A 57,671-nucleotide genomic window follows, 5' to 3' on the forward strand; every position below is an offset into this window, starting at 1 on the left:
TGATTACGAGCCTGAAAAGCCTTATTCAACAGGTTAGCGCATCTTCAAATCTGATTTCCGTAACCAGCAAGCACCTAGAGCAAACGGTAAATGAGTCAACGAATAGCGCGCAGCAGGTTGCTGATTCCACCAATCGGATGACAGAGGGAATTAATGAAATCGTTCAAAGCGTATCCCTTAGTCAACATAATATCAATCACATCGATTCTGAAATTAAAGATGTATCCGGCGGAATGAAAGATATTCAAAACATCGCAACAGAGGTTCACCATCAATCCGAACAAGGTCAAGACCTTGTAGAACGCACTCTTCAGCAGATGAATGCCATTAAGCAAGCTATGCTTCAATCTCAAGAAGCCGCTACTACGCTGACGGAACGATCGAACGAAATAAGTGAAATCATTAACATTATCTCGGAGATTTCCAATCAAACGAATCTGCTCGCGTTAAATGCTTCAATCGAAGCGGCTCGTGCAGGAGATGTTGGACGAGGCTTTGCCGTCGTCGCCGGTGAAGTTAAGAAATTAGCATCGCAATCTGCTCAAGCAGCACTCTCTGTGACGGATCTTGTATCCAGCACACAAGAAAACAGCATGCTCGTCATGAAGAGCATTAACGATGGAAGTAAAGCTGTTGAACAAGGGCACTCATGGATTCAGGGAACATACGAAAACTTTAAGGGCATTTATGGTGGCGTTTCGGAGTTTACCGAGCATACGAATCATATGTTCAGCGCATTGGGCAAAGTCGATGAATCCTTTGAGAAAATAACCGAATCAATGCAGCAAATCTCAGGCATTACGCAAGAACAAGCTGCAGGAACGGAAGAGGTTGCTGCATCGGCGCAGCAGCAGAGCGCTTCGATGCAAGAAATATCCGCAGTCATCATCCAACTGTCCAATCTTTCTGTTGATTTAAATGAATCGATCAAACAATACAAGCTCGATAATTAACTCATGATTCCTAACCGTAAGAAAGGCGCTCAACTTGAGCGCCTTTTTTTTGTTTATAGGCCCATCATTCCCTAGCCAGAATAAATTATGTTTAGGCTTACGCCTGGTCCACCGAATCAAGACCAACCAGCCACTCCGCTTCCGCCTTCAGCAAGCTCAAGAAATCCGGATGCAATAGGCCTTCTTCTCTGTGAGCGGGCGTTAAGCAGCTGATTTTCCCCGCTCCGTACGGATGCCGCCATCCGGCAATCGATGATCCATCAACGGAGGAAGAGCGAAGGAATACCTCTGTCTTTGCTTCCTCGCAATGAACAAAATAATGCTCGTCAACAAAATCAAACGCTGTATCCAGCTGCCCATTTTCCGCCAAATAAGTTACCCGTTCATGCTGCTCAGGATGCGACAAGAAGTAGCCCCGAAGCATTCCCGTATAACGTCCGTCTGCTGGGTACGAGGCGAGCCCGGAATGCCAAGCAAGCCAGCCCCCGCCCTCCTCCACATAATGCTCGATCCGAGCCTCAATCTCCGGCGTCATCCAGTGCAGATTCGGCTGCGCTTCAGGAGCTACGCGATTCTCTGCAAACAAAATAACCGCATCCGGCTTATCGCCAAGCACGGAGATCAAATGCTCCGTATCGGATACCACTAGGAGCTGCAACGCTCCGGATACAATAGGTTCTGCCAAGGCCTCCTGCAAGGAAGCACGAGCCAGTTCCTCGTTATGATAGTAATCGCCAACCAAGGCAGCAATGATTTTCATTCCATTTCCCTCCTCTCTAATCAAAACCTTGTCATCCTTATATCCGCATAGCAGAGCCGGTATGGTCAATAAACAGCTCATCCGCCGTCGTTTTCCGTTCAACTAGGTTCAAAATGCCCACAGCCGAGGATGCTGCGTCACCGGGAGCTTGATCGCCGCCCATGTCGGTCTTGATCCAGCCTGGATGAAGCGCATGTACGATTATGCCTGCAGGAGCAAGCTCACGCTTCAACTGAGCCGAGAACATATTCAGCGCTGACTTGGAAAGCGCGTAGGAATAGTCTCCGCCATAGGCCCCAGCAAAGCTGCCCGCTTCAGAGCTGATATTAATAATAACCTGCTGCGAGCCTTGGCGCAGCAGCGGCAAGAAGTGCTTGAGCACAACGATTGGGCCATACAAATTAATTTGGAAAGATTGCTCGACCTGCTCCATATCAAGCTGCTCCAGCTTCTGGTCCCTTCCAAGCAGGATCGCCGCGCTGTTAATAACCGCATCAAGGCTGTTTAAGCGATTGACCGCTTGCTCGCTGGCGTAGCGCACTGAATTCTCATCCGCTACATCCAGCGGGAGTATGGTCACTTGCTCAGGATAGTCCGCGAGCAGCTTCTGCAAGCCCTCGGCATCCGAGCCGGGACTGCGAACGCCCGCCAGAACATGATGGCCACGCTTACAAGCCTCAGCTGCAAGAGCCAAGCCCAATCCGCGATTTGCGCCCGTTATCAAAATATTCATTGGTATGTATCCTCCAGTCATCCCTTAAATTTAACTTGCTTTGTCCGAAACCATGCGCTATTGCTTGTCGTTCTCAAGCAGCTCCAGCATCACTTTTAATTGTTTAAACGTATCCATATAGGCATAACGCCCGCCGGTGTACTCCCCTTTTTGAATTAACGGCATACCCAGCTTCTCCATGGAAGCGGTCTTCTCCTTCATGCCATCCACAACAAAGGCAATATGGTGAGGCCCTTCCCCATGCTTGTCGAGATGCTCCCGCCAGGTGCTCGGATGCTCATCCGGCTCAATCAGCTCCAGTTGCAGCGAACCCATATCGAAAAACGCTAGCTTAGCGCGTGCCACCGACGATTCTCCCTTGTATTCGGTTTGAGCTTTATCAACCGTGTCTGTCCAAAACCATGCCGGCTTCTCCACGCCGAAAAAATCAGCATAAGCCTGCGAAACCTCATCAATATCGTTAACCAATAGCCCAATTTGCGTAATTGTCCGTGATCCTAGAACACTTTCACTCATGCTTATCATCTCCCTATCGGTTTTAGTTGTCGTCATTACTCGTCTAAACGATCATAAAGATAATAACTCTACTCTACACCCACATCCCCCCTCTCAAAATACGCCCAACCTCCTGAACACGCGTTTATTCGAGCTTGCGGTTTGCCTGCACAAAATGAGCTACAGCTGCGTCACAGGCATGCTTTGGCACGAATGACGTACGACCAGCTCGGTTTCCGCTGAAAAAATTTGAAAAGCTGCTGCGCCTTTCTCAATGCTTGTGATCAGAGACTTCGCCAACCGATCCATCATATCCGCAAAATCCACGCGAATGGTCGTTAAGGCTGGGCTAAAATACGAGCTTCTAAAATGGTCATCGAAGCCGATGACGGACATTTGCCCAGGTACGCTTATTCCCAGCTCCTTGAGAGCGCGGACCGCGCCGAAAGCCACGCTGTCATTCACAGCGAATATTGCAGTCGGAAGCTCCGCAGGTTCGGTCTTCAAAAAAGCAGTTATAGCTTTATAGCCGCTCTCCTCGTTAAAATCGCCCGGTAGCATCCACTGCTGCACGACCTGGAGCTGATGCCGCTGCATCGCTGCTTGGAAGCTCTTTAGCTTCGACGGACCGGAATAGCGGTTCATATCTCCGTTAATCATGCCGATTCGCTTATGCCCCAAGCTAACCAAATAATCGATGGCCTGGCCCACGCCCGTCTCATTGTCAAAGTTATATACGAGGCGGTTAGGCTCCATTCTGCCCGGTAGATAATGATCTACGATGCCAACCTTAAAACCATCCGCAATCATTTCTTCGATTAACGGTTCATGATTGGCAGCGCCAATGAAGATGCCGCCGTCGATTCTGCGCTGGTAGAAGCTTTCCTTGATCGTCCTCGCTTCATCCAAATCCTTCATATCCCGAACGATATGGGTAAGCACGTAATAGCCCTGCGAAGAAGCGCTTTCAATAATGCGGGCGAGCAGCAGACTTGAAATGCTATCGCCTGACACGCGGCCAGAGTCAATCATGAACAAACCGATGGTTCGCGTACGTTTCCCTGCCAGTACCTGTGCGGACAAATTGGGAAAATAGTTATATTGCTGAATCACTTTCATCACTTTCTGCTTCGTCTGCTCCGGAACGTTCGCATAGTTGTTTATGACACGGCTGACCGTACTGCGGGATACGCCTGCCAGCCTGGCGATCTCCGTACTATTGATTTCCTTGCTCAACCGATGTCCTCCTTTGCGTGTGAACACGCGTTCATGGGCATATGGTAACAATGATTTGAAGCGCTGTCAATGTCTAATTGCAGACTTGTACTGAGGATGGCTGTAATTGTAAAATAGAACGGTACAGTCAAGGAGGCAGCGGCAAATGTTAAAAAAAGCGGATGGCTTTAGTGCTCAAAAAATAATCGTGCTTCCCCCTTACCAATTGAGTGAAATGGTTGAACATCCCATTATAAAGCAGCTGTATATTACGGACATTGGCTATTTCCCAAGAGCCAAGCATCATTTTCGCGAACGGCCTGACGGTTGCGATTCCTATATATTTTTTTATTGTGCGAGCGGGCAAGGCTGGATCGAAATGGGGAACGGCGAACGATTTATTGTGACGGAACAATCCATTGCTTTCATCCCAGCCGATACGCCTCACGCTTATGGCGCTGACGAGAGCAATCCTTGGAGCATCTATTGGTTTCACTTGAAGGGTACACAGGTAGATGCGCTTATGGAAAGCTTCGGCTCCTATAACGGACCGCTTCAGCTGGCTCTATCCGACGCGGATAAAATATTGGAGTTGTTTCACCAATGCTTTGACCTGCTATCTGTGAAAGCCTATTCGGTTGCCCACCAAATTCACATTTCCCATACGATGCGCTACATGCTGAGCTTCATTGGGCTTATCCCGAGAAGGAAGCAGGAGGAGAAAACGCTCGCCTACATTGAACAGGCCATCATCTATATGCAGGAGAGGCTAGAGAGCACTCTTACGCTCGAGAGTTTGGTTGCGTTCACCAACATCTCCAAGCAGCATCTTAATCACTTGTTCAAGCAGTCGACTGGCTGTGCACCGATTGATTATTACTTGCGCTTGAAAATGCAAAGAGCGTGCCAACTTCTCGATCTCACGGATAAAAGCATCAAGGAAATCAGTCTATCGATCGGTCTCAGCGATCCTTATTATTTCTCGCGCCTATTTAAAAAGATCATCGGCTCTTCACCTTCCGAGTATCGGAGCAAGCTGAAAGGGTAGACGTCCGGTAACAAAAAGAAAATGCAGCGCCATAGGATGCATTTTCTTTTTGTTACCGAATTATTTGCCCGGCCTGCATCACATTTACCAGTTTTTATTCTGAATCTGAAACGCTATGCCTCTCTCCCCTTATTCATGGGACAAGTCTTCTTCCTCACGCTTGATTTCTCGCTCGTACAAATTCGCGCTCCAGCCTTGACTGTCGAACCGTCCCCGAAACGTCATCCCCTGACTAAGATAATAGCGATTGAGTGCCGGGTTGTCTGCCATGCAATCCAATCTAAGCCAAGCTTTGCCTCTACTTCCGATATAATGCCCTGCCCAAGCTAAAATTCGGCTGCCGAAGCCTTGACCTTTATAATTCCGAGATACGGCCAGCCGATGAACATAACCGGCATTCTCATGAAATTGGTCTCCCCAAATCTCTTCATACTGCCATTGGAGCGAGAAGCAGCCGACAAGCTCGTCCTTCAAAAATGCAGCAAACACCTCTTGTTCTTCAATAAACGAGGTTAAGTACTCTTCTGTAAAGGACGCTTCAGGCCACTGTAAGAAACCGGTGTGCGAGTGAATCCAGCGAGCCGCTTCCCTATATAACTGCAGCATGGCCTCCAAGTCTGCTAATCCGGCTTTTCGTATGAGCAGCTTCTCATCCTCTTGTAAGCTAGCTTTAGGGACTAGCCCTGAAAAGCCCGGCTCTCGCCAATGATACTCGAGCATTGAAGCTGTATGGTGCGCTTTCTCCGACCCGAGCAGCCTGCGAACGAGATGAAGCGCCGCGTCCATACCGGCTGTTACTCCCGCAGACAAAATGATTTGCCCATTGTCGACATAACGGACATCCTCAACGATCTTCGCGCTAGTGGGTGCCGCTTCTCTCAATAAATCAATCGCCCTGCGATTCGTTGTTATCTGTAATCCATCTAGTACATTCGCCTTCGCCAGAAGAAGCGCACCTGTACACACCGATAACACATGCTCGGCGGAAGCAGCCATTTTTTGAATCCAAGCGGTAATGGCCTCATTATTCATTTCTTTTCGCGCGCCCAACCCTCCGGGAATAACTAGAATATCCGGTGCAGGACAATTGTCAAAACCGTACTTTGGGCATATAGCAAGGCCACTAACCGTATGCACTGTTGATTGCCTTTCGCCTACGGTGTAGACATCAAAGTCCTTGCCCCAATTACTGGATACAGCAAACACATCGTATGGGCCCGTAACATCCAGCGTATCTACTTGCTCATAAATGAAAACGGCCACATTCCTCGGTTTTCCCATTGCTTTTTCCCCCTTAAATCAAAAAAAGCATCTGATCGTTAGATCAAATACTTTGCCCAGGCGAACGGCTGCTATGGAATATGTGCTCCACCGTAGTGATCTACGTTTTCGCCAGTTACACATACCAAATATTTACTTTAGTATAATTGGTGGAATACAGGAAAGGCAACGCTTTTTTAATAGGCGCTTCTAAAAGCTTACTCATTCGCAGATTTCTTCAAAATGCTAAGCGCTCCATTCGTTTCGTAAACGGCATACTCCACCTCGTTTAGGGAAAAGACATCCCGCTGCCGCAGCATCATTTTCAAATCATCGAGGGCAATCTTGTTGCGTTTCAAGGCTGCCTTATCGATATCTCCGTTAATGATAAGAAGCTCAGGTTTCCCTTCCAAGCTACGGCGAAACGGCTTGCCGAATTCCATAATCCTCTCAAATAAATAAGATAAAATGGCCCAAATGGCCAGTGCAAATACAAGCATCCCTACGGTTGCTTTCTCATCGTAAATCGTATTGCCAACCAGCTCGCCCAAAACCATGGAGGAAATAAAATCAAAGGGTGATAGCTGGGAGATTTCCCGTTTGCCAAGCAAGCGGGTCAGGCACCATAATCCTGCAAAAGCGATAAGCAGCTTAACCAAAATTTGTACGTACGCCTCCATCGCAGCCACCTCCTATGCTAATATCCTTCTTTACCCCCAATTGGCGTGAAACTAACAGCATAACTGCAACCTTTTCCAAGCTCGATTTTTGAAGGGATAGATGAAATAGATAGGTTGAACTAAAGTTTCTCGTTGTGGTCGCTGCGTGAGTAGATCATTTCTTTTGTTCAACATATAGAGATGGAATTTCTCCCGCTAAATGAGCATGAATGTCGTAGCAAGCTCAATAGCAGGAAATTGTCCCGTTAATTTAACCGTTATGCAGCAATTCAGAGGGATTTTGAGAGTTTAGAGGGAGAAATTCCAGCTAAAAGCGCCAAAGGCGTGGATTTCATTCAAATAACGGGAGAAATTCCCACTATTTCAAGCGGGAAGGAACCATAAACAAAGACGATACGAGGATGGCTTGAGCGAATACTTTTCCTTAAACAAAACAGCTCAGATACTAGCCAACTTCGCCAACCATTTTGTTCATCATTCATTTCATGTTAGGAATAAAGCAAAACCCCCGTCAGCTTTTCCTTGATCAGGAACGGCAAGACGGGGATCATATTCTAGTCCTTTTTTTTGCGAATACAAGCCTAGCTCAGCGCGGCTTCTAAGCTGCCTTGGCCAAGCTTGAGATCGATATGCCAAGCGTAGCGCTCCGCGGGCTCCAGCAGCTTCGCTGTTCCATTGCGTGCTGCGCGAGCCAAGGAATCGTAGTAGCCGATGCCCGGCTCTAACGCGCAAACCGCGCGGTCATTGCAGATCCCCTTATCAAGCCATAGGCCAAAATAAGGAACCTGCGCAACCGGATAACTCATCATCAAATAATTGCCGCTTGCTTGTCCGAACAAGCCCGACCAGCCTTCCGGTATCGCACCGGGATAATAAAACTTGATCCCGTCCCCAGTGACGTCCGGCTGCATCACCTTATGCTCGGCTAGCTCGTATTCCTCCCCAAGCGTCAGCTGCTTGCCGCCATAAACGCATAAGAGCTTATCCATAGCCTGCGGCACCAAGATTTCCGTCGGTTCGGTTATGGCGAACTGCGGATGCGCTGCCCAAAGAAACGGGAAAGCTTCCTTCCCCTCATTCACCGCTTCATAAGCCAAACGGATAGCGCCATTTGGCAAAAGCATGATTTTGCGAGTGAAGCGGTAGGGTAGAGCCACTCCTTTGACGTAGGAGGCAATCGTATTTCCCTCGCGCTCTGAGGCCCAAGGCAGCGACCATACCTCGCCATGATCGGGCAGCTCAATCCCCTGACCAATAATGCACGGATCGATCGTAGGGAAGCATTCATCCCAGCCGCTCATATCCGCGTCCGTAAAGCTCGATGCCTGAAATACCGGTTCCAGCTTGCGGCTTCCGGAATCAAGCAGCCATTCCTTGCCCGTAGGCTTGTACTGGAGGGAGACAAGCTTTGCACCTAGCTCAGGCACAAGTTCCAGGCGTACGCTGTCATTCTCGATAACTACGGAAGGAAAGCCTTTATATAGGGCTTCCCGAATTTCCGATCCGCTATTGATCTCCATGCTGCTCCTCCTAACCTATACGCTTTATCCGAACAAGGCGGCTTGCATAGTCGCCAGACAATGCATAAGGAATTCCAATATTCATGAGCGTAGAGCCATGTCTGACGACAGGCTGCCCTTCTTCCCCGAACACTTCATACGAGGCAGCAGCATCCAATCCTTGCAGCTTAAGCCTGCTCTCCTGATAACCAAAATATTGTGCCTGCTGGAAGGCAAAAACAACGGCTTCTTCCCCGTCGCAGCTCACATATTGGTATGCTGCGGTATTGCCTTCTTCGAACGAGGCTAAACGGAACAAGCTGCCCTCGGTGACGATATGGCGAATTTGCTTATACGTTGCAATATGCCGCTTCGCTTCCTCGTCTTCTTCGGTAGACCAGCGGCTAATATTGGCGCCGATCCCGAGGCCGCCCATCATGGCGCTGTGAAAGCGGAACGATAATGGAAGGCGTCTGCCATTCATGCCATGAGGCGATTCGGTCACCCAGCACATCATCACCGAAGGGCTGTAAACGTAAGAGAAGCCCTCTTGAATAGCCAGCCGGTCGCGCGCATCCGTATTGTCGCTAATCCACGCTTGGTCCGCAAAGCGTAAAATGCCAAGATCAATTCTCGCCCCGCCGCCCGCACAAGTCTCAAACTCCACATGAGGGAATTTGCTTCGCAGCTCCGCCCATATGTCATAGAGATGATCCACATGCTTTAACCAAACGGATTCACCCGCAGCAGCATCCACCGGTGTTGTCCCAGGCTCGGTCACCGTTCGGTTCATATCCCATTTAATAAAGGAAATATCATAGGTGCTGAGAAGCTCCGTCATGAAACCGAGCACAAATGCCTTCACCTCTGGCTTGCCCAAGTTAAGCAGCAGCTGATTTCTCAGCAGCGTGCCTTCACGGGTCGGGAACTGGTACACCCAGTCCGGATGGCTTCGGTACAAGTCGCTGTCTGGATTCACGGACTCCGGCTCTACCCATAATCCAAACTCCATCCCGTGCCCCTTCACCTCGTCGATTAGCTCCTGCAGGCCAAGCGGAAACTTCTCGGCATTAACCTGCCAATCGCCAAGGCCTGCCCGGTCGCTATGCCGGCTGCCGAACCAACCATCGTCAACGACGAAGCGCTCTACGCCGATGGCTGCTGCCCGCTGTGCCAGCTCCTTCTGGCCAGCCGCTGTTACGGCAAACTCAGTAGCCTCCCATGAATTGTACAGCACCTTCCGAATGCGGGAGCCTGGCAAAATATGCTCGCTTTGATAGCTGTGCAGCTTCCGGCTCATTTCGCCAAAGCCCCCTGAGGAGAAGCCTCCCGTAAATACGGGAGAGCTGTAGCTCTCACCTGGAGCAAGCGTAAAGGAACTGTCAAAATCATTGATTCCGCCTACCACACGCAAGCGGCCAAATGATGATTTCTCCGCGACGATTTTCCAGTTGCCGCTCCAGCCTAGCGCGCCGAACCATACGTTGCCGGACTGTTCATCAGACTTGCCGTTATCGATAGCGAACCATGGGTTCGCATTGGCGCCTGTGAAGCCTCTTCTCGATTCCAGCACTTTTTTGCCTTCCGTAAGCAGCTCTGATCGAAGCTGGAACTCACCCGCCCAGCGGCCTGCCACATGCTTCAGCCGATAATCGCGAAGCGCCGGGATCGACCATGCCGCCGCCATTCCCTGCTCAATGACAACGGGAAGCTTGTCATCATTATAGAAGCGGACAGATCGTTCAATTAGATCCTGCCGGGAAATAACCGTATAGCTTAGTTCCACCCGGAAAGGATAACTTTGATCCGCCAATCGGACAATAAGCTGGTTTTCTCCTACGATTTCGTAGCTTTTATAGTTAAGCTTCAGATCGCGGACGCCGTCATGGAACTTTGCCTTCAGGCATGGCTCGGAATAATGACTGCCTCCCCATCCTCCGTATTCTTCCATGTCGCGTTCTACATTTGCATCGAAGGAGCTGTGCTGCCAGCCTTTTAACAGCTCCGCTGCTTCTTCGGCTTCTACCGGCTCTCCCCAATAAACATGTTGAACGCCCCCCTTGTCGTTAATGCCGAACAAATACGAGGACCGATCGGTACGAAGCTCAAAAAGCGAGCTTTTCTCCAAATAAGTAATAGCCAAATGTAACACTCCTCTACGCTGCTAATCTTTTATTAAAACTTACGAAATGGCGCGACAAACACCTGTTTGTCAGCCCTTGACCGCACCCGCCGCGATGCCCTTGATAATATATTTTTGCATAAATAGGAAAAAGATGATTATCGGGACCATCCCCATCACTGCGTAAGCAAAAGCAAGGTTCAGGTCGCTGCTGTATTGGCCAAAGAAAAAATATTGCTGCAGCGGTATCGTCCGGTAAGAGACATCCTGAAGGAAGAGCAAAGGAAGCAGAAAATCATTCCAAATATATAGCGCATTTAATACAAGTACCGTAGCCGTTACCGGCTTAAGCAAAGGAATAATGATTCGGAAAAAGATGCCCGGTGTCGTACAGCCGTCAATTCGGGCAGCTTCTTCAATTTCTTGTGAAATCGCCCGGATAAAGCCGGTATAGAACAGCACGCCCATCTGAATGCCAGCGCCGCCATAAATGAGAATAATGCCCCAATGCGTATCAATCATATGAAGCGTCTTGCCCAGCTTATAGATCGGAAGCATCGTAATTTGGAACGGCACCATCATGCCGGCAAGAAACAATACAAAAAACATCTGATAAAACTTTTTGTTCCGTCTTGCGATCGAATAACCTGCCATGGCTGAAATGATAACGATCAGCAGGATGGCCGCTACTGTAATGATCAAGCTGTTCAGGAATGCCGTCGGGTATCGGGAAGTGTCCCAGGCATGCAGAAAGTTGGAGAAATCCAGCGCCGAAGGGAGCGCATAAAATGAATCATACGTTTCCTTCGCCGATTTGAAAGCCATAAGCACCGCAATATAGAAAGGAAACAAGAAGACAAGCGCTAATGCCAAGACAATGCAAAACACAGCCGTATGCTTGACTTTCATTAGATTTCAACCTCCCTTCTGCGAAAGATCGAGAGCTGGATGATCGTAACGATAACAAGCACAACAAAGAAAATCATCGATAACGCCATCCCGTATCCGCCTTTATACGAGGCAAAGGAGCTTCTGTAAATGTAGGTGGACATGACCTCGGTGGCGAAAGCCGGCCCGCCGTGCGTCGTAACGAATACGAGATCAAATACCTTTAACGAGCCCGTCAGCGTCAATACCATATTTATTGTAAAAGAAGGCGCAAGCAGGGGCAGCACGATATTCCAAAGCGTTCTACCCGTGCCCGCACCGTCGATTTTCGCGCTTTCAATCAGTTCCTGGGGAATGCCCTGCAAACCTGCGATATAAATAATCATCGGTGCCCCGATGCCCTGCCAGACGGCAATGATGATAATGCCAAATAAGGCATGGTCAGGGTTGCCAAGCGGGCTGGTGACGTTCTCGAAGCCAAAAAAATGAAACAGCTTGGGCAATCCCGTGCTGTAGTTGTAGCTCCAAATAAAGCCCGATAGTACGATGGATATGACACTCGGCAAGAAAAATACCGTACGAAATACGTTACGAAACTTTAAATACGAATCGAGCAGCAGCGCGAATAACAGGGATAGGCAATTCACCGCAATGGTCAAAATAATCGCATACTTAAATGTGTTAAGCAGCGCTTTCCATAAGTCGTTGTCCGTCAACGCGTTTTTGTAATTGCCCCATCCGATGTAATGGAGCGTCTGGGCGATCCCGTCCCAGTCCGTAAAGGAATACCGTATTCCCATCCCAAGCGGGATTAATAACGCGAGTGCAAATAAACTGAAGCCCGGCACCAAAAACAAAACATACCAAAACTCATTTTTAACCGTTCGTCTCAACAAGCCCATTCCTGCTCCTCCTCCGAAAATGCGGCTGAGCGGAACATTTGCCCCCGCCCACCCGCAGCCGTTTTCCAAACCTATTTCCGCCTATTATTTATGGTTTTTGGAAATCCAATCATCCATATCCGCGATGATTTTGTCCGGAGTTGTCTTATTGAAGAAATATTGCTGAAGCAATTGGCAGAATTGCGTAGACCAATCCAGCGTCGTGTTCGCGAAATAAATTTGCGAGTCATACGTCAGGCCTTGATCGAAGTAAGGCTTCAGCTCATCCATGGCAGGAGCAATGCTTGTTGTGGAGCCTTTCACATAGCTTAATGATTTAATATTGTTAACCCAAGCGTCTCCGCCTTGCTTGCTGGACATAAATTCCATGAATTTAAGCGCAGCTTCCTTATGCGGCGTATTGCTTGCTACAGCAAGCGAAGCATCCGGATTAAATTCCAGCTTGTTCAAAGCTTCGTCATTGCTGAACGGGTAAGGGAAGTAGCCAAGATCGTTGTTGTAGAAATCCGGGTTTTTCTTCTCAAAATCCAGCAGCGGCCATGTGCCGGTATACATCATTCCGACCTCGCCTTTGGAGAACAGATCTACGACACCGTTGTAATCCACGCCAAGCTGATCTTTGTTGCCCAACTCAAACAGCTTCTTGGCCCGTTCAATCGTTACTTTTACTGCCGGGTTATCCGCGAACTTGGCTTGCCCTACTTCAAGCTTCTGGAAGAAATCCGTTTGTCCTTCTTCAAGCGCCGTTAAGCTTGGCAGGTCGCGCGAAGCCCACATTCCTAGCGTCCAGCCATCCTTCCACCCTAGCGCAAACGGCGTCTTGCCCGCTTCCTTGATTTTATTGGCTGCTTCAATCAATGCATCATAGGTTCTCGGAACCTCCAGCCCTAGATCACTGAATATTTTCTTGTTGTAAAATACAGCAATCGGCCCGCCATTAACTGGCATGACATAATTTTCCCCGTCTGTCGCCTGCCCCTTCAGCACATCCTCGTCAAAGTTTGCCAGGAAAGGCTGACCTGTCAGATCCATAATGTAACCGCCATCGGCGAACAATTTCGTTTGTCCGCCGGGATTTAACGTGAATACGTCAATGATGTCGCCGCCCGCTAGCTTCGTTTTGATCAGCGTATAATAGTCATCGTATTTAACGGGCTGAACCTCAACGGTAATGTTCGGGTTTTCTGCTTCGAACTGCTCTACGATTTTTGCAACGCCATCGGTCACATCGCTCTTAAAATGCATAAACGAGAGCGTGACTTTCTCTTCCTTCGTGCCCGCCGCCGTAGCTGCCGGCTCCGTCCCCTTGTTCGTATCCTTCGTAGCCTCAGGCTCGTTGGTGCCGCTGCCGCAGGCTGCAAGCAGAAGCATGAGCATCGCTAAGCACAAGCCTATGATCATTTTTTTGTTCATTGTGGTTCCCCTTTTCATAATCAAGAGTTTGGAACGCTGTCACTCGTTCTGTCTCTATCATAGAATTCAGAAGGAAAAATCGTAATCCAATAATTTGTGTTTCGATTGTTCAAATTTTTATACTTACGGGCCGTTCCTGTGCCTTGGACTCCCGGTACTCCGAAGGGGTCAATCCCATTACCTTACGGAAAACCTGGCTGAAATAACGCTGGTTCTCATAGCCTATCAGCTCGGAAATTTCGATAATTTTCCGATCAGTGCCCCCAAGAAGCTCGCAGGCCTTCTCTATCCGCTTGCGGCTCACATACTCAATAAAGTTTTCTCCGGTCACCGTTTTAAACAATTTGCTCAAATAGCTAGGATCGATATGGTACCTTGTCGCCATGTCCACTAAGCTTAAGTCCTCGAAATAACGCTGATCAAGCAAGGCTACAATTTCGCGAATCGTGTGATCGGTATCGGGCTTCTCATGCCTCGTTGCCAATTGCTCAGCAAAGGCGCGGACCTGTGCCGCCCAAATGTGCAGCTCTGCAGGTTCAAGTACCTGCAGGATCGCTTTAGGCTCAAGGAAGGACGACCGTTCCAACTGATGCTGATCGCCTATCGGCAGCAGCTCTACCGCGCCGGCGAGCTCCCTTTGAACGGACTGGATGGATGCTCCTTGCGCCGACAGGATTTGATGAACAAACTGGTTGAATATTCGCTGCATATCCTTGCTTTTGCCTGACACGAGAGCTTGCTTTAGCGTCTGGGCTTCGAAGGAGCTGAGTATGGCTTGATCAGGGACGGCGGCTAGCCGCCGCGCTCCGCAAACGTCGAGCCCCGTTCCTTGAAACGGATTGGCAAGCAGCGCCTGCTGCGCGGCATGATAGGCCGCAGGAAGCTGCTCAAAGGGCTCATCTGCCGGGCTAAGCCCTACGATAACATCCGCTTGGTACATATGCTTCATTGCTTCATGGAACTTGTCGAGGAATGCGTGCAGACAAGGAGCGTGATCCATCGAATCGGGAAAAAGAATGATAATGTTCTCACGGTCATCCGATTTGAAGGCAACCGTCGTTTCTCCCCGCAGCATTTCAAGTACGATATTTTCTACGCTGTACATCAGCAAATCCGCATTGCCGTGAAACTTCCTATCTACGATCCGGCGATATTGCCGCAGCTTAAGTACAGCCAATCGAAGCCGGCTGCTTGCACAGCCAAGCCCCAGCTCCGTAGCTTGGGCATAAAGGTCAGCTTGGTTGTTAATTCGCCCGCTGACCACATGCTGAAGGAACACCTCCCGCTTCAAACTCAGCATGTCCTCTTTATGCTTCTTCTGCTGCTGCAGGCTGAGATGGCTCTGGCTGGCTGCGATTGCCTTGCCAAGCGCTGCCCTCAGCTCCGCAGCCGAGACCGGCTTCAGTACGTACTCACATGCCTGGTACGTTAATGCGGCCTTCATGTATTCAAACGCGGAGTACCCGCTGATGACCACCGTTTTAATTTCGCTATACTCCTTATGCAGCTCGGCTAGAAATGACTTCCCGTTCATGACCGGCATGTTCATATCGGTCACTACGATATGCGGCTTGCTCATTCGGATCAGCTCCAGCGCCTCTTCCCCATGCCTTGCTTCTGCAATAACCTCCAAATCCAGCGGCAGCTCACCGATCATTTTGCTAATGGCTTTGCGGCCCCACGGCTCATCATCCACGACCATCACTTTGTACATTTTCCCCAGCCTCCATTCGATTTGGAATCCGAATCGAAATTGACGTTTCGCTTCCTTCTTCGCTATAGATCGTTATGCCGTATTTGGGACCATAAACAAGCTTGATGCGTTCATGGACATTTTTCAATCCGATCGAGACGCCAGCAAATACTTCCTTTGACTTATTCCTGATATCCATTTGGACGGCTTCGAGTTTACCCTTATCCATACCTGGGCCGTTATCCCATACGGTAAGGACGATATCATTCGATTCGCGAACGGCGCTTATACGGATCAGCAGCTGCGTGTCGTCGTCCTTGACCAGCCCATGAACGATGACATTTTCAATAATGGGCTGCAGCACGAATCGAATGATCGTCACATCCATAAACGTCTCAGGCACATCAATTTCCAGTCGCAAGGAATTTTCAAATCTCAGCTGCTGAATATATAAATAATTGTTTACATGCACAAGCTCCATGCGCAGCGTAGATTTCATATTCCCTTCATAGAAGCTGTACCTGAACATGTCGCCAAGCGCCCTGCACATTTCATGGATTTCATAATCGCCCATCAGGACGGCTTTTCCGCCTATCGTTTGCAAAGTATTGTACAGAAAATGCGGATTGATTTGCATCTGAAGCGCCATAATATGCGCCTCCTTGTTGCGAAGCTGCATTTGGAACTCGGTTTCAATCATCGTTCTTATTTTTTCGGTCATGTAATTAAAGCTGCGCGTCAGCTCCGAGATATCGTCTCGCCACAGCAGCGGCTGCTTGACGGTGGCCTGCAAATTGCCGTTTCGGAAGGCCTTCATCGCTTTGCCCAGCATGAGCAGCGGCCTCGTAATAAACCGCTGTGACAGAAACGAAAAAATATAGATGAACAACAGCACCAGAATGAGCGCAACGATCGTAATCAGCATTAAGTGATCGCGGTTTAGCCGAAGCTCCGTATTAGGGTACACAATGGACAAGCGGATATTGCCGTTGTTAATAAAGGAGGTGCTCGTTAACCGATCCTTGTTGTCAGAGAAACGAAGATCATGCTTTTGACTGCTAATGGGCAGCTTCGGCGGTTCGTAAGGATCGATGGATGCCGCGAAACGATCCGAGGTTTGATAGAACGTATCCCCGCGCCTGTTCTGCAAAATAATTTCGTTAGGCTCGTAATTATACCGCTCAACCATCTTCACGATTTCTTTGCTTGGGATATAGAAGATAAGCGTGCCCACCTTCGATTTGGAGAAAGGGTCATAGATCGTTACGCCATACACAAAAAACGACTGCTTTAGCTGCGATTCCGTATACGTGAACATCAACGTGTTCTGAAAAGGCAAGTCCAGCATCTCATCAAAATAAGGCGTGCCTTTGCCTAACGTTATCGCATCATAACTGGAAGCTCTTGACCAATTATCGGCCAGCCTATTATTTTTCCCGTAGATCATTACTTTCATGATATGCTCGTTTCGGCTCTCGACCAGGCGGTAATAGTTGTTTAATGAATCCTTTAGGTTGAGAATATCGGGATCATTGTAATCAATGCCGTGCTCCATCAAGTTCATAATTCGTTGGAAGCCGTAGACCTGAAGAGCGGAAGCAGATACATTTTGAAAATATTTATCCAAATAATCCGACAGATAATCGGCGTTTTGATTCGAGCTGCGCAGCATCGTCCTCTCCAAGGAACGGGTATTCGTATCATAAAATAAGTAGGAGAGAATCAGCAGCGGAATTAAGGAAATAAGCACGGTGCTCCATACGATCTTGGTTTTGATGCTGCGATTAAGCAAGAAACGAAGCATCCGTCCACCTCCTGAATTTCCGGGACTTCTTCAACGTACACCTTCATTATTGATATTTTTGCCGCCGCGAACAATGGACGATATCATGTTCATGATGGACGATATGCTTCTAAACAAGCAAAAAACTCTTGCCCAGCCTAACTTTCAGCTGAGCAAGAGTCTTTCTCACATATTATTTATAAATGGTAAAGATCAAATCCCGATTGCCGCTGCTTTCCGTTGTCCAGGATATGCCGCCGTTCGTCGATAGCCGCTCAAATCCGCCCGCATATGGATTGCTGTCGCTATAAGCGAATCCGTACTTATTGCTCGTTGATGCGTCATCCAGCGATTCCGGGGAACGGAGAATCAGTCCGTATTTCTTCGACGTATCGAGTCCGCTCAGGCGGGGGTATATCGAATATGGCGTTGCCGCTCCCGGTACGTTGTTCGGTTGAAGCGCTGCGCTGAACAAGGTGCTTACCGGATTGTTGCTTGCATCCAGCTGGACAATATCAAGATAGAGATTATCCTCTGGCACTTTGTTGACGTAGCTTTCATATAAATAAACATCCATTTTAGGCAAGCTCGACTGCGTCAAGGTAAAGGTTTGCATCCGCTGAATGGTCGCCCGAATATCCGAATAGGTAGAATAGGCGCCATTGCTGTTGTCTTGGTCAATGATGTAACCCGTATTGCCCGGTACGTGATAGATTTCAATGTCTTGAATGGAAGGAATGAATCTGGCCGTTTTGACATAAAGCCTTATTTTCGTGGTGGATACGGTCGGGAAATTATAGATACGGCGGTCGCCGATCGTGAATCCCTTGGTTAGGTCTACATAGCTTGTTCCGTTCCAATATTGCAGCGCATACGTATCGATTTGATAGCTTTGGCTGCCTGAGCCGTATTCGCTTAGAACGACGCGGTTAACGTTCGTATTTGCGCCAAGGTCAACCTCTATCCACTGATTGTTGGCCGTGCCGCCCGCTGCGCTCCATCTGGTAGCGAGATTTCCATCCGTTACTTTGGAAGCTTCGTAGCCGGTGCTGCCCGACCAGGTAGAGGATGCCGTGGCCGACTTGCCAAGCGCAAGATTTACAGGTGCGAGCGGCAGCGACGACGGCTGCGGCGACACGCGAACGATAATCGATTCGCCAGGCTTTAAGGTACGCGAGTAGCTTCCCGTAAACTGGCCTATTTTTGTTTTGCTATAAATCTCCGTTAACGTGTAATTCGTGGTTGCGCTTAATCCTAGATCACTAAAGGATAGCGATACTGAGGCCGGATTATTCATATCCCAATTGGATAAGCCCACGACACGATCGCCGTTCGTATCCGTCAAATAGAGTGCAATTGGCGAATGCTCCAGCTTGTGATAGAAATTTGACATCTTCACCGGCTTTGCCGCCTTGCCCTTTTTCACCAAATCCAGCAGGCCCTCGTTTTGCAAAATGGCCATTCGATCCTCCGAGATGAACGGCACATTGTCACCGATCAGCCAGTGGCCGCCTCCCATAATGATAGCTGTCGCGAGGAGCGAAGCTTCATTAAGAGTTACCTTGCCAAAGCCGTCGATGACGCTTTCCGGAAAAATCATATCCGGATCGTTGTACGCATACAACGTATCGTTCGTCCACCAAGATGCCGCTGTATTCAGCGCCTGGCGCTCAATGCCGGGGTAGGACTCCAGCCCAATCGTTGTATCTACCCCTGTCCGTCTGCCATGGGCATAGCCGGAAGGGAGCAGCGGGGCAATCGATTCGTTAATATAAATATCCTGTGGGGCAGCCAGCAATGTATCGCGCATGATCTCCATGCCCATACGGTAAGCCTGCATGCCATTTTTGGTCGTATCATAGAACTTCCCGTCATACATGCCCAAATCAATAAAGTCCAGCTTTACATAATCGAAGCCTGGGGCGACGTGATACGTGTCCATGACCCACTCGATATAGGCTTGGCCGCCGGGATGCGTTGCATCTACGATGTAAGTGTTAATATACGACTTGATTGGATTTCCGCTCGCATCCTTCAAGGCAATATTGCCGAACGTATACGATGTGCCCGGTACCGTATCCGCCAAATCGTCAAAAATAGCAAACGGAGCGGAATATGTGCCAGCTTTCATCCCTTTCGCATGCACATAATCAACGAAATCATCCAGGTTTTCCAAATCGGTTTTACCATCAGCCCCCTGGTAGCAGCAATCCAAATTCATATAATTATAGCCGAGCGGCTTCAAGTGCTTCTCGAAATAATCCGTCATCGGAAACATAGCATCAGCCGTTGGATAAGCGTAATAGGCGTACCATGTATTAAATCCGATAGGGACGTCATCATTCCATTCCAGCTTAGGCTCCGCAACGGCATAGGTACTGCCGAACGTCTCCAGCCCTTTCTGGTAGTCATCAAAATAACCCAGAAAAAATTTGTCAGAGGATACCGAGGTCCCGCTCTGCTGGCCACCGGCATTATATACGGAAAACGCCGTCAAAGGACCGTTAGCCGTAGCTGCTTGACGCAGATACTGCATGCTTTTCCACTTGAATGTCGTCGCTGCGCCCGCAACAAACCCTTTTTTGTTCGTATTGTCGAACATGGCTGCCACCCAGTAGCTCGTCCCGTTAAAGGGCGCCCAGCTTTCGGATGTACCGTATGGTCTGTCATAGCCATTTTGACTATTGCCAAAATCATTAACCGGTGCTACGCCAAAGTCATAATTGTTCGTATAGGGCGTCGTATAAATGCGTTTATCCGAGCCTGTACCGATATCTAGGTTTCCTGCCGCGATCGGTTCCATAAAATCAATGCTTTTGCTCGTACCGTTGGTAACGGTCATATCCGCAAGAATATACGGCCGATTCTCATACATGGCGATGCGGAGAATAATCGTAGACCCGGCGCTTAAGGTATTCGTGATCGTCAGTTGCTTCCCATTGATACCGTAGTTATCTGTACCGATCGATGTCCAGCTTGCCGTACGCGTCCCCGCGTCAAAGGAGCTGATACGTGCCCCGCTTCCGACAATGCCGTAATCCGAATAAAAATCCGACATGATGACCGTGCTTCCAGCTTGGAAATCACCTTTGCCATCCGCCAAGTCATACGTGATCGTTAAATTCCCGTTGGTAGCGGTTACAATACTGCCTGCTTGAGAGATCGTTACCGTCGCAGCCGCTGCAGGAGCCGCATACGGAATCATCCCCGCAACTAACAGCAAAAACGCGACCATGACCTGAACCATTTTCCGTGAACCGAGTTTCATTCTTTATTATCCTCCCCTAGCATGAAATTAGAGATTCGAAGCTCGACTCTCCTTCTCTATCTTGCACTGCAAGGCGGAAGCCAACAATTCATTAATTTGTGTTTCTGGCTTTCAAATTTTTGTAAAAAATATTTAAAGGAGCTTCCATCGGCAAAAGTCAGCTGAAGGGCTGGAATGATATTTTGATTAGAAGGAATTTATACCTCTAATTTGATCGATTTTTGCTTTTTATCCAATTTAGCAGGAATTTGTACCGCTAATTTCAATAATTTACTCAAAACTGCTGCAAAACGGTAAGATTAACGGGAAAATTTCCATTTAATTCATCTGGCCAATTCATAACCTGATTTTAGCAGGAGAAATTCTATCTAATTCATAAAGTATGACTAACTGTTGAAGAACAAAATATAAAAAAGACCGGACGCCTTGTCCGATCTTCTAGACCACTCTTACCTCTGATACGCCCCCTGCTCTTACTAATCCGCTCTTACCTCTGTTCTGCTTTACCTCTGGTCTGCTTTTATCTCGTTTCTCTATGAACCGTTACCCGTTTGAGCCTCGGGCTATACTTTTTTACCTCCAGCCGCTCCGGCGTCGTTCTTTTGTTTTTTGTTGTTGTATAGTTGCGGTCGCCCGTTTCTGTACAAGCAAGCGTTACAATTACTCTCACTGTATTCACCTCCTAAACGAATAATGATTTTATTCAACTCATTCAAGCATCGCTTAATGCAGAGCCTGCTCCAGCTGCTCTGACGATGCATTTGGGAACTCATCAGGGAACTCGTCCCAATTCCCCTCCAGCTCCCCATCGCTGAGCAAACAGCTATCGAGCGAGTCGATCAGCTTTGTCCGGTTCATTTCGATTCCGATAAACACAACTTTGTTTATGCGGTCGCCATACTTGCCATCCCAAAGCTCAGCCAGCTCCGGATCTTCTTGCAGTACGGCCTCGCGCTCCGGATCAGGCAAAGCGGCCGCCCACTGTCCCGCTGGGCCAAACTGAATGGAGGGCCCCGCTTGGCTTAAGCTCTGCGCATAGTCATTACGGGTAGCGAGCCATACCATCCCTTTTGCACGGACAATCTCCTCCGGCCATTCCTCCATCCAGGACATCAGCCGTTGTGGGTGAAACGGCTTTGTCCGTTCATACACGAACGAGGATATACCATATTCCTCCGTTTCCGGCGTGTGCGCTGGCGCCGCCATTTCCTTCATCCAGCCCGCCGATTGGCTGGCCTCTTCAAAGTCGAACAAGGAGGTATTCAAAATTTCGTTCGGATCGATCTCGCCTTTGGCTGTACGGATCAACTTGGCACGTGGCTGCAGCGTTCGCAGCACGCCTTCCAACTCCTTCAGTTCCTCTTCCCCAACTAGATCGCATTTATTCAAAATAAGCACGTCGCAAAATTCAATTTGATCGATAAGCAGATCAACAACCTCGCGCGTATCATCCTCGCCCACAGCTTGGCTGCGTTCAAGCAGCGTCTCGCCTGAAGAGTAGTCGTGCCAGAAACGGTACGCATCCACAACAGTTACCATACAATCCAGCTTACAAAATTGAGTCAGATCGATGCCCTGCTCTTCATCGATATAGGTAAAGGTCTGTGCGACGGGGACGGGTTCTCCAACACCCGTAGATTCAATCAAAATATAATCAAACCGATTCTCTTTAGCTAGCTTTTCAACTTCCTTCAACAAATCCTCCCGTAAAGTGCAGCAAATGCACCCATTGGACATCTCGACTAGCCTCTCATCTGTGCGCGACAAACCGCCGCCGTTTTTAATCAGGCTAGCATCAATATTCAATTCGCTTAAATCGTTGACAATGACCGCGACCTTAAGCCCCGCCCGGTTGTTCAACACATGATTCATAATCGTAGTTTTACCCGCTCCCAGATAACCGCTTAGTACGGTTACGGGAATTTTGTTCGCTGTCATCCGTAGCACCTCTGTTCTATTCTTCGCTTTATTTAAACGTAATTATTACGATTACACTCCATTAAAAAAGCCGATTCATTCATCGACTAATAGTAAACTTTACGCTTTGATTAGTATAGCAACTCCATTCGTTCGCGTCAAGATAGTAATCATTACAATTTATTATTTTGTAAAAAAGCACACCGAGGTAGTTACAGCCTCCAATCCAGCCTAGGAGCAACCTCATTCGGGCTCTTTAAGCACCTATACGTTCTTATTGAACTTGAATAACCCCCAAACGGCTTGAATAGCTATCGCAACTCAATTGTAATCTTTAATTATAGTTATTTGGTATGCCGCGCGCTCGGTTTCCATATTGTATGATGGAATCAATCAAGCACCGAGATATATAGAGAAAACATCCAATAACAGGAGGTAATTATTATAAGTATTCGATTAGAACCAGTGTCCAAAGAAAATTGGTATGACTGTACTCAGCTTCAGGTTACAGCTCAGCAGCTCCATGTGTTTCCTGCTCCCGTTGTTTACTGGATTGCGGAGTCCAAGTATATGGCTGAGTTCTCCTTGCTCTCCATTTACTCTGAGGAAACCCTCGCAGGTATTATTGTATTTTGTACAGAACCAGATGAGAATGGTCACTACTGGATTCCCGCCTTAATGATCGATGCAAAGCAGCAAGGGAACGGTTATGGCAAACAAGCCTTAATCCAGCTGATAGCGCTAATGCGCCAGACCTTGAACTGCAAGACCATCATGATCGGACATCGCCCTGAAAATCACATCGCCGCTCACTTATATGAATCGCTGGGATTCCACAAGGTCAGCGATGAGCTAATCGACGGTGAAATTGTCCGATTGCTGCGCATCTCATAAACGCAGCCATCCCCGTCTCACAAAAAAAAAAGGAGCCGCATCAGGCGTCCCCCTGATCCAGCTCCTTCTGCCATTTCCTAAAGTTACTCTACTCGCGTCGCATTCTTCTGAGCAAGCAGCGATAGCTCCGCTGCCTTGAAGGCATGCTCCTGTGTCATAGCCAGCTCAGTCCCGTTCAAGCAATCCAGGATAAGCTGTCCAAAATAAGGAAAACCCACTTTTTCCCTCAGCTGTATATGCTGCTCCCCATCGGCGTTCACTAGGTATAGGTTATCGCCTTCTTTTTCCCTTGCGATATCAATATACTTACGCAGCTCGATATAGCCGTCCGTTCCGAGAATAATCGTCCGGCCATCGCCCCAAGTGCCCAGACCGCTCGGCGTAAGCCAGTCCACACGGAAGTACCCCGTAGCCCCATTCTCACCGACTAGCGTCATATCCCCAAAGTCTTCAAGCTCCGGATAGTCCTTATTCGCGTAATTGGCTACTTTGCTGTTTACGACCGTCGCATTGCGATTGCCGGTAAAAGCTAAAAATTGCTCCACTTGATGGGAACCAATATCACAAATAATGCCACCGTATTTTTCTTTCTCAAAAAACCAAGCCGGACGTGCTGGAGCGTTCAAGCGATGAGGGCCAAGTCCGATCACCTGCACCACTCGTCCGATCGCCCCCTGCTCAATGAGCTGACCCGCATACACAGCGCTTTCCACATGGAGGCGTTCACTGTAATAAACAGCATATTTTTTGCCTGTGTCGGAGTAAGCAGCTCGGGCATCCGCAAGCTGCTCCAACGTCGTAAACGGCGCTTTATCTGTAAAATAGTGCTTGCCTTGCCGCATGACGCGTACGCCGAGCGGGCCGCGCTCAGAGGTAATGGCCGCTGCTGCCACAAGCTGGACCTCTGGATCAGCGAGCACCTGCTCCTCTGACTCTGCTGCCTTTGCCTGAGGATATTGCTGAATGAAGGCCTCTACTCTAGCCGGGTCGGGATCGTAAACCCATTTCAAAGTTGCCCCCGCTTCGACGAGCCCGTTGCACATTCCATAGATATGCCCATGGTCCAGACTGACAGCAGCAATAACAAACTGCCCATCCCCTACCACTTTATTCGGCTTCCCTTTCGGGGCATACTTCATGCCATCTGCCTTGCTCATACGCTCTGCTCCTCCTTGTTGTAGGCCGAAGCCTTGATGCGATCCTCCAAATGCTGAAGGAATAAGTCTTCATCGATCGGTAAATCAACCCAGTTATCCGTCCAAGTGGACAGGAGCATGGCATTGGAAAGCATTAATCCTTTAATCCCTTCCTCTCCAGGTGCAATCAACGGCTCTTCGTGCAAAATGGCGTTTACCCAGTTTTGCGTGATGCCTTTGTGATCGGGATAGCTGCCTGTGACTGGGATTTCGCATTTCCAGCATTCCGGCTGCCCGAAGCCTCCTTTGAACTGTTGGTTGAATTCCGGCTCAGGCACCCGCAGCCTCCAAAAGGTGATCTCGTTATTTTCGATGACAATCTTGCCCCGGTCTCCGTTAATTTCCAGCCGGTTCGTGCCGGGAGCCTCACCTGTCGTCGTTACAAACACGCCGGTCGCTCCATTCTCGTATTCAACAAACGCGGTCACGTCGTCCTCTACCTCGATGTTGCGATGCTTGCCGAAGTAACAAAAAGCACGGACGCGCTTTGGCATCATGCTGATCGTCCACTGCCACAAATCAAGCTGATGCGGGTCCTGGTTCAGCAGTACGCCGCCGCCTTCTCCGCCCCAGGTTGCGCGCCATGTGCCCGAGTCATAATAGCTTTGGGAGCGGTACCAATTCGTAATAATCCAATTGGTTCTTCTGATCTCGCCCAGCTCGCCAGCGTCAATCAGTTCCTTTAGCTTCACATAAAGCGGGTTAGTCCGCTGGTTGTACATCATGCTGAATTTCACATTGGCTTTGCTTCCCGCTTCATTCATTTCACGAACTTGCTTCGTATAGACGCCTGCCGGCTTCTCGCAAAGCACGTGCAAACCGCGCTCGAAGCTAGCAATGGCAAGCTCAGGATGCGAGTAGTGCGGCGTCGCGATAAGAACCCCGTCAATTAGGCCGGAATCCATCATCTCATAAGGATCGGAAAATAAACCTGCTTGATCGCCAAGTTTCTCTTTGGCCCATTGCAAGTTAGCGGGGATAGAGTCACTAACTGCCGTAACCTCAACACCGCTTACTTCCCCCTTCAACAAATAACCCAAATGGCCCTTGCCCATATTGCCTAGCCCGATAATTCCCAAACGAACGATCTGCATCCCGATTGCTCCTTTTTATTTGAATGTATCTTCTGCTGTATGATCAAACGTTTTAACCTGCCTTTATGGTAGCACTTCGAGCTTTAGCCGACTTCATTCGCATTAACCTGTTTGCGCTTTTATTTGACTCTGGTTGGTGTATAATGAGGGTATTTAGCAGGGGAGGCAAAAGGATGGCCACGCAGCACCAAATCAGCGAGCCTTATACGATTGGAACCAGCTCGGACTTTCACGCTCAAGTTCCTTACCATACCCATTTTCACTACGAGATTTATTATTTTCATGGCGGCAAAGTGAATTACCTTATTAATGACCGCATCCATGTGCTGGAGCCGGGTGACCTATTGCTCATGCACGGCATGACGCTGCACCGGGCCCATGTTGATCCTAGCGAAGAGTATCACCGCACGACGCTGCATTTTGATCCGTTTTATTTCAAGCAATTTATTCAGCCTCCGTTTGCAGCGGATTTGCTTGAGCCCTTTCAGAAGCTGCAAAACATCAACTTGCAGCTTCGCGGAGCAGATAAGGACGAAGTGGAGGCCACTCTCCTGCGGCTGAAGCAGCTTTACGCCCTGCAGGATTCATTCTCCCAGCAGCGCTTTAAGGCGCATCTGCTTGATTTTCTTATTCTAATTAACCAGCTATGCCAGAAGCCGCTAAAGGATATACCAAGCTTTCCCTCCTCCAAGGAGCATCATGTTCAGTCCATTATTTCTTATTTGGACCGCCAATACCAAGAGGAAATTACGCTAGAGGGTATTCAGACCGAGCTTCATTTGAGTAAGTTTTATTTGGCCAAAACCTTTAAAGAAGTAACGGGCAGCACGATCTTCCAATTTCTCATGCAGCGACGTATCTATCAGGCCAAAATCGTGCTGATCGACAGCCAGCAGCCCATAACCGATGTCGGCTATGAGGTCGGCTTCAAGCATCCCTCCCATTTTAGCCGCGCGTTCAAGCTCCATACCGGACTTACTCCTGAGCAGTACCGTAAGCAGAATCAGCTCCATGCCAATCGGCTAATCTAAGCTCCAATCCTATTTTATGGATTGGAGCAGTTGACCTATATAGTTGTTAAGCGTATTATTGTTATAACAACTATATAAGCAAAGCAGGTGGATGCCATGGAATTCAAGCATTCCGTAGGATATGTCATTAGCAATACAGGACGACGATTAAATCATCGGCTCCAGCAGCTTTTTCAGGATTATGATGTTACGCCCGAGCAATGGTCGCTGTTGATGTGCTTAGAAGAGCATGATGGAATTACGCATAAGGATCTAGCCCGGCGTACGGATAAAGACCCTGCTAATATTACCCGACTAGTCGATCAGCTAGAGCGTAAAGCGCTCGTTCGCCGAGTTGCGAACCCGAATGATCGCCGCTCGCAGCTGCTGTATGTCACAGAAGAAGGCAAAGCAAGCTCTCACTCACTCGCTCCCATCGAAGCCGATTTCGTGTCGCGTATGTTAACGGATATTTCGGAGCAGGAAATCGAAGTTTTTAGAAGCTTTATGGCTAAAATCAATAAAAATGCAGAGCAGCACGAGTAATACGTTGCTGGTCCTTCTGCATGCTTGGCTGTCAACTGAGAGGGGAACATAAGATGAACACCAACAAATTATGGAGCGCTGACTTCATTAAAATTTGTTTAAGCAGCTTTTTTCTATTTTTTTCATTTTACACGTTAGCAACTGCCCTATCCGTTTATGTAACGAATGGGCTTGGAGGCTCAGATACGCAAGCCGGATTATCTATGACCGTATTCGTCATAGCGTCTGTTTTGCTCCGGCCTTTTGCCGGTCAGCTGATGTCGAGATACGGCGAACGAAAAATCGTCGTCATTTCTCTGCTTTTATTCCTATTGTTTTCGATTGCTTATTTAGGCGTTTTTGGTTATGCGATGCTGCTGCTTGTCCGTTTTTTTCATGGAGGGACTTTTGCTATCGCGACGACTTCCACCAATACAACCGCGATCGGCATCATTCCGGAGCACCGCAAAGGCGAGGGCATAAGCTACTTCAGCTTGTTTATGAGCCTTGCGATGGTGATCGGACCATTCGTTGGGTTAACGATTACGACGTATGGCGGCTATACCGCAATGTTTGCTTTATGCGCGGTTTGTTCCTTCATTGCGTTCATACTCGGCGCGTCAACGAAACGCCAGCCTGCCGCCAAGCAACCATTGGCACAAGCCAACAGCAAGCTGAATTGGCGTGACCTTATCGAGAAAAAAGCTGTGCCTATCGCGTTCAGCGGATTCGTTGTCGCTTTTGCCTACAGTGGCTTGGTTACCTTCATGTCGGTATTTGCCCATGAACAGGCTATCGATCAATATGCCAGTTATTTCTTTGTTTGCTTCGGCATTATGATTGTGCTTCCCCGTCCCATGGTCGGCAAACTGCTGGATAGGGTGGGCGAGCATGTCATCGTTTATCCGAGCATCGCCATATTTGCGATCGGCATGCTGCTGCTTAGCCAAGCGCATTCCCCGGCTTTACTGCTCATTTCCGGTGCAGTCATTGGTCTTGGGTATGGCGCATTGCTGCCTTGCTTTCAGACGATAGCCGTCTTAGCCGCACCTCCACATCGACGCGGACTCGCAACAGCCACGTTCTATTTATTGTTCGACTTGGGTTACGGCATCGGTTCCTATACGCTGGGCTCCCTTGCCTCGGGCTACGGCTACAGCGTCATGTATATCCTTTGTGCGATTATTATTGCTTTTTCTTCTGTTATTTATTTCGTGCTTCACCACAAGCGCAAAAAGACTGCTCCATCAGCCGAAGAGCCGGTTTATGTCTCACCCTAAGCTTGGAGGCAGCTCCTGAATTGGCAATGTAATCTCAACCACTGTCCCTTCATTAATCGCACTGCTTAGTTGAAGCGTACCTTTGTGCGCTTCGATGATGCGTGTGCTGATCATAATCCCAAGCCCAGTACCCTTTTCTTTCGTCGTTACGAAAGGCTCTCCGATCTTTTTGATCAGGTCTTCTGGGATGCCAGGACCTCCATCCTTAATCCGGATATGGACATAGCCGTCTTTCATGGTAGTCACCGACAAACTTACCTCGCCGCCCTCTGGCATTGCCTCGATCGCATTTTTTATAATATTCAAAAACACCTGCTTCAGTTGGTCCACGTTGCAATACACCATCGGATGCGATTGATCGTAATGAACCTTAAGCTCCACATTCAACAAGATGGCTTGCGTCTCCAAAATGGAAATAACGCTTTGTAAAATTGGTTCAAGCGGCTCGTTGTGAAATTGTGAAAAATGCGGCTTCGCCAATGTCATAAACTCATTAACAATAAGCGTAATACGGTCGATCTCATTGGACATAATCGTAAAATAATGCGGCTGCTCCGGATATTTTGCGCTCAGAAGCTGGGTAAATCCCTTCAAAGCTGTTAATGGATTGCGGATCTCATGTGCAACTCCTGCCGCAAGCTGGCCAATGGCGGACAGCTTCTCCGAACGAATCAAAATTTCTTCCGAACGTTTGCGGTCAGTTAAATCACGCAGTACGCTTAGCATAACATCCTTGCCCATGTAATTATTAATCCGAATGCTCGATAATTCCACATCCATTAATTGCCCGTCTGGCCGAATGATCACCCGTTCTTGGAAAGGGGTCGCTTCATCTGACGACATAATCGACTGCATCGTTTCTTTTAGTGTATCGCGGTGTGTATCATGAAAAAAATCAAATGCGCTTTTGCCAATGACCTCTGCATCGTCATTGATGCCAATAATCTGCATAGCCAGCTTATTCACATATAGGATTATGCCTTCATCGGTTAGTACAATCGGCTCAGGCACAAATTTTATCATTTTTTGATAGAGCTTGGCGTTGTCTCTCAGCAACCTCTCCTTCTCTTCCTTAAAGGTAACGTCCTGCACGGTACCAAGCAGGCAAGGCTGTCCGTTAAACATAATGATTGAGCTGTTTCCCTCTAAATAAATGAAGCTCCCGTCTTTTTTGATTCCTTTAAATTTCAGTGCAAAATGATCCATGCCCCTCTCCATCCCATCTAATACAACCGCTTTAACTTTGTTGCATTCTTCCTCGGAAACGAGGTCATACGTCGAGAGCTTAAAAAGCTCTTCTTCGCTATAGCCGAACATTTCCGATAAATAGGGATTGGCGTAAACGATATTATTTTTGTGACCGACAAATACACCGGCTACGACATTTTCCATCAAACTTTTGTACAAGTAGTCCTTCTCTTGCAAAGAAGCTTCCATTCTTTTTTGATCGGATACATCATGAACAATGAGCTGCACCGCAGGCTTTCCGTCGAATTTGACTGAAACCGCTCTCAATTCTACTTCTACCGTGCCCTGATTCATGTCATGCAGCTTATAATAAACAGAATTGGTAGGATTCGTTTCCCGTATTAAATAATTAATCGTAGCGGCAAACGGCTCCCAATAATCAAAATGAATGAAATTTTTGATCGGTAACGTGATGATTTCCTCTAAAGAACTCGCCCCTACGATCCCAAGAAACGCATGGTTAGCAAACACAATTGCACCCTCGGAATAAACAAGAAGCCCATCCGGCAGCATATGTACGAGATGCTGATACCTTTCTTCGCTTTGTCTCAATTGCTCGCCAACTCCAACAATCTCCATCCGCGCTTTTCACCTCATTCAAACAAATCACTCGTTCTGCTAGTTTACTTTCAACATCGCCTGCCTTCTTCCTGCTTCCGCAATCAAATTAAAATATAAATATAGATTGCCGCTATCCCAAATAAAGGAATAATGGCAATGGATTGCGATAAAAGTTTAGCGAAACCAAAAATACATCTGCTGACATGTGCGATATTACGTTAGTTGTCGTTTATATTCCGCTCCTGTTTCGTCAGCCTTTTTTCATAACTGCCTTTCTGGATAAAAAAACTGCCTGCGAAGTAGAATACTCTACTTTGCAGGCAGTCGCTATGATTATGTGATTTTGTTAGCCTTCAAGAAGCAATGCTTCTGGATCTTCCAAGAGCGATTTAACCGTGACAAGGAAGCGCACAGCCTCGCTGCCGTCTACGATACGGTGATCGTATGACAAGGCAATATACATCATCGGACGGTTTTCCATACGAACGTCATCGATCGCAACTGGACGGATTTGAATTTTGTGCATGCCGAGAATACCAACCTGCGGTGCGTTAAGAATTGGCGTTGACAGCAAGGAACCAAATACGCCGCCATTCGTAATCGTAAAGCTGCCGCCTTGCAGATCAGAGATCGCAAGCGTGTTGGATCTTGCCTTGCCGGCAAGCTCAACGATGTTTTTCTCGATTTCAGCGAAGCTAAGGCGATCTGCGTCACGAACGACTGGAACAACCAAGCCTTCTTTCGCAGAAACGGCAATGCCGATATCATAGAATTTTTTCGTTACGATTTCTTCGCCGTCAATTTCAGCATTGAGCAGCGGGAATGCTTTAAGCGCGCCAACTACCGCTTTGGTGAAGAAAGACATAAAGCCGAGGTTTACGTCATTTTTCTCGAAGAACGCTTGTTTGCGGCGTTTGCGCAAATCAAGGATCGCCGTCATGTCGACTTCATTGAACGTTGTCAGCATCGCAGCTGTACGCTGTGCTTCTACGAGGCGGTTTGCAATCGTTACCCGGCGACGGGACATCCGTTTGCGCTCTGTCGGTTTAGCATCTTTGCTTGCGCTAGCTGGCTCAGCATGCGTAAGCGGAGCTGATTTCACAGGAGTTGCTACTGCTGGAGCAGGAGCTTGTCCTTGTGAAAGATCAATGCCTTGCTCACGGGCACGCTTGCGTGCTGCCGGAGAAGCGTTGATCGCTGCTGCGCTTTCGCTTGCAGGAGCTGCTGTCGGCGCTGCCGCTGGTGCGGTTGGAGCCGTCGCAGGTGCAGCAGGTGCTGTTGGCGCCGCTGCTTGTTCAGCAGCTGGAGCCGCTGGTGCTGCTGCACCGCCAGCGCCTTCGCCGATGGAACCGATGGCTTCGCCTACCAGTACGACATCACCGTCTTGCTTAGCGATGCGCGATACTACGCCGCTGTTATCGGCACTAATTTCAATGTTAACTTTATCGGTTTCAAGCTCCAGTAGGACATCTCCTTGATTAACGGAGTCTCCTTCCTTCACGAACCATTTGGTGATCGTGCCCTCCGAGATGGACTCGCCTAATTCCGGTACTATAATTTCAGCCATTAGTCGCTACCCCCTTATCAAACTTGTTTCAACTGGTTTGCCGTTCAATGCTGTTGAAATGATCCATTTTTGTTCTGCGGCATGCACCTCTTGATGACCGCTCGCCGTACTTGAGCGGTCAGGTCTGCCGACGTAGCGGACAGCGGCTTTCTTAGGTGCCAACGCGCGCAGGCGCGGCTCCATAAAGCTCCATGAGCCCATGTTTTTCGGCTCTTCCTGTACCCATACGATTTCTTCGAGCTTATCATACTGCTTCACGATACGCTCGATTTCTGCATGGGCGAATGGATAGAGCTGTTCTACTCTCGCTACGCGCAGCCATTCGAAATCTTCTGCGTTAGAGGAAGCAAGAGCTTCTTCCACATCGATAGCAACCTTGCCTGTGCAAAGCAGCAAGCGTTTCACTTTATCCTTCTGTTCCTTCGGTTCCGTCAGGCTGAATTGCGGCAGCACCGGCTTAAACGAGCCTTCGCTAAATTCAACGCCATGGGAAGCGACGCGCGGATTACGGATCAAGCTCTTAGGCGCCATAAGAACGAGCGGACGAACATGCTCCGTACCTAGGATAGAAGCCTGTCTGCGAAGCAGATGGAAATATTGGGCGGACGTTGTCAGGTTCGCAACCGTCCAGTTATTATCAGCGGAAAGCTGAAGGAAACGTTCCAGTCTAGCACTGGAATGCTCAGGTCCTTGGCCTTCATAGCCATGTGGAAGCAAAATCGTAATGCCTGATTTTTGCGACCATTTTGCACGGCCGGCCGAAATGAACTGGTCAAATATTACTTGTGCCACGTTGGCGAAATCGCCATATTGCGCTTCCCAAATAACGAAGGTTTCCGGCGCAAATACATTATAACCATATTCAAACCCAAGTACCGCTGTTTCCGATAGCGGACTGTTGTGCACAGCGAATGATGCCTTCGCTTGCGGCAGCATATGCAGCGGAGAGAACTTGGCTGCATTCGCATTATCGTTCAGCATAATGTGGCGGTGTGCAAAAGTTCCGCGTTCGGAATCTTGGCCACTTAGGCGGATAGGCGTACCGTCCGCAAGAATCGTAGCGAATGCAAGTGTCTCTGCATGTGCCCAATCCACTTTTTCCCCATCGTTCAAAGCGGAAGCTCTGCGCTGCAAGATACGTTGGAGCTTCGTATATTCGGTGAAGCCTTCCGGACGGTTAAGCAGCTCCAGGTTAATGTCTCGAAGCGTTTCAAGCGGAACCGCTGTACGAGCTTCCTCTGTTGCTGGAAGCGGTGGCTTCTGTTGCTCTCCGCGCACCTTCGGCTGGTCTTCCTTCGCTTTCATGGCGTCATAAGCAGCCTGAAGCTTGCCATTTGTACGTTGGCGCAGCTCTTCCACTTGCTCTTCCGTGATTGCTTTCTGGCTCTTCAACTGCTCGCTGTAAAGGACGCTGACCGTAGGGTGGTTGCGAACCTTTGCATACATTAGCGGCTGAGTTACTTCCGGATCATCCATTTCATTATGGCCGAACCGGCGATAGCCGATCAAATCAATGACAAATCCTTTATTGTAGCGAAGGCGGTATTCGCAAGCGAGGCGCACTGCCGCTAAGCAGGCTTCCGGCTCATCCGCGTTTACGTGTACGATTGGAATGTCGAAGCCCTTCGCCAGGTCACTTGCATAATGCGTCGAACGCGAATCAATGCTGTTCGTCGTAAAGCCAAGACGGTTGTTCGCAATGATATGCAGCGTGCCGCCATTATGGTAGCCCTGTAGTTTATTGAAGTTGAGCGTTTCCGCTACGATGCCTTCTCCGATAAATGCCGCGTCGCCATGTACACAGATCGTAACGGCTTTCGACGGGTCCTGCTGCGGCATGCCTGGCTTGCTGCGATCTTCTTGAGCAGCGCGCGTAAAGCCTTCAACAACCGGATTGACGAATTCAAGGTGACTTGGGTTATTCGCAAGCGTCAAGTTGGCGCGAATCGTTTCGCCTTCCTTCACAGCGCGATCTGCACCCAAATGGTATTTTACGTCGCCGGTCCAGCCATAATTGAGGCCCATGGAACCTTCGGACGGAATAAGCTCTTTATTTGGTGCATGATGGAATTCAGAGAAAATTTTCTCGTATGGCTTGCCAAGCACATGCGTCAATACATTTAGACGACCGCGATGCGCCATGCCCATTAGAATGTTATTGGCTCCGTCATGCGCAACAGAACGAACGATTTCGTCCAGCACAGGCACAAGCATATCCACGCCCTCGATTGAGAAGCGCTTCTGCCCAACGAATGTACGGTGCAGGAAGTTTTCGAAATACTCTACCTCCATCAGACGCTCAAGCAGCGATGAACGCTCTCTTGCCGACAGCGGCGCAGGGAAACTGCCCGATTCCGCTTGCTTGTTCAACCAATTCCGCTCATTCTCATCATGAATATGTGTAAATTCATATGCTGCTGAACGGGTATAGATTTCCCTTAAACGGCTAATTGCTTCCCAGCCATTAGAGATCGACGCTGGCGCGTTGTCCCAAATAAGCGATGCAGGGATAGAGGCAAGATCAGCTTGCGTCAACCCGAAGGTTTCCGGTTCAAGCAGCTTCGTATCCGCAGCTGGGCTAAAGCCAAGCGGGTCAATATCCGCAGCTAAATGGCCGTATCTGCGTATATTCAGCATAAGCTGATGCGCAGCCACAACCTTTTTCAACATATTTGAATCAATCGGACCAGATGTCGCTGCAGGTGATGCAGCCTGTTGATCGCTAGACTTAGCCGGACTTGGAGTCGCTCCCATTGATACCGCCGGCGGCTCTCCAAAACGTTCAAACTGCTCGCGAACCGTTGCTTCAACGGAACCGGGATCGGTTAAGAAACGTTCGTACTGCTCCTGCACGTACCCCAGATTGGGACCATAGTAGCTTTGCCAAGGCGAATAATTACGCTCATCATGGTTGCTCATTGCAGAAAATTCCACCCTCTCTATTCATTGCCATTCTATTATCTTCCAAGGCGAAGCGCGCCATGCATGCCCGCCGACTTGCACTTGCATAAATCGTTTTCACATTGCTTTTATTTTCATGGATATTCTAATAATACTGTTAAATCCTCGCAAAAGTTTCAACCTGCGATAACTACCTTATATTTTAGTACATAGTAAGCTCGCCATCCATAATCATATTAGCATTGATATCATCCATTTCAAGCATTGATTGTCGTTCTCGTGCCATCCAGCCTGCCAATCTCGTTCCTAAGAACCAGCAAGCTTGTTGGCGACGCAGCGTTTACTTCAGCATCTCTTGCAAAAATTCGATACTCTTCCGATTCTGGTATTCACTTACTTCATGACCGGAGAATGGATAGTCATTGATTTGTTTATGAGAACGAATTTTATTATAAACCGCATAGACCGTCTCCGGCAGGCAAACCGTATCCTTCCAGCCCACCGACATCAGCACCGGGGCTTTAATGCGTTCAGCCAGGTTCAGCAGGTCGAAATGGGCAAGCGTTTCCATGACGACGCTTAACCGATCCGGATAGCGCTTGATGTACTGGGCTACTTCGGTCAATGAGCCCGTGGAATGCAGTACTCCATGATCCATATGGCACATATTTGGAATGTCCGCAATGACGGCACTCACTTTCGGGTTCAAGGCTGCAGCAAGCAGCGCGAGTCCGCCGCCTTGGCTTCCTCCGACAACCGCAATTCGCGAGGCATCGACCTCAGGCTGAAGTGCAGCCACATCAACCGCCCTTACCGTATCCATCGTAATCGCGCGGTAATAGCTGTTCTCGATTTCTGAGATGCCTTGCGTTACCCAGCCTTTGACCGAGCCTTGCTCGGACGTCAATAAATTGCCGGTTTCTCCGCTTTGCCCGCGTGCGTCCACTACGAATACCGCATAGCCAAGCAGCAGCCATGAAGAATAGCGCTCCGGCAGCCCTTTATCGCCGGTATAGCCCTGAAACAAAACGACGCAAGGAAGCAATTCACCTTCCAAACCTTGCTGCGGTACGATGTATAAGCCATGAATCGGCGTCTCATCGCTCCCCTTATAGGTGATACGCTCCGCTCTTATAGACGGGATCGGGGTATCTACTCTCTTTCTTTCGATATCAAGCGGCTGATCCTGATACTCGGCAAGGACAGCATCCCAGTATTGATCCAGTTCATCGGCGCCAAGCGTTGCAGGCGGGTTGTAGGCCAACAACTCATTTTTCCTACGATCGATTGCATTCATTTCAGTATACCCCTTTTCTCATACGTTTTTTCGTCCAGGCACGGAAAGGTTTAACAGCTTGCTCCTTCTACACCTATAAGCGTACATGGTATAAGAAATCCGTCAAGCCATATTTCCAAAAAAAAGCATCACTACCTTTATCGGATAAGCAGGCATCCATTCACCAGCATTTATTTCTTGCATCCATCAAATAAAGGAGGTCCGCTGTAAGCTGCGGGCCTCCTTATCGTTCAAGATATTCATTTAATTGTAATCCAATAAATTATTAAACGCTTCTCACGGCATTCAAAAACCAGAAAACTATTTGCTGTGCAGCACCAGTTCAACCAACGTCCTGACCATGACGCCAGTAGCGCCTTTCGGCTCCCAGCCTCTGCTCGCATCAAGCCAAGCTGTACCGCCAATATCCAAATGCACCCACGGCAAGCCTTCTGCAAAGTGTCCGATAAACAATCCGCCTGTAATCGTTCCGCCGTACCTGCCGCCGCTATTTTTCAGATCCGCTGCATCGCTCCTGATCTGCTTCTTATATTCCGGATAGGCAGGCAGCTGCCAAATTCTTTCTCCCGAGCGCTCGGAAGCTGCTTGCACCTGTTTGAAGAGCTCATCATTGTTCGTCACGGCACCAGTAGCTTCAAGTCCAAGCGCAACAGAAACCGCTCCGGTTAACGTCGCCACATCCACCAGTCGAGTGGCGCCTCTAGTAATCGCAGTCGTCAAACCATCCGCAAGCACCAAACGACCCTCGGCATCCGTGTTCACGATCTCTACCGTGTGGCCACTCATCATCCGCAGGACATCGCCGGGCTTAATCGCTCGGTCCGATGGCATATTCTCGGCAGTCGGGATGACCGCAATCACATTAATTGCCGGCTTCAGCTCACCGATAATGCGCATCGCGCCAAGCACTGCCGCCGCTCCGCCCATATCCGAGATCATTTCCTGCATGCCCTCTGCACGCTTCAACGATATACCGCCAGTATCAAACGTAATGCCTTTCCCGACGAGACCCCAAGCTTCTTCCGTACTGGAATCTCCTTTATAGTGAATGACAATCATGCGTGGGGGATTGATGCTGCCCTGACCTACGCCAAGCAAACCGCCCATCCGCTGCTCTGCCGCGCTCCATTCATCAATCACTTCAATCTCCAAATCCAGCTCCCTGGCTAGCTCTTCCGCATGATAAGCCAGTCGCTCTGGCGTAAGGTCATTACCAGGCAAATTCGTCAGATCACGGGCCAAGTTTACCCCCTCGACATTCAGCTTGCCATTGGCTATCCCTTGCTCCCACAACGGAGCATCTTCCGCTGCTATCGCCGAACCCTGCGGCACGAAAGCAACATCCTTTAATCCGAAGCGTTCATTTTGCTCTCGTTTAAGCGGCTGGCGTACGTGCAGGGCAAGCAGCAAACCTTCTGTGAGTGCCTGGGCCGCGCGCTCAGCACCGATGTCGTTCCCTGTACTATTTGTCAAAGCTTCTGGTAGCAAAATGTGAACATGCTCAGCCTTTAATTTCTTCAAGGCCTTTGCTGCTGCCGCGGCGGCGAGGCGCAGCCCTCTTGCTCCCCCGTCCAGATCAATACCGGCAAAAACAATATGGGCAGCCGGATATAACCCTAAAGTAGCTACGATTTCTGTTTGCTCCGGATCTGCTTTAAACAATCCCTTTGCATACAGCCCTCTAAGCGCTTCATCAATTTGCGGCTGAATAATGGCGACCGCATTTTCCCCTTGAGCCAATTCTTTCTTGCTGACGAATCTCACTACAGCATCTGGAGCTGCGTGTTCGGAGCCTCGTACTCCATAAGTCAATTGAACGCTCATTTGTGTAGCCTCGCTTTCCCATTTGATAATTCAAAATAGATAACCTTTGTCAATTTAACGGATTATTTATTTTTCGCCGTGAAGCACGCCGATACCGGCGAAAAACGGCTGCAGCCGTTTATGCTTGATAAACTAGAATATTTAACCAACCTGACGGCTTATAATCAACAAGTTTTTTCAAACCCATTATACCGAACGTCCTTTGACATTTCCATGTTTATATTCGCCATACGTGGATGCTGCTCTGCGTGTTTAACATAACAAAAAGCCCTCTCCACATTGGGGAGAAGAGCTCCTATACCACCTTTGTGATTGTTTTTAACCCTGGGCAAGCCGCGCTAATTGCCCTTATTCCGCCAGTGGCAATGTAATAATAAATTCCGTTCCTACCCCTGCTTCGCTTTCAACCCGGATCGTACCGCTGTGATTGCGGACAATACGGTAGCTCACCGATAATCCAAGACCGGTCCCCGCCTGCTTCGTTGTAAAAAACGGATCAAACAGCCTGCTCATCGTGGCCTTGTCCATCCCTTTGCCGTTATCCTTAAGAATGATTTCAGCGGTTTTGCCCGCGCTTCGAGTAATAATTTCGATCAAGCCTCTTCGCTCGCTCTGTACTTCTTCAATCGCATCAAGCGAGTTTTTCACAATATTCAAGATGACCTGCTTAACTTGCTTGACGTCTATGGATACCAACGGACCGGGGCAATAGCATTCCGACTTGATTTCGCAATTGCGCATCAACGCTTCGCTTTCGGTTAGGAGCACGACCTCCTTGATCAAATGATCAATGGGAACCAATTGCTTCATTGGCGCCGACGGCTTGGAAGAATTCAAAAATTCATAAATGATGTCGTTGGCCCGGTCGATTTCCGTTAAAATGATTCTTGCGTATTCCTCCTTGCCTACTTCCAGCAAATAAGGCCGAAGGAGCTGAATAAAGCCGCGAATGCTCGTTAACGGATTCCGAATCTCATGTGCTATCGCAGCCGCAATCTTCCCAAGCATGGCTAGCTTATCATTTTGCAGCGCCGTCTGCTCGATCTGTTTGTACTCCGAAACGTCCTTGACACTAATGAGAAAATCGCCATCTAATTGGTCGCCATAGGTGACCGTCACTAGCAAATGCTTGCCATCTTTATGCTGGAATTCATAATAACGTCCACGCAGCAGAAACATTTCTTTATAAAGCCTAAGAACCGTTCGTTTGGTTGTGCTCGTAAGCTGGCGATGCCTTAATATTTCCTTGATTGTACAGCCGATTAACGTCTTCCTCGGAATATCCAACAGCTTGGCCATCTGGACATTAATGAATGACAAAATGCCATCATTGTCAAACAGAGCAATTCCGCTATCCATGTGCTGAAGTACGTTCTCATATTTGTTCTTGACCATTTCAAACGAGCGGTTGGAACGAAACAGCATTTCCCGCATTTCGGTAAATTTCTGCTCGGTCGTCTGTTCTGGCCTTAGACGAAAACGGCAAGCGACCATGATTTCCATCAAAAAAACGAAAGAACGGTTGTACAGCCTAACAGCTTCATCTGAATCTACATTGGCAGCCAAAGCTTGAATGCATTCCTCATGTATGGCAATAATTTCTTCTGGGTTTATTCCGTAAAGCTCCTTGCCAAGCTCATTGGCGTGGAATAGCGATACTTCCTTACCACTTCGTATATACTCGGCAAGCGCCGGGAAATAGCGCTTTCGAATGGCCTGCATCATGTACTCCTCCCCGGCAACGTCGATAAGATAACGGTTACAGTTACTACTAATCATAGGGCGAGCTTACAATAGCTGTCAATCGGAAATCCTGTCGAATTTTGTTTCGGCGATAGGCTTTTAGTCTCCCATTCCGTACAATAGGACTTTAGCCTGCACATCTATATTCCTTCCTTTAAACGTTTTTACTGCACAAATTCATGCACGCGATCGGTCATACCGCTCACTGCGATTCTCTTTGTCCTGCTTGGTATCCTTTCTTTTGTCTTCCCATTTTTTGCTGTCCCGATCTCCTTTTTTCCACCCGTTCCGGTTGTACTCATGATCATTGCCATGATCATCATTATTTCCCCAGTTGCTATTTTCATTGCCGTTGCGATCCTTATTATTGGAATCCTTCCAATTCCCCCACTTATCCTTGTCTTTATCTTTGTTGTTATTCTTATCATCTTTCTTATCATCATTCTTGTCGTCTTTCTTATTGTCATTCTTTCCCGTATTCGGTTTATTGGGCGAACTTGGCTTATTAGATTTGTCGGGCTTCGTCGGCTGATTGCCGCCCCATGTCCCGTTTTTATTAGGTTTCGCTGTAGCCCCGCCTTTATTTATTTCACTAGCTGTAGGCTTCTGCGGCTTTGCCGCTTTCGGAGGCTTACTCGCATTTGGCGTCGCGCTAGGCTTCACTGCCGCTGGCTTAACGCTGCTTTGAGCTTGTTTGACTTTCTCCTCTTTCTCTCGCTCAACCAGTTGCTTCAGCTTTTCCTTGCTCGTGTCAGCCGCTTTGTCTACAATCGTCTTGACGCCGCCTATCGGCTCGGTAACCTTATCGATCGATTGCTGCTTCAACTGCTCCAATTCAAGCTCGTAGCCCTCATCCTTAGCCATTAAATAAACAGCCATTTTGCCTGATGATATTCCATTTGCAGCCGCTTCATCCCGAAGCTCGCTTGGGATCGACAAGGTCGTAACATTTGCGCTCACCGCTTCCGCTGCGAGCTGAGCCAACAAACTTCGCAGCGTCCGATCGACTTTTCCCGTCAAAATATTCTCATAATCGAGCTGAAGTGCGGAGTTCCCTTCTACGAGCATACTCGTTATAAAAATATCCTTGTCCGGCGTGTCGAGATAATGTGAGCCTTTAGCCCTCTGCAATATGGAAGCAGCTACCTCTTCTGCACTCACGCCTTTGAACTCTAAGCCTTGGATGATCTGCTCTCCGTCTTCGTTCAGCGCGTGAAGCTCACGTACCTTTCCTTGGCGATCTACTCCAAGCTCGACGCTTGGATTAATATCCATGCTCATATAAGCAACGACAGGATGCATATCCTTTTGCATATAAAACCAAAACGGCAGGAGCATCAGCAACACAACTGCTGCAGCTGCGCCGCTATACCAATAAGCAGGCTTGAATGGTCGTGGCTTCCGGTACTCGTCTTCAAACGTAATTTCTTCACCGATTTGCGGCGTACCTTGAATAGGGGCTTGCAAAAATTGACCGTCTGCCGTCATTACTACTGCATGCTGCTTATGAATGCTCATAACAACTCCACGTTTCATTTGCTTGCCTCCTTATTCGCTTGGTTGAAATCATCGTCTATGTTTAAATAATCATGCATAAATGGATATGTACCCGATATGATAATCGCAATGGCGATAATGTATTTTCGATTCCGTTCTATCGTTTTACGAGAAACGCCGCACATTTCCGTTAGCTCTTTCACGGCTAGCTTATTCGTTTCCCTTAATGAATCCATCAAGCTCACTTCGCTGACAAGCGTCTGCGCGATTCCGATCAGCAGTCTTCTTGAGTCTGCATGCTTCGGAGAGTGCTCCACAAGCTCCGCAAAGGAAATGCCAAATCGAATGAGTTCCTGATTCAGCTCCCCGATCTCCAGCCGTCTCTCGTCCTCCGTACGCTTGAGTTCAAATGCGGATAGCGCTTGCCTAGTCTCTACGGAATTATAATGAGGCTGCTCTTCATCCTCGGAGTCGAACATGCTATAAGGAACTACCTTCGCATGCCTTTGTTCTTTTCGGACATGGTCAATAAGCCGACGGCGAATGACAGTTTCAGAAAAACCGATAAAGGATTTTCCTGCATCGCTATCGAACTGATTGATCGCTTCATTGAAGGCTAACAGCGCCACACTGAATTCATCATCTCGGTTCGGATCGATGTACCGTTTGCAAAATCGACTTGTTACTTTCAATATATAAGGCTTGTAATCTGCTATGAACTGCTCGCGAAGCAGCTCGTCACCTTGACGAATGCGAGCAACAGATTGTTCAGGAGCAAGCTTTCGCTTATCCTCTGCAACGTCTGCGGCAACTGGCTTCCGCAGAAAGCGTTTGAACAATACAAGTAACAACCGCTCCACCTCACTACTAGTATGATTCGTTTCTGTCTGACCGGTTTCAGGGGGTACATTATGAGAACATTTTCATTTATTGAAAAAAAGAAAAGCCTCCGGAGTGGAGGCTCACCATTCGAGTTAAAAAAACTAAACGGAGGTACGACGTTGACGAAGCTTGTTTCTTCTGTTGTTCAGCATCGCAAGACGCTTCTTCAACACAAGCTGCCATTCCGTATCCTCAATCTGCTTCGCAAAACTAAGCAAATCAAGCGCCATATCAATTTGACTATGGACCACATCCATCGGATCTTCATTCTCATGATTGACGCAGTTTTCTAGCAGCGCCTTGCCTTCTTGCTCAACATATTCCTGGAAATCCACTTCAGCCGCGCCGTCTCCATGCGCGTATTCAGCTAATATTTCATATTCATTTTCAACTAAGTAATGAATGTCAACGCGATGGCATACCGGACAAAACACAATAGGAACATTATGTATATGGGTTCGGAAATGCTTCAATGTACCTTTTGTACCGATCATACTAGCTCCACAGCAAAAACTCATTGACGACCCCTCCTCAATGGTTTGCGAAGCAAACCAACTTCGTAAGCATCCAGTAAGGTTTACACTGCAAACCTATTCTTTAAGCATCATTTAAGTTTTAACCATTATACCTATTTCGTAATCAGCAATAGATAGAGTTAGTCCAAATCTAGCATTTCTATCTTCATTGGTGTTAAGTATATTCTATTCGCCCTGCATGGCCTAAATTCCTGCTTTCGTATCCCATTGTCCATGGTTAAATAATCGAGTTCCCCATCCCTTGCGAGGGATAAACATGTTAAACAGCTATGTACAGCCCCATTTTATATTTTAATTAATCATTGAAATAGGCATAAATAAAAAAGAAACCCGCACCATAAAATGGCGCGGGTTGCGGCAGGAAATACTTATTTCGCTACCAGTGTTTGTTGACCTGGTTTCCAGTTAATTGGGCAAAGTCCGCCGGATTGCAAAGCTTGCAATACGCGAAGCGTCTCGTCAACGCTGCGGCCTACATTGTTGTGGTTAACCACTTGATATTGTACTTCGCCTTCTGGGTTGATGATGAACAGGCCGCGAAGCGCGATGCCTTCTTCTTCAATCAATACGCCGTAGTCACGAGCAACGCTCTTTGTGATATCGGCAGCAAGCGGGAATTCAAGTTGGCCAAGGCCATTATCGTTAACCGGCGTGTTGATCCATGCACGGTGGCTATGTTTGCTGTCTACGCTGACACCAAGAATTTCAGTGTCCAATTTTTTGAATTCAGCAGCTGCAAGGCTCAAAGCTGTGATTTCTGTAGGGCATACAAAAGTGAAATCTAGTGGATAGAAGAACAATACCAGCCATTTGCCTTTGTAATCCGCAAGTGAAGCTGTACCGAAATCCTTACCGTCTCCTGTTGCTGTTTCCATTGAAAAATCTGGGGCCTGACGGCCTACCAAACGCTCTGCCATAATAGAAAACCTCCTTGACCTATCCGTAAATTTTTATTGTTTATGCTACTTCATCTGTGTGACTACCTAGTAAATCTTATCACTAGTCTAGAATGAAGTCAATATTATAATCAATATTTATTTATAATTATTATAATCTAGAATTACTTTTTAAGCGCTGCTACGATCAGATCGCCCATGGCTGTTGTACCGATCGCTTGGCTCTTATCGACTGCGATATCGCCAGTACGGTGACCTGCATCCAGCACTTCTTTTACAGCCGCTTCAATAGCCGCTGCAGCTTCATGATAACCAAATGTCAGACGGAACATCAAGGCTACCGATAGAATTGTTGCAATCGGGTTCGAGATGCCTTGGCCGGCAATGTCAGGCGCAGAGCCGTGTACCGGCTCGTACAAACCGAAGCTTCCTTCGCCAAGCGAAGCGGAAGACAACATGCCAATGGAACCTGTAAGCATAGCAGCCTCGTCGCTAAGGATATCGCCGAACATATTTTCAGTTACGATAACGTCAAAGCTCGAAGGACGGCGAAGCAACTGCATAGCGCAGTTATCAACCAATACATGCTCAAGCTCAACCTCTGGATATTCAGGAGCGATCCGGTTTACCACTTCACGCCATAGACGGGAGGTTTCAAGCACGTTCGCTTTATCAACGGAAGCAAGACGCTTGCCGCGAGTCATTGCAATATCGAATGCCTGACGAACGATGCGCTCGATTTCTTGCACGTTGTACACGCAAGTATCTACCGCTTCTTCGCCGCCAGCACCTTCACGACGGAACTTCTCGCCGAAATAAATGCCGCCCGTAAGTTCGCGGACAACGATAAGGTCCGTGCCTTCGAGTACTTCTGGCTTCAGTGTCGATGCTTCTTTCAAGCAATCAAATACCGTTGCAGGACGGATGTTCGAGAACAAGCCAAGCGCTTTACGGATGCCGAGCAAGCCTGTTTCCGGGCGAAGCTCTTTCGAGTTGTTGTCCCATTTCGGGCCGCCAACTGCACCAAGCAATACCGCGTCTGCGCCTTTACAAAGGTCAAGCGTTTCCTGCGGCAACGGCGTGCCTTTCTCGTCGATCGCAATACCGCCGAACAAGCCATGCTCCGTTTCGAATTGGTAGCCGTAAAGCTCTTCGGTTTTTTTAAGTACTTTAAGCGCTTCGCCAACAACCTCAGGTCCGATACCGTCGCCGGCAATAACTGCAATTTTTTTTACGTCTGACATAATAAATGTAACACTCCTCTTTTTCAGTTAAGCTTGTCCATTCAACAAGCGGCTGCTCGCGGAACGAACGAGCTTATAGACTCATTCTCATTCTATTATCATTTGTACCACAAATCCGTAGTGATTACAAAGATATAAAATCTATTGACTCTATAGCCTATGGCTATAGAGCGACCATGCCAGCCACTGCATGCTAATTATTTACAACATTTATCCAATTACATGAATAAAGACAGGCCACTGGGGGATTCCCTTAAGCGGACTGTCTTTATGACTGCTGTTATTTAAATCAGGCTCATCTTGTCGCTGCGGCCTGGCGTCTTGCGCTTATCGATCAATCGATTCAGAGCATCGATGTAAGCCCGCGCGCTCGCTTCAAGGATGTCCGTGCTAAGTCCGCGGCCTTGAGCAGAAATATCGTCCTGCTTCAGAACCACATGAACCTCGCCTTGCGCGTCCTTGCCTTGCGATACGGATTTAATCGAATAATCCTCAAGCTCCACAGCTTCCTGCGTCACTTTATCAATCGCGTTATAGATGGCGTCCACGGAACCGTTGCCGACTGCCGCTTCCTCCACAACCTCGCCTTCGGCTTTGCGAATCCGAACGGAAGCGCTTGGCGTTGACTGGTTGCCATAGCTTACTTGAATCGTTTCCAAGCTAAAGATTTCCGGCGTATCAATAAGTTTCTCCTCGATTAAAGCAAGAATATCCTCATCGCTAACCGTTTTCTTGCGATCTGCCAAATCCTTAAATTTAGCGAAGGCCGCATTCATTGCTTCCTCTTCGATCTCATAGCCGAGATCAATGAGCTTCTCACGGAAAGCATGGCGTCCGGAGTGCTTGCCAAGTACAAGCTTAGACTCCTTCAAACCAATCGTATCCGGAGAAATAATCTCATAGGTTGTTTTTTCCTTCAACATGCCATCCTGGTGAATGCCAGATTCATGCGCGAACGCATTAGCGCCAACAATCGCCTTATTGCCTGGAACGACCATGCCAGTCAGCTTGCTGACAAGGCGGCTCGTCTTCGCGATTTCCTTCAGATTCAGCGTCGTTTGAGCGCCAAAATAATCAGGACGTGTCGCTAGCGCCATAGCAATCTCTTCAATCGCTGTGTTGCCCGCACGCTCGCCGATTCCGTTGATGGTTCCCTCGATTTGATCTGCACCGTTTAAGATAGCAGCCAGCGAGTTGGCCGTTGCCATGCCCAGATCGTTATGGCAATGCGCGCTTAGCTGGATCTTCTCAATATTCGGAACGTTTTCCTTCAAGGTTTTGAAGATATTTCCGAATTCAAGCGGATTCAAATAGCCTACCGTATCGGGAATGTTAACAACCGTTGCTCCTGCTTTGATCGCCATTTCAACGACCTGACACAGAAAATCAAGCTCGGTGCGGCCGGCATCCTCAGCTGAGAATTCAACCTTGTCAAAATATTTTTTCGCATACCGAATGGAACGTTCTGCCGTCTCAAGCACCTGCTCCTTCTCCATGCGCAGCTTATGCTTGCGGTGGATAGGGCTAGTCGCAAGAAAAACGTGGATACAAGGGTCTTGCGCCCCGATAAGCGCTTCACGAACAGCGTCAATGTCTTGCTCACGCGAGCGGGACAAGCCGATAACCGTAGAATTTTTGACCGCGCGTGCTACTGCGTTAACCGCAGCAAGATCCCCAGGAGAAGCAGCAGGAAATCCGGCTTCCATCCGATCCACGCCAAGACGCTCAAGCTGAAGAGCAATCTCTACCTTTTCCTTCGTGTTCAGGTTTACACCCGGAGATTGCTCTCCGTCACGAAGCGTTGTATCGAAAACATAAATTTTCCGCATTTGTACATTGCACCTCCGTGAACAGAATGATCCCGGCACGCATACGGAAGCCGCTGGGCGATACGCAATCCGTATCGTCCAGCGATCCGGCGAGCCGGGATATGGTCAATCCATCTATCTGTTATTACTTCTTGATCCAGTGCATCAATTCGCGAAGCTGTGCGCCTGTTTGCTCAATTGGGTGAGCCGCTTCGTTACGGCGAGTAGCCGTAAGCATTGCACGGTTCGATTGGTTCTCCAAGATGAAATCGCGAGCGAAACGGCCGGATTGGATATCTTCCAATACACGTTTCATTTCTTTTTTCGTCTCTTCAGTAACAATGCGTGGGCCTGTTACATAGTCGCCGTATTCAGCTGTGTTGGAGATGGAATCGCGCATCGAAGAGATTCCGCCTTCATACATCATGTCAACGATTAGTTTAAGCTCGTGCAAGCACTCGAAGTAAGCCATTTCCGGAGCATAGCCAGCTTCAACAAGCGTTTCGAAACCAGCTTTAACTAGTGCAGAAGCACCACCGCAAAGAACCGCTTGCTCACCGAACAAATCTGTTTCTGTTTCTTCTTTGAAAGAAGTTTCGATAACTCCTGCGCGTGTACAGCCGATACCTTTAGCATATGCAAGACCGATCGATTTAGCATTGCCTGTTGCATCTTGCTCAATCGCGATTAGGCCTGGTACGCCAAAGCCTTCTTGGTACGTACGGCGAACCATGTGACCAGGGGATTTAGGAGCTACCAGAAATACGTCTGTATCTGCGTTAGGCACGATTTGGCCGTAGTGAATGTTAAAGCCGTGTGAGAACATCAGAGCCGCGCCTTTTTTCAAGTTAGGAGCGATTTCTTCGCTATATACTTTCGCTTGTGTTTCGTCAGGAAGCAAGATTTGAACAACGTCAGCCACTTTAGTTGCTTCTGCAACAGTAAGTACTTCGAAGCCGTCTTTTTTAGCTACGTCTGCGGATTTACCAGGACGAAGGCCGATAACGACTTTCAAGCCGCTGTCGCGAAGGTTTTGCGCTTGCGCGTGGCCTTGGCTTCCGTAACCGATAACTGCGATTGTTTTACCTTGTAGTACGCCTTGGTCTGCGTCTTTTTCATAGTACATTGTAACTGCCATTTTAATAATTGCCTCCTTTAATTTAACCCTTTTGAGCGGGTGTTTAAGCAGAGAATGACGCATATTCAGCGGTTCTCCCCTTAAACTCCCGCTCAAATAGGGGCATTGAAAAATTACTTAGCGTTGCCTCGGTTTAGCGCGGTAACGCCTGTACGCGACAACTCGCGAATGCCGTATGGTTTAAGCAATTCTACCATGGCATCGATTTTTTCGGTATCGCCGACAACTTGTACCATAAGCGAATGAGTGCCAATGTCTACGACTGCAGCGCGGAACGTTTCAACTACGCCGAGAATTTCTGGGCGGGAGCTTGGTTCTGCATTTACTTTAATAAGAGCCAGCTCGCGTCCTACCATCGGATTTGAGCTAAGGTCAATAACCTTGATAACGTCAATCAGCTTGTACAGTTGCTTCGTCACTTGCTCGAGAGTATGGTCATCACCCGAAGTGACGATGACCATACGCGACAAACCTGCTTCTTCGCTTGAACCGACTGTAATGCTTTCAATATTGAAGCCACGGCGTCCGAACAAACCGGAAACACGCTGTAGAACGCCGGGCTGGTCATTAACGATTACTGCGATCGTATGCTTTTTCATTCCGCATCCCCCATGATCATTTCGTCGATGGTACTTCCTTGCGCAACCATTGGATAGACGTTCTCTTCCTTACGAACGACGAACTCAACGACTGCAGGACCAGGATGATTAAGCGCTTCTTCCCATACGGCACGAGCTTCTTCTTTGTTCGTCGCACGGAAGCCTTTCACGCCATATGCTTCCGATAGCTTAACAAAGTCCGGGCTTCCGGACAGATCGATATGGCTGTAGCGGTTATCATAGATAAGCTCTTGCCACTGACGGACCATGCCTAGCACCTGATTGTTAATAATAACAACTTTAACCGGAATATTATTGATAGCGCAAATCGCTAGCTCCTGCGCGCACATTTGCATGCCGCCGTCCCCGTTAATGGAAACCACTACGCGATCCGGGTTAGCCATTTGAGCGCCGATCGCTGAAGGAAAGCCAAAGCCCATGGTGCCTAGCCCGCCGGATGTTACCCATGAACGCGGTTTATTGAATTTGTAGTACTGTGCAGCCCACATTTGATGCTGGCCAACGTCAGTCGTTACAATGGCATCGCCGTTTGTTGTTTCGTGAATAAGCTCCACAACCCATTGCGGCTTCAATTCCACATCCGAATCTTTATAGCTAAACGGATATTGTTCACAAGAAGCTTTGAGCTTCGCACGCCAGTCATCCGCTTTGTCCGCACGCTTCGCTTGCTTATTAACGATTTCCAGAACCGTCTTCACATCGCCAACGATCGGGATGTCCGTCGGCACGTTTTTGCCAATTTCCGCTGGATCGATATCGATATGAACGATCTTTGCGAGCGGGGCAAATCCAGCAAGCTTCCCTGTTACGCGGTCATCGAAGCGTGCTCCGATATTAATCAGCAAGTCTGCGCCTTGAATCGATTTATTGGCCGTGTATGTGCCGTGCATGCCGGGCATGCCCAAGAACAGCTCGTTGCCGCTTGGGAAGGCTCCCAAACCAAGCAAGGTTGTCGTAATCGGAATTTGTGTTTTCGTTACGAACTCGAACAGTTCTTCATGCGCACCGGAGTAAACAACGCCTCCGCCTGCCAGAATGATCGGGCGCTCTGCTTGCTCAATCGCTTTGATCAGCTTATCCACTTGATTCTTGTTCGGAGATACCGTCGGATTGTAGCCGCGGATGCTCACTTCCGTAGAAGGTTTAAACAATGTCTTCGCCGCTGAAATATCCTTCGGTATGTCGATCAACACTGGACCTTTACGGCCCGTATTGGCGATATGGAAAGCTTCATGAATAATACGCGGCAAATCCTCTACGTCACGAACCAGATAGCTATGCTTCGTGATTGGCATCGTTATGCCCGTAATGTCAGCCTCTTGGAACGCATCGCTGCCGATCAAGCTCGAAATGACATTACCCGTAATGACAACGAGCGGCACCGAATCCATATAGGCCGTTGCGATACCCGTTACCAGATTCGTTGCTCCCGGACCGGAAGTTGCGATACACACGCCTACTTTGCCGCTAGCGCGCGCATAGCCGTCAGCCGCGTGGATAGCGCCTTGCTCATGGCGAGTCAGCAAATGGTTGAAATCGGGGTTCCCGTGCATCGCGTCGTAAATGTACAACACTGCTCCACCAGGATAGCCGAACACACAATCTACGTCCTCAAGCAGCAGACTGCGTAGCAATATTTCGGAACCAGATATAACCTCAGGCTTCGAGAGCCTTTCCTTCAATTCCTCTTTTGACTTCAGTGTTGCACCTTGCGTTACCATCAGTCTTCCTCCTCTCAGAAAAAACAAAAAAACCTTTCGCTCCTCTTGCTTCAAACGAAGCAACGAGGGACGAAAGGTATATCTTCCGTGGTACCACCCAAATTCGTTATACGTCTCCCGATGTATAACCTCCACAAGTAAGAACGTCGTGCACATACGTTCATACTATTGGCACTTTAACGCTTGCCCTGCGATTCCCCCTAATACGCAACAGCTTTCGTTGTTGCTTTTCAAGGAAACAGCTCCGAGGTGAGCTCGTAGAAAAGGGATTTTGGCGATGGTTGCAGCTAATCCATCCGCTCTCTGTTCAAAAGGGCCCTAAGCACTTCGTCCTCATCATTGCTGATTGTGTATTTACCACATGGTGCGTACACCGGTACGTGGTAGATAAGACTTTCTTTATTATATGCCCCGAATCCGCGTTCGTCAAGAACCCTAAGCAACTCTTCGCATATTTTGTATTTGGCGCATTTTGCAGCAACCCTACATATACTAGTTTAGCCTCTAAAGGGCAAACTCATGCAGCTTGCAGCCCGCTTGCCGCACAGAAACGGAATGATGACCATGATCCGTCTATACGAGCCCAGATATGATGAGGCCGAGGTTGTCCGGCTCATCCGAACCGAGCTGATTCCTTTATCCCATTCCGTCCATCAGCTTGACGCACAGACGATTCGCGAGCTTCCGAAGCGTTTCCGCAGCGGCGTTACTTATGTAGCAGCCATGTCCAAAAAAAGCGCGCCGATCTCCTTCATTCATTTTGAAGTGATGGGCGAGGTGCTCTATTTGGATATGATGGTTACGCATCCCGATCATCGAAACAGACAATGGGGCAAAAAATTAATGGCTCATAGCGAGGCTTACGGAAAATCGCAGCAATGCAAGATTGCCAGGCTTTTTGTCGATCAGATCAATGATAAAGCCCACAAGCTCTATAACAAGCTTGGCTATTACACCGTACAATATTATCCCGAGCTCCGCTGCTACGAGCTGCTCAAGCCGCTCACCCCGCTATGATCATCTAAACGCCATTAATACCCGTTGTAGCCCTGGTTGCCGTAACCTTGGTTGCCATAGTCTCCGCCATAGCCACCTTGGTTATAGTTGTTGGTGCAACAATCTCCACCATAACCGCCGCCGTATCCGCCGCCGCCACAGCCTCCACCGTATCCGCCGCCTCCGCCAAAGCCGCCTCCAAAAAACGGAATCGTTCCGATGGCAAGCAGATCAAATAAAACGAGTGGCAAAAGAAAAGCTTTGGTCTGAACCTGCTTGCCCTTGTCTTTTTTGAGCGGAGCAAGAATCAGTTTATTTTGGTGAACCCGAACGAGCTTGCCCGTGACGATAGAACCGTCTGGACGTACTGCATAAATGGATTTCCCGACCAGTTTCCGCACTTGCTGTTTGGAAACATTACGCATGTGAAATCCCTCCTTTCCCGTTGTCCTTTAGCTTATTCCGGGAAAGCAGCTTCCGTCTGTTTGTTTGTCCTCTTAGCAAATAAATGTACGGTTACCTGCTGCGGGAACCAAAAAGGGCTGCCCGCTCGTCATCTGAATGACGACACGGACAGCCCTTATAGCATAACGCCTAGGCGTTAATTTTTTCTTTTGCAATGCCTGCAAGCGAGTTGAACGAAGTGATATCGTTAACTGCAAGATCAGCAAGAATTTTGCGGTTAACTTCTACGCCCGCAAGTTTCAAGCCGTGCATGAATTTGTTGTACGATAGGCCGTTAATGCGAGCTGCCGCGTTGATACGAACGATCCACAGTCTGCGGATGTCACGTTTTTTGTTGCGACGGTCACGGTAAGCGTACATAAGGGACTTACCAACTTGCTCCTTCGCTGTTTTAAACAGACGATGTTTCGAACCGAAATAACCTTTAGCTAGCTTTAGAATTCTTTTGCGACGACGAGTGCGGACAAAACCGCCTTTGACTCTTGCCATGAATGGAAACCTCCTGTAGGTTGAATTAGCTTATTTGGTGTTGCTTCATATTACAAGTTGGAAAGGCCTTGCTTCAAACGACGAACGTCGCCAGCTGCCATAAGCGGTTGGCCAGCAAGTACGCGTTTTTGACGACCGGATTTGTGTGAAAGCAAGTGGTTACGGTAAGCTTTGTAACGTTTTACTTTACCAGTTCCAGTAATTTTAAAGCGGTCTTTCAGACTGCTGTGAGTTTTCATCTTCGGCATATCAGTTATCCTCCTTAAAGTTCTTCATCAGTTGTTAGCTGTTGGTTTTGGGTGCCAAAATCATAATCATGCTCCGGCCTTCCAGCTTAGGAGCGCGCTCAACGCTGCATAATTCGGCAACCTCTTTGGAAAGACGATCCAAAATCTTTTGGCCAAGAGATGCATGGGCAATCTCACGACCGCGGAATCTTACGGATGCTTTCACTTTATCGCCTTCACCCAGAAACTTAACTACGTTGCGATATTTCGTTTGGTAGTCATTTTCATCGATGTTGGCACGGAACCAAACTTCCTTAAGATCAACGATCTTTTGGTTTTTGCGAGCTTCTTTTTCTTTCTTTTGCTGCTCATAACGGAATTTTCCGTAGTCCATGATTCGGCATACCGGCGGCTTAGCCGTCGGAGCGACGTTCACCAGGTCCAAGTTAAGCTCAATAGCCATTTGCATAGCGTCGCGAATCGATTTAATACCGATTTGTTCGCCTTCCGCGCCGACTAGACGCACTTCTCTGGCCCGGATTTCATCATTGATTTGATGTTCTCTGCTAATAACGTGCCACCTCCAAAATAGTTTGTTTCCTGTTTCCACGCAATAAAAAAATGCGGGTTCTCTAGAACCCGCATCTCATAACCGTACATGTATGTCATTGCATCATTTCTGTTGAAATAATGGAGTGACCAATCGATTATCGCGAACCAGCCAGCTTGAGCCGAAAGGTGAGAAGCGGGTGCTTCTGCTTGTGCGTCATTAAGTTAGTTGAAAATGTTACCGTGTTACTATACCATGGCCCATTGAGTCGTGTCAACCGCTGGATTAAAAGTCATCGAAAGGCCGTGATGCTGCCACGAAAACGCTATTTGCTTTGTACTTCCTCTATGCGCACAACGCGTGTATGCTGCGTATGGCTCCACGTTTTGTTGTTTTGCGTAAAGAAAGCATAAAACGTAATCGGCCACCAAGAGATAAGGAAAAACGGCAGCGTCAGCAGGTGAGCATACATTTTCCACGACTTCACGCCTTCAAGCATGAGTGCCAGCGGGAATTGAACAATTCCTGCTACAGCAGCGATGGCAACCGTCCACCAAGGCAAATAATTATAGAGTGAATCCAAATAATTAGTAGTTGGTATCGCAATATCAATCCAAATCACTAACGTCAAAATAAAGCCAAGCAGCGTATTGTAAACAGAGATGGTGTAGATGGCAGAATCGAATTTTACAAAGTTGCGTTCTTTAATGCTCGCCCACAGAAGCGGAAAAAAGTAATTGCGCGCAACATTGAAATGTCCCTGCATCCAGCGCAGACGTTGCCTTGCTGATGCTTTAAACGTAACCGGCTTCTCATCGTATACCTTCGCATCATAGTTCAGAATCGGATAAATTCCCCGCTGAACGCAGCGCATGGAAAACTCCAAATCCTCAACCAAGCTAGTTGCTCCCCAGCCCATATCCTTAAGCAGAGCCGAATCAAAGCACATGCCCGTACCGCCAAGAAAATTGCTCATCTTTAGGTTCGTTCTCGATAGCTGCCACAAACGGTTGCAATACCAATAAGTAATGCCGTAAGCCGCAGTAACCCATGAATCATCCGGATTTTTTGTATCCAGGTAGCCTTGGATAACCTGATGGCCTTCACAAAGATCATCGTTCATCAGCTGAAGGAAATCGGGATTGACCAAGTTGTCGGCATCAAACATGACAACCGCGTCATATTGGCGAGGCATCGCCCAAAGCTCTTTAAGCATCCACTCAATCGCGTAGCCCTTGCCGCGCAGTAATTGGTTCGTTCTCTCACAAGCATTCACACCCAGGCTGCGGCTGATATCAGCCGTTCCGTCCGTGCAGTTATCGCAAATAACAAATATATCGTAGAGTTCCTCTGGATAATCCATCTTTTTTAAATTTTCTATTAAAGCTCCGACGACTTGCTCTTCGTTGTGGGCCGCAACTAACACGGCAAAGGATTTACTCGGTGCATGGTGCTTGCGGCTTTTGTTTTTGAAAAAGCCAAAAATCGAAATACCGAATTGATAAACCGCGATTAACGCCATCACCACTTGAAAAGCAATAAAAACAACACTTAGAACCATGCGGCACTGCCCCCTTGAGACCCCATTTTTTTGCTTTGTTCAGCACTTGTTCACAGCTGCTGCAAGCTTTTTATTATATATTTTCTCTTTGTATGAGTGTTTCTCTGCAAACACTCTCGAACCTTAATTGATTCTCCACAGAATCAACTTCTTTGTCAAAAGTTGAATAAGTCTCCATTACGCTTAATCTCGGCAGAAAAACGCTTGCATAGCGTATTAATGAACACATTACCTCCTTTTACGACGACTCAGCCTTATTTTCAACCAATTGCTGAGTTTTTAGCACTAACGTCCTTATTTACGATGTGAAGTGAGAAAAGGTTGCTTCCAATGTGGAGCCAGTATGTGACGAACAGGTGAACAAGCGTTATACTTCCGACACCTTTCGCTGTTTCGACAAGAATCCTCTCCACGTGCTGAAATATGTCCATTACAGTTTTACCATCAACTGCACAAAATTAAACAGCAAATAGAAACGATTGTGAAAACAATTTTTGGGGAAGCCGAAAAACACCTCGTCCCATACGCATGAACATAGGGTTATTGGATTAAAATGCATCATTTCTGTAAATGTGATACAATACTGACTTCTTATTTTAATAATGGGACAAGAAATAGTTTACGCCCCGCGAACAAAAACATGTTAAAATTGATTAGATTACAATATAAGCACGGATTCTATGAACACGCTTATAATTCGTCAAAAAATCCGGTCCTGTCTGTGTAGAACAACAGAAATTGGATGACTATTTGGTTCTACTGGATGAAAGAAAGCCACCGTAAGGAGGAAAAACAGCGATGGAACGAATGATAGGCTGGCTGAAAACAAGTGAGCAAAAAGTGCTGATTTGGGCAAATCGGAGACCTACAGGGGGAAAAGGACATCGACTCCTTGGTAGATGGTTAAGCACAGTAACACATATGGGCGGCGCTACCTTTACGCTAGCAACCGCCCTCTTATACGCACTATTGGCACCCGCGCCCTGGAGCTTAACGGGCTGGCAATGTTTGACTGCGGTTGTCATTAGCCACTTGCCCGTGGCCATCGTCAAAAGAAAATTTAAGAGGCTTCGGCCTTACCAGGCCATGCCTGATGTGAATATTGGCCATAAGCCTCTTGTCGACTCATCCTTTCCGTCCGGCCATACGACAGCAATTTTCGCGTGGCTTGTTCCAATTCTGCTGACTAGCGGCATTTGGATGGTTATCTTGGTTCCGGCTGCCATGATTATCGGAGTATCGGTCGGATGGTCAAGGATGTATCTAGGCTTGCATTACCCGTCCGATGTTGCGGCAGGCGCACTCATCGGAACGGTAACCGCTCTTGCGGTCAACTATTCATGGGTCAGCTCAGCCGCAGGACTTAACTAATTGTCCTCGTCTGCGGAATCATTCGATTCCGTGTCGCTGGCCTCAGACTCTTCCAATATCAACTTTTCCTGCTTCGCTTCACGATGCTTCCTTAAAGCTTCGGCACCGATAACCACTTCTACACGATAAATATTTTGGCCTTTTTCCATAAACTTCATTTCATATTCCGTAAACACAAGGTCCTCTCGGGGGCCTTCTTTGTGCAAATGGAGCGAAATATTGCGCATGACCAGCTCCATTTCCGCAAAGCTGTTCAAAGAGAATTCAAACAACGATTGCGAATCGGTCTTAAAATGAATCTCGCCGCGCTCATTGAGCAGCTCGATATATTTAGCAACCAGCCTTGGATGAGTTAGCCGTCTGCGGGCATGCTTGCTTTTTGGCCATGGATCGCTAAAATTTAGATGTACGCGCTCAAGTTCTCCCGGTTCAAACATGGTTTCGATGTTTTCAATATTGGCCCGAAGCAAAGCAAGGTTCGGCGGATGCGATTCTCCTTTTTGCTCCCAAATCACACGTGCCTTCTCGCTTGCGCGGCGAAGCAGCTCATCGTACATGTCCACGCCAATAAAATTAATATGCGGATAACGCGCGCTCATCTGGCTGATGAAGCGGCCTTTGCCCATGCCAAGCTCAACGTAGATCGGATTGTCGTTGCCAAAAAATTCACGCCATTTGCCTTTGTGCGGAGCAGCATCAAGCACGACCAGCTCCGGCTGTCCCTCTAAACTCTCACGAATCCCTTTTCTTCCTCTTAAACGCATATGCAGTGATTCCTCCATTTATCGTAGACGATGCAACGAATAGACTAGTCCTTATTGTGCCCAAGAAATGACGCAATGTAAAGAGGAATGCCAACCAACTTCCATACTTTTGAGGCGTCATTCTGCTTCACTACCCGCCATTATTTCAATTTCACTATAAAAACGCCGGATGGGATCGAGCAAAAACGCCTTCGGCGTCCTTTAGACGCTGAAGTTATCCATTCTTATATTAAAAAAAGCCGCGGCCCTTGTTCGGCACTGCGGCTTTGTTCCTGTATATACGATGCGCTGTCAAGCTTAGAGCAGCAGTTGGTAAGCGATCGGGCCATTTTCTTGCTGGTCACGCTCATACGTTTCAACCAGCACCTCGTTCAACTTCTTGCGAGCTGAAATTTCTACGCCATGGTTATTGTGAAAACGGACACCCGTAAGGGCCATTAATTCTTTGATCGTAAGCTCAACCGTTACTGTGTTGTCGCCGTTTGGTATTTTCGTTGCATGATTCATCTCTAATCACCTCATCGATTTATTGTAAAAGTATTTCCATTTTATCGACGTTTCATGAATGCAAGTGCAATTGGGCTATGTTAGGTTTATTTGTTGTTTTGTCGCACTTTTAATATAACACTTCATGTAAGGTTACGCAAGCCCAAATTGCACCATTTCAAAAATAATTTCCAATTAAAGCGTTTTCCGAACATTCGCAAGACATCCATGTAACAATCGTGGCTTTTCCACTCATTTTTCGTTAAAATATAGGGTGTATGTTTCGAAAGAAGGGGAAAATGATGATTGACTCACAGACTGCGCTGCCCATACTTTGGAGCGATAAACGATTTCATACATGGAATTACGAAATGCGGGAGCAGTTCGGCGGTAAAGTATTCAAAGTCACGCTTGATGCCGGCTTTACTTGCCCGAATCGGGACGGCTCTATCGCGAAGGGTGGCTGCACGTTCTGCAGCGCTCGCGGCTCAGGCGATTTCGCAGGCAGCAGACGGGACGATCTCGTCACGCAGTTCAATCAGATTCGCGACCGCCAGCATCAGAAATGGCCGGACGCCCAGTATATCGGCTACTTTCAGGCTTATACCAATACCTATGCGCCTGTAGAGGAGCTTCGCGAATATTATGAAG

General features: G+C 48.1%; 49 protein-coding genes, 1 riboswitch and 1 other annotated feature (2 of these 51 running past the window's edge). Of the genes, 9 read left to right on the forward strand and 40 right to left on the reverse strand.

Annotated features, from left to right (window positions below; translation table 11 throughout):
• A protein-coding gene (locus FJQ58_RS12335; RefSeq protein WP_139993774.1) for a methyl-accepting chemotaxis protein crosses the window boundary here: on the forward strand, nt 1–953 show its 3' portion. Its footprint begins 778 nt before the window's first position; 953 of the gene's 1,731 nt are visible here — the last part of the coding sequence; the start codon falls outside the window, past its left edge; it ends in the stop codon at nt 951–953.
• Between the two features lie 97 nt (nt 954–1,050).
• Here the strand turns inward: FJQ58_RS12335 and FJQ58_RS12340 are convergent, their stop codons facing one another.
• The 4 genes from FJQ58_RS12340 to FJQ58_RS12355 all read right to left on the reverse strand — a co-directional run bounded on the left by FJQ58_RS12340 (nt 1,051) and on the right by FJQ58_RS12355 (nt 4,177).
• Nucleotides 1,051–1,713 (reverse strand): ThuA domain-containing protein, encoded by a 663-nt coding sequence (locus FJQ58_RS12340; protein WP_139993776.1) that lies wholly within the window; start codon nt 1,711–1,713, stop codon nt 1,051–1,053.
• 37 nt (nt 1,714–1,750) lie between these two features.
• Nucleotides 1,751–2,446 (reverse strand): SDR family oxidoreductase, encoded by a 696-nt coding sequence (locus FJQ58_RS12345; protein WP_139993778.1) that lies wholly within the window; start codon nt 2,444–2,446, stop codon nt 1,751–1,753.
• Nucleotides 2,447–2,503: 57 nt separating this feature from the next.
• Complete coding sequence (locus FJQ58_RS12350; protein ID WP_139993780.1) at nt 2,504–2,962, reverse strand: VOC family protein; 459 nt, start codon at nt 2,960–2,962, stop codon at nt 2,504–2,506.
• A gap of 159 nt (nt 2,963–3,121) precedes the next feature.
• A complete protein-coding gene (locus FJQ58_RS12355) occupies nt 3,122–4,177 on the reverse strand; it encodes a LacI family DNA-binding transcriptional regulator (protein WP_139993782.1) in 1,056 nt (351 codons plus the stop codon).
• A 145-nt stretch (nt 4,178–4,322) separates the two neighbouring features.
• Between FJQ58_RS12355 and FJQ58_RS12360 the strand changes: the two genes are divergently transcribed.
• A complete protein-coding gene (locus FJQ58_RS12360; protein WP_139993784.1) occupies nt 4,323–5,204 on the forward strand; it encodes an AraC family transcriptional regulator in 882 nt (293 codons plus the stop codon).
• Nucleotides 5,205–5,333: 129 nt separating this feature from the next.
• Here FJQ58_RS12360 and FJQ58_RS12365 read toward each other — a convergent pair whose 3' ends face one another.
• The 12 genes from FJQ58_RS12365 to FJQ58_RS12420 all read right to left on the reverse strand — a co-directional run bounded on the left by FJQ58_RS12365 (nt 5,334) and on the right by FJQ58_RS12420 (nt 22,650).
• Nucleotides 5,334–6,485: a GNAT family N-acetyltransferase gene (locus FJQ58_RS12365; RefSeq protein WP_139993786.1), complete on the reverse strand. Its 1,152-nt coding sequence runs from the start codon at nt 6,483–6,485 to the stop codon at nt 5,334–5,336.
• Between the two features lie 47 nt (nt 6,486–6,532).
• Nucleotides 6,533–6,614, reverse strand: a riboswitch (ZMP/ZTP riboswitch).
• Between the two features lie 68 nt (nt 6,615–6,682).
• On the reverse strand, nt 6,683–7,144 hold the full coding sequence (locus FJQ58_RS12370; protein ID WP_139993788.1) for a DUF421 domain-containing protein: 462 nt from the start codon (nt 7,142–7,144) through the stop codon (nt 6,683–6,685).
• A gap of 581 nt (nt 7,145–7,725) precedes the next feature.
• Nucleotides 7,726–8,664 (reverse strand): aldose epimerase family protein, encoded by a 939-nt coding sequence (locus tag FJQ58_RS12375; protein ID WP_139993790.1) that lies wholly within the window; start codon nt 8,662–8,664, stop codon nt 7,726–7,728.
• A gap of 10 nt (nt 8,665–8,674) precedes the next feature.
• Nucleotides 8,675–10,795: an alpha-galactosidase gene (locus FJQ58_RS12380; RefSeq protein WP_338016139.1), complete on the reverse strand. Its 2,121-nt coding sequence runs from the start codon at nt 10,793–10,795 to the stop codon at nt 8,675–8,677.
• A 60-nt stretch (nt 10,796–10,855) separates the two neighbouring features.
• Nucleotides 10,856–11,674 carry a carbohydrate ABC transporter permease gene (locus FJQ58_RS12385; RefSeq protein WP_139993793.1) on the reverse strand — a complete coding sequence of 273 codons (819 nt, stop codon included), beginning with the start codon at nt 11,672–11,674 and terminating at the stop codon, nt 10,856–10,858.
• A complete protein-coding gene (locus FJQ58_RS12390; RefSeq protein ID WP_139993795.1) occupies nt 11,674–12,555 on the reverse strand; it encodes a carbohydrate ABC transporter permease in 882 nt (293 codons plus the stop codon). Before FJQ58_RS12390 ends, FJQ58_RS12385 begins: the two co-directional genes overlap by 1 nt.
• An 84-nt stretch (nt 12,556–12,639) precedes the next feature.
• Nucleotides 12,640–13,968, reverse strand: a complete 1,329-nt coding sequence (locus tag FJQ58_RS12395; RefSeq protein ID WP_139993797.1) for an ABC transporter substrate-binding protein — start codon at nt 13,966–13,968, stop codon at nt 12,640–12,642.
• Between the two features lie 109 nt (nt 13,969–14,077).
• Complete coding sequence (locus FJQ58_RS12400) at nt 14,078–15,682, reverse strand: response regulator transcription factor (RefSeq protein WP_139993799.1); 1,605 nt, start codon at nt 15,680–15,682, stop codon at nt 14,078–14,080.
• Complete coding sequence (locus FJQ58_RS12405) at nt 15,657–17,465, reverse strand: sensor histidine kinase (protein WP_139993801.1); 1,809 nt, start codon at nt 17,463–17,465, stop codon at nt 15,657–15,659. The genes FJQ58_RS12400 and FJQ58_RS12405 overlap by 26 nt, the downstream gene beginning before the upstream one ends.
• Nucleotides 17,466–17,637: 172 nt before the next feature.
• A complete protein-coding gene (locus FJQ58_RS12410) occupies nt 17,638–20,712 on the reverse strand; it encodes a discoidin domain-containing protein (protein WP_139993803.1) in 3,075 nt (1,024 codons plus the stop codon).
• 520 nt (nt 20,713–21,232) lie between these two features.
• Entirely contained in the window at nt 21,233–21,382 is a 150-nt protein-coding gene (gene rpmG / locus FJQ58_RS12415; RefSeq protein ID WP_053377650.1) for a 50S ribosomal protein L33, read from the reverse strand.
• 53 nt (nt 21,383–21,435) lie between these two features.
• Entirely contained in the window at nt 21,436–22,650 is a 1,215-nt protein-coding gene (locus tag FJQ58_RS12420) for a GTP-binding protein (RefSeq protein WP_139993805.1), read from the reverse strand.
• A gap of 444 nt (nt 22,651–23,094) precedes the next feature.
• Here FJQ58_RS12420 and FJQ58_RS12425 point away from each other — a divergent pair, with 444 nt between their 5' ends.
• The gene (locus tag FJQ58_RS12425) at nt 23,095–23,523 is read left to right on the forward strand and encodes a GNAT family N-acetyltransferase (RefSeq protein WP_238404019.1); all 429 of its coding nucleotides are present in this window, start codon (nt 23,095–23,097) and stop codon (nt 23,521–23,523) included.
• Nucleotides 23,524–23,606: 83 nt separating this feature from the next.
• Here the strand turns inward: FJQ58_RS12425 and FJQ58_RS12430 are convergent, their stop codons facing one another.
• Nucleotides 23,607–24,680 carry a Gfo/Idh/MocA family protein gene (locus FJQ58_RS12430; RefSeq protein ID WP_139993809.1) on the reverse strand — a complete coding sequence of 358 codons (1,074 nt, stop codon included), beginning with the start codon at nt 24,678–24,680 and terminating at the stop codon, nt 23,607–23,609.
• Complete coding sequence (locus FJQ58_RS12435) at nt 24,677–25,813, reverse strand: Gfo/Idh/MocA family protein (protein WP_139993811.1); 1,137 nt, start codon at nt 25,811–25,813, stop codon at nt 24,677–24,679. Before FJQ58_RS12435 ends, FJQ58_RS12430 begins: the two co-directional genes overlap by 4 nt.
• Before the next feature lie 173 nt (nt 25,814–25,986).
• Between FJQ58_RS12435 and FJQ58_RS12440 the strand changes: the two genes are divergently transcribed.
• From FJQ58_RS12440 to FJQ58_RS12450, 3 genes are all read left to right on the forward strand, one after another.
• On the forward strand, nt 25,987–26,844 hold the full coding sequence (locus tag FJQ58_RS12440; protein ID WP_162341464.1) for a helix-turn-helix transcriptional regulator: 858 nt from the start codon (nt 25,987–25,989) through the stop codon (nt 26,842–26,844).
• A 96-nt stretch (nt 26,845–26,940) separates the two neighbouring features.
• Nucleotides 26,941–27,369 carry a MarR family winged helix-turn-helix transcriptional regulator gene (locus tag FJQ58_RS12445; protein ID WP_139993815.1) on the forward strand — a complete coding sequence of 143 codons (429 nt, stop codon included), beginning with the start codon at nt 26,941–26,943 and terminating at the stop codon, nt 27,367–27,369.
• Between the two features lie 53 nt (nt 27,370–27,422).
• Nucleotides 27,423–28,628, forward strand: coding sequence for an MFS transporter (locus FJQ58_RS12450; protein WP_162341466.1), 1,206 nt, complete (start codon nt 27,423–27,425; stop codon nt 28,626–28,628).
• Here FJQ58_RS12450 and FJQ58_RS12455 read toward each other — a convergent pair.
• From FJQ58_RS12455 to ilvB, 15 genes are all read right to left on the reverse strand, one after another.
• Nucleotides 28,620–30,455, reverse strand: a complete 1,836-nt coding sequence (locus FJQ58_RS12455; RefSeq protein WP_139993819.1) for a PAS domain S-box protein — start codon at nt 30,453–30,455, stop codon at nt 28,620–28,622. The two genes, FJQ58_RS12450 and FJQ58_RS12455, sit on opposite strands and share 9 nt — an antisense overlap.
• A 328-nt stretch (nt 30,456–30,783) precedes the next feature.
• Nucleotides 30,784–32,004, reverse strand: coding sequence for a 2-oxoglutarate dehydrogenase complex dihydrolipoyllysine-residue succinyltransferase (gene odhB, locus FJQ58_RS12460; protein WP_139993821.1), 1,221 nt, complete (start codon nt 32,002–32,004; stop codon nt 30,784–30,786).
• Nucleotides 32,005–32,010: 6 nt separating this feature from the next.
• Nucleotides 32,011–34,923 (reverse strand): 2-oxoglutarate dehydrogenase E1 component, encoded by a 2,913-nt coding sequence (locus FJQ58_RS12465; protein WP_139993823.1) that lies wholly within the window; start codon nt 34,921–34,923, stop codon nt 32,011–32,013.
• Nucleotides 34,924–35,245: 322 nt separating this feature from the next.
• A complete protein-coding gene (locus FJQ58_RS12470) occupies nt 35,246–36,202 on the reverse strand; it encodes an acetylxylan esterase (RefSeq protein ID WP_139993825.1) in 957 nt (318 codons plus the stop codon).
• A gap of 300 nt (nt 36,203–36,502) precedes the next feature.
• Nucleotides 36,503–38,026, reverse strand: coding sequence for a leucyl aminopeptidase (locus tag FJQ58_RS12475; RefSeq protein WP_139993827.1), 1,524 nt, complete (start codon nt 38,024–38,026; stop codon nt 36,503–36,505).
• A gap of 348 nt (nt 38,027–38,374) precedes the next feature.
• Nucleotides 38,375–39,748 carry an ATP-binding protein gene (locus FJQ58_RS12480; protein WP_139993829.1) on the reverse strand — a complete coding sequence of 458 codons (1,374 nt, stop codon included), beginning with the start codon at nt 39,746–39,748 and terminating at the stop codon, nt 38,375–38,377.
• A 198-nt stretch (nt 39,749–39,946) separates the two neighbouring features.
• On the reverse strand, nt 39,947–41,305 hold the full coding sequence (locus tag FJQ58_RS12485) for an anti-sigma-I factor RsgI family protein (RefSeq protein ID WP_139993831.1): 1,359 nt from the start codon (nt 41,303–41,305) through the stop codon (nt 39,947–39,949).
• A complete protein-coding gene (gene sigI, locus FJQ58_RS12490; protein WP_202915257.1) occupies nt 41,302–42,117 on the reverse strand; it encodes an RNA polymerase sigma factor SigI in 816 nt (271 codons plus the stop codon). The genes FJQ58_RS12485 and sigI overlap by 4 nt, the downstream gene beginning before the upstream one ends.
• A gap of 132 nt (nt 42,118–42,249) precedes the next feature.
• Entirely contained in the window at nt 42,250–42,666 is a 417-nt protein-coding gene (locus FJQ58_RS12495; protein WP_139993833.1) for a hypothetical protein, read from the reverse strand.
• A gap of 386 nt (nt 42,667–43,052) precedes the next feature.
• Nucleotides 43,053–43,601 (reverse strand): peroxiredoxin, encoded by a 549-nt coding sequence (locus FJQ58_RS12500; RefSeq protein ID WP_139993835.1) that lies wholly within the window; start codon nt 43,599–43,601, stop codon nt 43,053–43,055.
• 143 nt (nt 43,602–43,744) lie between these two features.
• Complete coding sequence (gene leuB, locus FJQ58_RS12505; protein ID WP_139993837.1) at nt 43,745–44,824, reverse strand: 3-isopropylmalate dehydrogenase; 1,080 nt, start codon at nt 44,822–44,824, stop codon at nt 43,745–43,747.
• Between the two features lie 284 nt (nt 44,825–45,108).
• On the reverse strand, nt 45,109–46,653 hold the full coding sequence (locus FJQ58_RS12510) for a 2-isopropylmalate synthase (protein ID WP_139993839.1): 1,545 nt from the start codon (nt 46,651–46,653) through the stop codon (nt 45,109–45,111).
• Between the two features lie 124 nt (nt 46,654–46,777).
• Entirely contained in the window at nt 46,778–47,770 is a 993-nt protein-coding gene (gene ilvC / locus FJQ58_RS12515; RefSeq protein ID WP_139993841.1) for a ketol-acid reductoisomerase, read from the reverse strand.
• A gap of 113 nt (nt 47,771–47,883) precedes the next feature.
• Nucleotides 47,884–48,369, reverse strand: coding sequence for an acetolactate synthase small subunit (ilvN, locus tag FJQ58_RS12520; RefSeq protein ID WP_139993843.1), 486 nt, complete (start codon nt 48,367–48,369; stop codon nt 47,884–47,886).
• Nucleotides 48,366–50,111, reverse strand: a complete 1,746-nt coding sequence (gene ilvB, locus FJQ58_RS12525; protein ID WP_139993845.1) for a biosynthetic-type acetolactate synthase large subunit — start codon at nt 50,109–50,111, stop codon at nt 48,366–48,368. Before ilvB ends, ilvN begins: the two co-directional genes overlap by 4 nt.
• Before the next feature lie 519 nt (nt 50,112–50,630).
• Between ilvB and FJQ58_RS12530 the strand changes: the two genes are divergently transcribed.
• The gene (locus FJQ58_RS12530) at nt 50,631–51,128 is read left to right on the forward strand and encodes a GNAT family N-acetyltransferase (RefSeq protein ID WP_139993847.1); all 498 of its coding nucleotides are present in this window, start codon (nt 50,631–50,633) and stop codon (nt 51,126–51,128) included.
• Nucleotides 51,129–51,142: 14 nt separating this feature from the next.
• Here FJQ58_RS12530 and FJQ58_RS32330 read toward each other — a convergent pair whose 3' ends face one another.
• The 5 genes from FJQ58_RS32330 to FJQ58_RS12550 all read right to left on the reverse strand — a co-directional run bounded on the left by FJQ58_RS32330 (nt 51,143) and on the right by FJQ58_RS12550 (nt 54,399).
• On the reverse strand, nt 51,143–51,532 hold the full coding sequence (locus tag FJQ58_RS32330; RefSeq protein ID WP_162341468.1) for a hypothetical protein: 390 nt from the start codon (nt 51,530–51,532) through the stop codon (nt 51,143–51,145).
• Nucleotides 51,533–51,701: 169 nt separating this feature from the next.
• Nucleotides 51,702–52,061 (reverse strand): 50S ribosomal protein L20, encoded by a 360-nt coding sequence (gene rplT, locus FJQ58_RS12535; protein ID WP_053374532.1) that lies wholly within the window; start codon nt 52,059–52,061, stop codon nt 51,702–51,704.
• Nucleotides 52,062–52,111: 50 nt separating this feature from the next.
• Nucleotides 52,112–52,309, reverse strand: a complete 198-nt coding sequence (gene rpmI, locus FJQ58_RS12540; RefSeq protein WP_053374531.1) for a 50S ribosomal protein L35 — start codon at nt 52,307–52,309, stop codon at nt 52,112–52,114.
• 34 nt (nt 52,310–52,343) lie between these two features.
• Nucleotides 52,344–52,898 carry a translation initiation factor IF-3 gene (gene infC / locus FJQ58_RS12545; protein WP_238404020.1) on the reverse strand — a complete coding sequence of 185 codons (555 nt, stop codon included), beginning with the start codon at nt 52,896–52,898 and terminating at the stop codon, nt 52,344–52,346.
• Nucleotides 52,898–53,055, reverse strand: a sequence feature (ribosomal protein L20 leader region). (Overlaps the previous gene by 1 nt.)
• Nucleotides 53,056–53,163: 108 nt before the next feature.
• The gene (locus FJQ58_RS12550; RefSeq protein ID WP_139993849.1) at nt 53,164–54,399 is read right to left on the reverse strand and encodes a glycosyltransferase family 2 protein; all 1,236 of its coding nucleotides are present in this window, start codon (nt 54,397–54,399) and stop codon (nt 53,164–53,166) included.
• Nucleotides 54,400–55,197: 798 nt separating this feature from the next.
• Here FJQ58_RS12550 and FJQ58_RS12555 point away from each other — a divergent pair.
• A complete protein-coding gene (locus tag FJQ58_RS12555) occupies nt 55,198–55,770 on the forward strand; it encodes a phosphatase PAP2 family protein (RefSeq protein WP_139993851.1) in 573 nt (190 codons plus the stop codon).
• Here FJQ58_RS12555 and trmB read toward each other — a convergent pair.
• Nucleotides 55,767–56,534, reverse strand: coding sequence for a tRNA (guanosine(46)-N7)-methyltransferase TrmB (gene trmB / locus FJQ58_RS12560; protein WP_139993853.1), 768 nt, complete (start codon nt 56,532–56,534; stop codon nt 55,767–55,769). The two genes, FJQ58_RS12555 and trmB, sit on opposite strands and share 4 nt — an antisense overlap.
• A gap of 297 nt (nt 56,535–56,831) precedes the next feature.
• Nucleotides 56,832–57,041 (reverse strand): hypothetical protein, encoded by a 210-nt coding sequence (locus FJQ58_RS12565; protein WP_139993855.1) that lies wholly within the window; start codon nt 57,039–57,041, stop codon nt 56,832–56,834.
• Between the two features lie 281 nt (nt 57,042–57,322).
• Between FJQ58_RS12565 and mnmL the strand changes: the two genes are divergently transcribed.
• A protein-coding gene (gene mnmL / locus FJQ58_RS12570) for a tRNA modification radical SAM protein MnmL/YtqA (protein WP_139993857.1) crosses the window boundary here: on the forward strand, nt 57,323–57,671 show its start. 608 nt of this gene lie beyond the right edge of the window; the window shows 349 of its 957 coding nt (coding positions 1–349); its start codon is at nt 57,323–57,325; its stop codon lies off the right edge, out of view.

It is taken from the genome of Paenibacillus paridis, assembly GCF_006345825.1.
GTDB classification, from domain to species: Bacteria; Bacillota; Bacilli; order Paenibacillales; family Paenibacillaceae; genus Pristimantibacillus; species Pristimantibacillus paridis.

Bases quoted from the DNA above. Each gene is read 5' to 3' on its own strand.
- FJQ58_RS12410 (WP_139993803.1), bottom strand. From the start codon at position 20,712: ATGAAACTCGGTTCACGGAAAATGGTTCAGGTCATGGTCGCGTTTTTG.
- FJQ58_RS12565 (WP_139993855.1), bottom strand. From the start codon at position 57,041: ATGAATCATGCAACGAAAATACCAAACGGCGACAACACAGTAACGGTT.
- FJQ58_RS12375 (WP_139993790.1), bottom strand. From the start codon at position 8,664: ATGGAGATCAATAGCGGATCGGAAATTCGGGAAGCCCTATATAAAGGC.
- FJQ58_RS12555 (WP_139993851.1), top strand. From the start codon at position 55,198: ATGGAACGAATGATAGGCTGGCTGAAAACAAGTGAGCAAAAAGTGCTG.
- FJQ58_RS12370 (WP_139993788.1), bottom strand. From the start codon at position 7,144: ATGGAGGCGTACGTACAAATTTTGGTTAAGCTGCTTATCGCTTTTGCA.
- FJQ58_RS12350 (WP_139993780.1), bottom strand. From the start codon at position 2,962: ATGAGTGAAAGTGTTCTAGGATCACGGACAATTACGCAAATTGGGCTA.
- FJQ58_RS12430 (WP_139993809.1), bottom strand. From the start codon at position 24,680: ATGAGCAAGGCAGATGGCATGAAGTATGCCCCGAAAGGGAAGCCGAAT.
- rpmI (WP_053374531.1), bottom strand. From the start codon at position 52,309: ATGCCGAAGATGAAAACTCACAGCAGTCTGAAAGACCGCTTTAAAATT.
- FJQ58_RS12510 (WP_139993839.1), bottom strand. From the start codon at position 46,653: ATGCGGAAAATTTATGTTTTCGATACAACGCTTCGTGACGGAGAGCAA.
- FJQ58_RS12400 (WP_139993799.1), bottom strand. From the start codon at position 15,682: ATGTACAAAGTGATGGTCGTGGATGATGAGCCGTGGGGCCGCAAAGCC.
- FJQ58_RS12530 (WP_139993847.1), top strand. From the start codon at position 50,631: ATGCAGCTTGCAGCCCGCTTGCCGCACAGAAACGGAATGATGACCATG.
- FJQ58_RS12485 (WP_139993831.1), bottom strand. From the start codon at position 41,305: ATGAAACGTGGAGTTGTTATGAGCATTCATAAGCAGCATGCAGTAGTA.
- FJQ58_RS12450 (WP_162341466.1), top strand. From the start codon at position 27,423: ATGAACACCAACAAATTATGGAGCGCTGACTTCATTAAAATTTGTTTA.
- FJQ58_RS32330 (WP_162341468.1), bottom strand. From the start codon at position 51,532: ATGCGTAATGTTTCCAAACAGCAAGTGCGGAAACTGGTCGGGAAATCC.
- FJQ58_RS12465 (WP_139993823.1), bottom strand. From the start codon at position 34,923: ATGAGCAACCATGATGAGCGTAATTATTCGCCTTGGCAAAGCTACTAT.
- FJQ58_RS12390 (WP_139993795.1), bottom strand. From the start codon at position 12,555: ATGGGCTTGTTGAGACGAACGGTTAAAAATGAGTTTTGGTATGTTTTG.
- FJQ58_RS12420 (WP_139993805.1), bottom strand. From the start codon at position 22,650: ATGACAGCGAACAAAATTCCCGTAACCGTACTAAGCGGTTATCTGGGA.
- trmB (WP_139993853.1), bottom strand. From the start codon at position 56,534: ATGCGTTTAAGAGGAAGAAAAGGGATTCGTGAGAGTTTAGAGGGACAG.
- FJQ58_RS12455 (WP_139993819.1), bottom strand. From the start codon at position 30,455: ATGGAGATTGTTGGAGTTGGCGAGCAATTGAGACAAAGCGAAGAAAGG.
- FJQ58_RS12495 (WP_139993833.1), bottom strand. From the start codon at position 42,666: ATGAGTTTTTGCTGTGGAGCTAGTATGATCGGTACAAAAGGTACATTG.
- FJQ58_RS12470 (WP_139993825.1), bottom strand. From the start codon at position 36,202: ATGAATGCAATCGATCGTAGGAAAAATGAGTTGTTGGCCTACAACCCG.
- FJQ58_RS12500 (WP_139993835.1), bottom strand. From the start codon at position 43,601: ATGGCAGAGCGTTTGGTAGGCCGTCAGGCCCCAGATTTTTCAATGGAA.
- ilvN (WP_139993843.1), bottom strand. From the start codon at position 48,369: ATGAAAAAGCATACGATCGCAGTAATCGTTAATGACCAGCCCGGCGTT.
- leuB (WP_139993837.1), bottom strand. From the start codon at position 44,824: ATGTCAGACGTAAAAAAAATTGCAGTTATTGCCGGCGACGGTATCGGA.
- FJQ58_RS12340 (WP_139993776.1), bottom strand. From the start codon at position 1,713: ATGAAAATCATTGCTGCCTTGGTTGGCGATTACTATCATAACGAGGAA.
- FJQ58_RS12435 (WP_139993811.1), bottom strand. From the start codon at position 25,813: ATGCAGATCGTTCGTTTGGGAATTATCGGGCTAGGCAATATGGGCAAG.
- ilvB (WP_139993845.1), bottom strand. From the start codon at position 50,111: ATGGTAACGCAAGGTGCAACACTGAAGTCAAAAGAGGAATTGAAGGAA.
- rplT (WP_053374532.1), bottom strand. From the start codon at position 52,061: ATGGCAAGAGTCAAAGGCGGTTTTGTCCGCACTCGTCGTCGCAAAAGA.
- FJQ58_RS12360 (WP_139993784.1), top strand. From the start codon at position 4,323: ATGTTAAAAAAAGCGGATGGCTTTAGTGCTCAAAAAATAATCGTGCTT.
- FJQ58_RS12345 (WP_139993778.1), bottom strand. From the start codon at position 2,446: ATGAATATTTTGATAACGGGCGCAAATCGCGGATTGGGCTTGGCTCTT.
- FJQ58_RS12385 (WP_139993793.1), bottom strand. From the start codon at position 11,674: ATGAAAGTCAAGCATACGGCTGTGTTTTGCATTGTCTTGGCATTAGCG.
- FJQ58_RS12445 (WP_139993815.1), top strand. From the start codon at position 26,941: ATGGAATTCAAGCATTCCGTAGGATATGTCATTAGCAATACAGGACGA.
- FJQ58_RS12550 (WP_139993849.1), bottom strand. From the start codon at position 54,399: ATGGTTCTAAGTGTTGTTTTTATTGCTTTTCAAGTGGTGATGGCGTTA.
- odhB (WP_139993821.1), bottom strand. From the start codon at position 32,004: ATGGCTGAAATTATAGTACCGGAATTAGGCGAGTCCATCTCGGAGGGC.
- FJQ58_RS12480 (WP_139993829.1), bottom strand. From the start codon at position 39,748: ATGCAGGCCATTCGAAAGCGCTATTTCCCGGCGCTTGCCGAGTATATA.
- ilvC (WP_139993841.1), bottom strand. From the start codon at position 47,770: ATGGCAGTTACAATGTACTATGAAAAAGACGCAGACCAAGGCGTACTA.
- FJQ58_RS12440 (WP_162341464.1), top strand. From the start codon at position 25,987: ATGGCCACGCAGCACCAAATCAGCGAGCCTTATACGATTGGAACCAGC.
- FJQ58_RS12475 (WP_139993827.1), bottom strand. From the start codon at position 38,026: ATGAGCGTTCAATTGACTTATGGAGTACGAGGCTCCGAACACGCAGCT.
- FJQ58_RS12365 (WP_139993786.1), bottom strand. From the start codon at position 6,485: ATGGGAAAACCGAGGAATGTGGCCGTTTTCATTTATGAGCAAGTAGAT.
- FJQ58_RS12405 (WP_139993801.1), bottom strand. From the start codon at position 17,465: ATGCTTCGTTTCTTGCTTAATCGCAGCATCAAAACCAAGATCGTATGG.
- FJQ58_RS12395 (WP_139993797.1), bottom strand. From the start codon at position 13,968: ATGAACAAAAAAATGATCATAGGCTTGTGCTTAGCGATGCTCATGCTT.